Annotated in this window: 55 protein-coding genes and 1 riboswitch (1 of these 56 running past the window's edge); of the genes, 22 read left to right on the top strand and 33 right to left on the bottom strand. The window is 60.6% G+C overall.

Translation table 11 applies throughout. The features are described 5' to 3' along the window. Both AC1D17_RS08890 and AC1D17_RS08885 read left to right on the top strand, forming a co-directional pair. Positions 1–497: the 3' end of a glycoside hydrolase family 25 protein gene (locus AC1D17_RS08890; protein WP_477565042.1), read on the top strand. 514 nt of this gene lie to the left of the window's left edge; only the last 497 of its 1,011 coding nucleotides appear in the window; its start codon lies beyond the left edge, outside the window; the stop codon is at positions 495–497. Between the two features lie 199 nt (positions 498–696). Continuing rightward, positions 697–2,319: a phosphoethanolamine transferase gene (locus AC1D17_RS08885; RefSeq protein ID WP_477565041.1), complete on the top strand. Its 1,623-nt coding sequence runs from the start codon at positions 697–699 to the stop codon at positions 2,317–2,319. A gap of 59 nt (positions 2,320–2,378) precedes the next feature. Here the strand turns inward: AC1D17_RS08885 and AC1D17_RS08880 are convergent, their stop codons facing one another. The 3 genes from AC1D17_RS08880 to AC1D17_RS08870 all read right to left on the bottom strand — a co-directional run bounded on the left by AC1D17_RS08880 (position 2,379) and on the right by AC1D17_RS08870 (position 5,147). Continuing rightward, the gene (locus AC1D17_RS08880; protein ID WP_477565040.1) at positions 2,379–2,594 is read right to left on the bottom strand and encodes a hypothetical protein; all 216 of its coding nucleotides are present in this window, start codon (positions 2,592–2,594) and stop codon (positions 2,379–2,381) included. 203 nt (positions 2,595–2,797) lie between these two features. After that, positions 2,798–3,895 (bottom strand): FAD-binding oxidoreductase, encoded by a 1,098-nt coding sequence (locus tag AC1D17_RS08875; RefSeq protein WP_477565039.1) that lies wholly within the window; start codon positions 3,893–3,895, stop codon positions 2,798–2,800. 1 nt (position 3,896) lies between these two features. Continuing rightward, on the bottom strand, positions 3,897–5,147 hold the full coding sequence (locus tag AC1D17_RS08870; RefSeq protein WP_477565038.1) for an aromatic ring-hydroxylating oxygenase subunit alpha: 1,251 nt from the start codon (positions 5,145–5,147) through the stop codon (positions 3,897–3,899). 122 nt (positions 5,148–5,269) lie between these two features. After that, positions 5,270–5,467: riboswitch (cobalamin riboswitch) on the bottom strand. A gap of 344 nt (positions 5,468–5,811) precedes the next feature. Here AC1D17_RS08870 and AC1D17_RS08865 point away from each other — a divergent pair. Beyond that, entirely contained in the window at positions 5,812–6,417 is a 606-nt protein-coding gene (locus AC1D17_RS08865) for a DUF6656 family protein (protein ID WP_477565037.1), read from the top strand. Here AC1D17_RS08865 and AC1D17_RS08860 read toward each other — a convergent pair whose 3' ends face one another. After that, on the bottom strand, positions 6,418–7,479 hold the full coding sequence (locus AC1D17_RS08860) for a diguanylate cyclase domain-containing protein (protein WP_477565036.1): 1,062 nt from the start codon (positions 7,477–7,479) through the stop codon (positions 6,418–6,420). Positions 7,480–7,715: 236 nt separating this feature from the next. Here AC1D17_RS08860 and AC1D17_RS08855 point away from each other — a divergent pair, with 236 nt between their 5' ends. Together AC1D17_RS08855 and AC1D17_RS08850 are read left to right on the top strand one after the other, a co-directional pair. Further along, positions 7,716–8,690: an L-threonylcarbamoyladenylate synthase gene (locus AC1D17_RS08855; RefSeq protein ID WP_477565035.1), complete on the top strand. Its 975-nt coding sequence runs from the start codon at positions 7,716–7,718 to the stop codon at positions 8,688–8,690. A gap of 4 nt (positions 8,691–8,694) precedes the next feature. Continuing rightward, on the top strand, positions 8,695–10,125 hold the full coding sequence (locus AC1D17_RS08850; RefSeq protein ID WP_477565034.1) for an FAD-binding oxidoreductase: 1,431 nt from the start codon (positions 8,695–8,697) through the stop codon (positions 10,123–10,125). 8 nt (positions 10,126–10,133) lie between these two features. On the opposite strand, the gene AC1D17_RS08845 is transcribed toward AC1D17_RS08850, so the two are convergent. Beyond that, positions 10,134–12,737 carry a DUF1217 domain-containing protein gene (locus AC1D17_RS08845; RefSeq protein WP_477565033.1) on the bottom strand — a complete coding sequence of 868 codons (2,604 nt, stop codon included), beginning with the start codon at positions 12,735–12,737 and terminating at the stop codon, positions 10,134–10,136. A gap of 348 nt (positions 12,738–13,085) precedes the next feature. On the opposite strand from AC1D17_RS08845, the gene AC1D17_RS08840 reads away from it, so the two are divergent. Then, positions 13,086–13,652, top strand: a complete 567-nt coding sequence (locus AC1D17_RS08840) for a DUF6101 family protein (protein WP_477565032.1) — start codon at positions 13,086–13,088, stop codon at positions 13,650–13,652. A gap of 359 nt (positions 13,653–14,011) precedes the next feature. Here the strand turns inward: AC1D17_RS08840 and ubiA are convergent, their stop codons facing one another. From ubiA to AC1D17_RS08825, 3 genes are all read right to left on the bottom strand, one after another. After that, entirely contained in the window at positions 14,012–14,971 is a 960-nt protein-coding gene (ubiA, locus tag AC1D17_RS08835) for a 4-hydroxybenzoate octaprenyltransferase (protein WP_477565031.1), read from the bottom strand. Positions 14,972–15,038: 67 nt separating this feature from the next. Further along, positions 15,039–15,848 carry a MipA/OmpV family protein gene (locus tag AC1D17_RS08830; RefSeq protein ID WP_477565030.1) on the bottom strand — a complete coding sequence of 270 codons (810 nt, stop codon included), beginning with the start codon at positions 15,846–15,848 and terminating at the stop codon, positions 15,039–15,041. Between the two features lie 247 nt (positions 15,849–16,095). Then, a complete protein-coding gene (locus AC1D17_RS08825) occupies positions 16,096–16,911 on the bottom strand; it encodes an AraC family transcriptional regulator (protein WP_477565029.1) in 816 nt (271 codons plus the stop codon). A 110-nt stretch (positions 16,912–17,021) separates the two neighbouring features. Between AC1D17_RS08825 and AC1D17_RS08820 the strand changes: the two genes are divergently transcribed. The 5 genes from AC1D17_RS08820 to AC1D17_RS08800 all read left to right on the top strand — a co-directional run bounded on the left by AC1D17_RS08820 (position 17,022) and on the right by AC1D17_RS08800 (position 23,921). Further along, entirely contained in the window at positions 17,022–18,221 is a 1,200-nt protein-coding gene (locus AC1D17_RS08820; RefSeq protein ID WP_477565028.1) for an MFS transporter, read from the top strand. A 176-nt stretch (positions 18,222–18,397) separates the two neighbouring features. After that, complete coding sequence (locus tag AC1D17_RS08815) at positions 18,398–19,441, top strand: polyamine ABC transporter substrate-binding protein (protein WP_477565027.1); 1,044 nt, start codon at positions 18,398–18,400, stop codon at positions 19,439–19,441. Beyond that, on the top strand, positions 19,438–21,831 hold the full coding sequence (locus AC1D17_RS08810; protein WP_477565026.1) for a putative bifunctional diguanylate cyclase/phosphodiesterase: 2,394 nt from the start codon (positions 19,438–19,440) through the stop codon (positions 21,829–21,831). Before AC1D17_RS08815 ends, AC1D17_RS08810 begins: the two co-directional genes overlap by 4 nt. Before the next feature lie 176 nt (positions 21,832–22,007). Then, positions 22,008–23,279: a phosphoribosylamine--glycine ligase gene (gene purD / locus AC1D17_RS08805; protein ID WP_477565025.1), complete on the top strand. Its 1,272-nt coding sequence runs from the start codon at positions 22,008–22,010 to the stop codon at positions 23,277–23,279. A gap of 114 nt (positions 23,280–23,393) precedes the next feature. Then, positions 23,394–23,921: a plant virulence effector HPE1-like domain-containing protein gene (locus AC1D17_RS08800; RefSeq protein ID WP_477565024.1), complete on the top strand. Its 528-nt coding sequence runs from the start codon at positions 23,394–23,396 to the stop codon at positions 23,919–23,921. A gap of 158 nt (positions 23,922–24,079) precedes the next feature. On the opposite strand, the gene AC1D17_RS08795 is transcribed toward AC1D17_RS08800, so the two are convergent. From AC1D17_RS08795 to AC1D17_RS08760, 8 genes are all read right to left on the bottom strand, one after another. After that, a complete protein-coding gene (locus AC1D17_RS08795) occupies positions 24,080–24,571 on the bottom strand; it encodes a 2-thiouracil desulfurase family protein (RefSeq protein WP_477565023.1) in 492 nt (163 codons plus the stop codon). Positions 24,572–24,669: 98 nt separating this feature from the next. Next, a complete protein-coding gene (locus AC1D17_RS08790; protein ID WP_477565022.1) occupies positions 24,670–24,984 on the bottom strand; it encodes a helix-turn-helix domain-containing transcriptional regulator in 315 nt (104 codons plus the stop codon). Position 24,985: 1 nt separating this feature from the next. Then, a complete protein-coding gene (locus AC1D17_RS08785) occupies positions 24,986–25,219 on the bottom strand; it encodes a type II toxin-antitoxin system RelE/ParE family toxin (protein ID WP_477565021.1) in 234 nt (77 codons plus the stop codon). A gap of 130 nt (positions 25,220–25,349) precedes the next feature. After that, complete coding sequence (gene glyS, locus AC1D17_RS08780; RefSeq protein ID WP_477565020.1) at positions 25,350–27,464, bottom strand: glycine--tRNA ligase subunit beta; 2,115 nt, start codon at positions 27,462–27,464, stop codon at positions 25,350–25,352. 133 nt (positions 27,465–27,597) lie between these two features. After that, the gene (locus tag AC1D17_RS08775) at positions 27,598–28,398 is read right to left on the bottom strand and encodes a DUF1194 domain-containing protein (RefSeq protein WP_477565019.1); all 801 of its coding nucleotides are present in this window, start codon (positions 28,396–28,398) and stop codon (positions 27,598–27,600) included. 61 nt (positions 28,399–28,459) lie between these two features. Next, on the bottom strand, positions 28,460–30,403 hold the full coding sequence (locus tag AC1D17_RS08770; protein WP_477565018.1) for a DUF2207 domain-containing protein: 1,944 nt from the start codon (positions 30,401–30,403) through the stop codon (positions 28,460–28,462). 44 nt (positions 30,404–30,447) lie between these two features. Next, positions 30,448–31,716: a 3-phosphoshikimate 1-carboxyvinyltransferase gene (locus AC1D17_RS08765; RefSeq protein ID WP_477565017.1), complete on the bottom strand. Its 1,269-nt coding sequence runs from the start codon at positions 31,714–31,716 to the stop codon at positions 30,448–30,450. A gap of 153 nt (positions 31,717–31,869) precedes the next feature. Beyond that, positions 31,870–32,418: a LemA family protein gene (locus tag AC1D17_RS08760; RefSeq protein WP_477565016.1), complete on the bottom strand. Its 549-nt coding sequence runs from the start codon at positions 32,416–32,418 to the stop codon at positions 31,870–31,872. 206 nt (positions 32,419–32,624) lie between these two features. Between AC1D17_RS08760 and AC1D17_RS08755 the strand changes: the two genes are divergently transcribed. Beyond that, positions 32,625–32,822 (top strand): hypothetical protein, encoded by a 198-nt coding sequence (locus AC1D17_RS08755; protein ID WP_477565015.1) that lies wholly within the window; start codon positions 32,625–32,627, stop codon positions 32,820–32,822. Between the two features lie 58 nt (positions 32,823–32,880). Here AC1D17_RS08755 and AC1D17_RS08750 read toward each other — a convergent pair whose 3' ends face one another. Together AC1D17_RS08750 and AC1D17_RS08745 are read right to left on the bottom strand one after the other, a co-directional pair. After that, positions 32,881–33,219 carry an antibiotic biosynthesis monooxygenase gene (locus AC1D17_RS08750; protein ID WP_477565014.1) on the bottom strand — a complete coding sequence of 113 codons (339 nt, stop codon included), beginning with the start codon at positions 33,217–33,219 and terminating at the stop codon, positions 32,881–32,883. A gap of 271 nt (positions 33,220–33,490) precedes the next feature. Then, on the bottom strand, positions 33,491–34,453 hold the full coding sequence (locus tag AC1D17_RS08745) for a glycine--tRNA ligase subunit alpha (protein ID WP_477565013.1): 963 nt from the start codon (positions 34,451–34,453) through the stop codon (positions 33,491–33,493). 173 nt (positions 34,454–34,626) lie between these two features. Between AC1D17_RS08745 and AC1D17_RS08740 the strand changes: the two genes are divergently transcribed. Together AC1D17_RS08740 and AC1D17_RS08735 are read left to right on the top strand one after the other, a co-directional pair. Next, on the top strand, positions 34,627–34,902 hold the full coding sequence (locus AC1D17_RS08740) for a hypothetical protein (protein ID WP_477565012.1): 276 nt from the start codon (positions 34,627–34,629) through the stop codon (positions 34,900–34,902). 5 nt (positions 34,903–34,907) lie between these two features. Beyond that, the gene (locus AC1D17_RS08735; protein WP_477565011.1) at positions 34,908–35,225 is read left to right on the top strand and encodes a type II toxin-antitoxin system RelE/ParE family toxin; all 318 of its coding nucleotides are present in this window, start codon (positions 34,908–34,910) and stop codon (positions 35,223–35,225) included. A gap of 2 nt (positions 35,226–35,227) precedes the next feature. On the opposite strand, the gene AC1D17_RS08730 is transcribed toward AC1D17_RS08735, so the two are convergent. The 4 genes from AC1D17_RS08730 to AC1D17_RS08715 all read right to left on the bottom strand — a co-directional run bounded on the left by AC1D17_RS08730 (position 35,228) and on the right by AC1D17_RS08715 (position 37,486). Next, positions 35,228–35,416, bottom strand: a complete 189-nt coding sequence (locus tag AC1D17_RS08730) for a hypothetical protein (protein ID WP_477565010.1) — start codon at positions 35,414–35,416, stop codon at positions 35,228–35,230. Between the two features lie 27 nt (positions 35,417–35,443). Then, entirely contained in the window at positions 35,444–36,310 is an 867-nt protein-coding gene (locus AC1D17_RS08725; RefSeq protein WP_477565009.1) for a S49 family peptidase, read from the bottom strand. Positions 36,311–36,392: 82 nt separating this feature from the next. After that, on the bottom strand, positions 36,393–37,163 hold the full coding sequence (locus AC1D17_RS08720; protein WP_477565008.1) for a tRNA1(Val) (adenine(37)-N6)-methyltransferase: 771 nt from the start codon (positions 37,161–37,163) through the stop codon (positions 36,393–36,395). Positions 37,164–37,264: 101 nt separating this feature from the next. Continuing rightward, complete coding sequence (locus AC1D17_RS08715) at positions 37,265–37,486, bottom strand: putative signal transducing protein (protein WP_477565007.1); 222 nt, start codon at positions 37,484–37,486, stop codon at positions 37,265–37,267. A gap of 109 nt (positions 37,487–37,595) precedes the next feature. Here AC1D17_RS08715 and AC1D17_RS08710 point away from each other — a divergent pair, with 109 nt between their 5' ends. The 4 genes from AC1D17_RS08710 (at position 37,596) to moaB (ending at position 42,184) form a co-directional block, all read left to right on the top strand. Next, complete coding sequence (locus tag AC1D17_RS08710; RefSeq protein ID WP_477565006.1) at positions 37,596–38,612, top strand: polyprenyl synthetase family protein; 1,017 nt, start codon at positions 37,596–37,598, stop codon at positions 38,610–38,612. 268 nt (positions 38,613–38,880) lie between these two features. Then, entirely contained in the window at positions 38,881–40,710 is a 1,830-nt protein-coding gene (locus AC1D17_RS08705; protein WP_477565005.1) for a tetratricopeptide repeat protein, read from the top strand. A 12-nt stretch (positions 40,711–40,722) separates the two neighbouring features. After that, a complete protein-coding gene (locus AC1D17_RS08700; RefSeq protein WP_477565004.1) occupies positions 40,723–41,649 on the top strand; it encodes a 4-(cytidine 5'-diphospho)-2-C-methyl-D-erythritol kinase in 927 nt (308 codons plus the stop codon). After that, positions 41,642–42,184, top strand: coding sequence for a molybdenum cofactor biosynthesis protein B (gene moaB / locus AC1D17_RS08695; protein ID WP_477565003.1), 543 nt, complete (start codon positions 41,642–41,644; stop codon positions 42,182–42,184). The genes AC1D17_RS08700 and moaB overlap by 8 nt, the downstream gene beginning before the upstream one ends. 333 nt (positions 42,185–42,517) lie before the next feature. Here moaB and AC1D17_RS08690 read toward each other — a convergent pair whose 3' ends face one another. Next, on the bottom strand, positions 42,518–43,054 hold the full coding sequence (locus tag AC1D17_RS08690) for a glycosyltransferase family protein (protein WP_477565002.1): 537 nt from the start codon (positions 43,052–43,054) through the stop codon (positions 42,518–42,520). Between AC1D17_RS08690 and AC1D17_RS08685 the strand changes: the two genes are divergently transcribed. The 4 genes from AC1D17_RS08685 to AC1D17_RS08670 all read left to right on the top strand — a co-directional run bounded on the left by AC1D17_RS08685 (position 43,041) and on the right by AC1D17_RS08670 (position 45,781). Then, positions 43,041–43,247, top strand: a complete 207-nt coding sequence (locus AC1D17_RS08685; protein WP_477565001.1) for a hypothetical protein — start codon at positions 43,041–43,043, stop codon at positions 43,245–43,247. The genes AC1D17_RS08690 and AC1D17_RS08685 overlap by 14 nt on opposite strands. Positions 43,248–43,293: 46 nt before the next feature. Beyond that, positions 43,294–44,451 (top strand): PA0069 family radical SAM protein, encoded by a 1,158-nt coding sequence (locus AC1D17_RS08680; protein WP_477565000.1) that lies wholly within the window; start codon positions 43,294–43,296, stop codon positions 44,449–44,451. 153 nt (positions 44,452–44,604) lie between these two features. Further along, positions 44,605–45,279, top strand: coding sequence for a ribonuclease HII (locus tag AC1D17_RS08675; protein ID WP_477564999.1), 675 nt, complete (start codon positions 44,605–44,607; stop codon positions 45,277–45,279). Positions 45,280–45,472: 193 nt separating this feature from the next. Beyond that, positions 45,473–45,781: a hypothetical protein gene (locus AC1D17_RS08670; protein ID WP_477564998.1), complete on the top strand. Its 309-nt coding sequence runs from the start codon at positions 45,473–45,475 to the stop codon at positions 45,779–45,781. 190 nt (positions 45,782–45,971) lie between these two features. On the opposite strand, the gene AC1D17_RS08665 is transcribed toward AC1D17_RS08670, so the two are convergent. The 10 genes from AC1D17_RS08665 to AC1D17_RS08620 all read right to left on the bottom strand — a co-directional run. Further along, positions 45,972–46,463: a F0F1 ATP synthase subunit B gene (locus AC1D17_RS08665; RefSeq protein WP_477564997.1), complete on the bottom strand. Its 492-nt coding sequence runs from the start codon at positions 46,461–46,463 to the stop codon at positions 45,972–45,974. A gap of 10 nt (positions 46,464–46,473) precedes the next feature. After that, positions 46,474–47,082, bottom strand: a complete 609-nt coding sequence (locus tag AC1D17_RS08660; RefSeq protein ID WP_477564996.1) for a F0F1 ATP synthase subunit B — start codon at positions 47,080–47,082, stop codon at positions 46,474–46,476. A 72-nt stretch (positions 47,083–47,154) separates the two neighbouring features. Beyond that, entirely contained in the window at positions 47,155–47,382 is a 228-nt protein-coding gene (locus tag AC1D17_RS08655) for a F0F1 ATP synthase subunit C (protein WP_056332699.1), read from the bottom strand. A 100-nt stretch (positions 47,383–47,482) separates the two neighbouring features. Beyond that, complete coding sequence (locus AC1D17_RS08650; protein ID WP_477564995.1) at positions 47,483–48,244, bottom strand: F0F1 ATP synthase subunit A; 762 nt, start codon at positions 48,242–48,244, stop codon at positions 47,483–47,485. A gap of 64 nt (positions 48,245–48,308) precedes the next feature. Then, positions 48,309–48,674, bottom strand: coding sequence for an AtpZ/AtpI family protein (locus AC1D17_RS08645; RefSeq protein WP_477564994.1), 366 nt, complete (start codon positions 48,672–48,674; stop codon positions 48,309–48,311). Between the two features lie 293 nt (positions 48,675–48,967). Beyond that, the gene (locus AC1D17_RS08640) at positions 48,968–50,146 is read right to left on the bottom strand and encodes a cell wall hydrolase (protein ID WP_477564993.1); all 1,179 of its coding nucleotides are present in this window, start codon (positions 50,144–50,146) and stop codon (positions 48,968–48,970) included. A gap of 252 nt (positions 50,147–50,398) precedes the next feature. After that, positions 50,399–52,300, bottom strand: a complete 1,902-nt coding sequence (locus tag AC1D17_RS08635; protein WP_477564992.1) for a potassium transporter Kup — start codon at positions 52,298–52,300, stop codon at positions 50,399–50,401. Between the two features lie 17 nt (positions 52,301–52,317). Continuing rightward, the gene (locus AC1D17_RS08630) at positions 52,318–53,295 is read right to left on the bottom strand and encodes a magnesium transporter CorA family protein (protein WP_477564991.1); all 978 of its coding nucleotides are present in this window, start codon (positions 53,293–53,295) and stop codon (positions 52,318–52,320) included. 417 nt (positions 53,296–53,712) lie between these two features. After that, entirely contained in the window at positions 53,713–54,909 is a 1,197-nt protein-coding gene (gene apbC / locus AC1D17_RS08625; protein ID WP_477564990.1) for an iron-sulfur cluster carrier protein ApbC, read from the bottom strand. Positions 54,910–55,335: 426 nt separating this feature from the next. Next, positions 55,336–57,671 (bottom strand): methyl-accepting chemotaxis protein (locus AC1D17_RS08620; RefSeq protein WP_477564989.1); only part of this gene is annotated, 2,336 nt, incomplete at its 5' end.

The raw sequence follows: 57,671 nt of genomic DNA, 5'->3' as shown, positions 1-57,671 counted from the left end.
TCGCCGGTCATATCCGGACCCGCACCGGCCGTTATCCGATGCTCTACACCAATCACACCACCGCCAAGTATATCGCTGCCAACCGCGACCGCTTCCCGATCCTGTCGCGCCTGCCGCTCTGGTATGCCCGCTACAAACCGGGCATCGGCAATGTCTTTCCGATGGGGAACTGGGATGCCTACGCGCTCTGGCAGTTCTCCGCCGCCGCCAACTGCGGCAAGCGGCGTTGCCCCTACCGCGTCGCCGGAACGCTCACCGACATCGATGTCAATGTCGCGGCGATGAATGCCAAGGCACTGAAGGCTGTCTGGGCCAAGGGCGAGCTTCTGCCGGCAAAGCCGCTGGACAAGCCGCTTCTGATCGCCTCGGGCAAAGCAGGGGCTTTCTCGGGCGCTTTCTCGAGCGTTAGCATAGGCGTTGATATGACCGTGACGGGATCGATCGGGCCCGTTTCCGCTGAACAGATTGCCTCAGCCAGCAGCATGCACAACCATTGAGGTCTTCGGCTCGGCCTCCCGACCCATGGCGCCAGTGCGCCCGGTCGCAGCTTTGGAATGCGCTTTTGGCCGTCGTGGCCAAAGCCCCAGACGTTCAGCCTCCTGTCAGCCGGCAAGCGCAAGAGGAGGAAAATCGTCACCGTCCCTGCCTTGATTGCCGGAGCCTGTCTTGAATTTTCGCTCGATAAAGCGACCCACCATGGGCAGCATACCGCTCAGCCTGCTGGTCGCCCTCTACATTCTGTGTCTCCTGAACCTGACCTTCTGGAACGAAGTCTTCTATGTGTTCGGCGGCCTCCACCTTGGCTTCTATACGTTTGCCGCGGCAATAACCCTGCTTGTCTTTGCAGGCGTCGTGATGTTCTCGGTCAAATACCTGGTCAAGCCGTTTCTGATCTTCCTCCTCATCGCCGGAGCGATTTCCGCCTACTACACGGATTTCTTCGGTGTGGTGATCGACAAGGAAATGATCCGCAACGCCGTGGTGACGACGCCGCAGGAGGCCGGTCATCTGGTTACGACTGCGTTTGTGCTGCATGTCCTCATCTACGGGATCCTGCCATCGATGCTGGTATGCCTGATCCGGATCAGGCACCGCCCGTTCATCGGCAAATTTTTCGTGAACCTTGCGGTCATTTCGCTCTGCCTGTCGCTCTGCATCGGGCTGATTGTCTCGGATTATTCGGGGATCTCTTCAAATATCCGCGAACATCGCGACATGATGGCAAAGCTGACGCCGTTTGCCGCCATCACCTCGGCAATCGGCCTGGGGGTCAGCACCTATCGCGAGATCGGTATCGTCCGTGCTCCGCTGGGCACAGACGCCAAACTTGGCCCGATCTATGCCCAGACGCAAAAACCCGTCGTCACCATTATCGTCGCAGGCGAAACCGCGCGGGCCATGAACTTCTCCTTGAACGGCTATGACCGGGAAACCAATCCGGAACTGAAAACACTTGGTGTGACGAACTTCATCGGGACGACCAGCTGCGGAACGGCGACGGCCGTTTCACTGCCCTGCATGTTTTCCGTTTATGGCAGAAAGAACTATTCCGACCGCAAGGCGCGCTCCACCGACACGTTGATGGACGTCCTGCGCCGCGCCGGCATTGACGGCTATTGGTGGGACAACAATACCGGCAGCAAGGGGATCGCCGATCTCGTCAGCTTTGCCAGCCTGACCAAGCAGAAGAACAGCAAACTCTGCAAGGATGGCGAATGCCTGGACGACATTTTCCTGACCAAACTCGATGAAAAGCTAGCCGGCATCACCAAGAACACCGTCATCGTTCTGCACCAGCTCGGCAGTCACGGCCCGGCCTATTATCTGCGCTATCCGGAAGAGTTCCGCCGCTTCAAGCCCGATTGCCGTACCCCGCAGCTCTCCGATTGCTCGCGCGAGGAGATCGTCAACGCCTATGACAACAGCATCCTCTACACCGACCACAACCTGTCAGAAGTGATCAAGCTTCTGAAGAAGCATCAAGGCACGGTCGATGGCGCGATGATCTATATGTCGGACCATGGCGAGTCGCTCGGCGAGAACGGATTGTTCCTGCATGGCGCGCCCTACATGTTTGCGCCCGCAGAGCAGACCCACGTCCCCTTCATCGCCTGGTTCTCCGACACCTATGCGCAACTGACCGGCCTGGACCGAAGCTGCCTTCAGAGCCATACAGACGCTCCAACCTCGCATGACAACCTGTTTCACACCGTGCTTGGCATGATGAACGTCGTCACGAAAGTCTATAATCCGGGCCTTGACGTGTTTGCAGCCTGCCGCTCGAAGGCGAAGGCGAACCCGGTTGTGCCCCAATCCTGAGCACGATTAGCGAGGTGATTGTTGCCGCACGCGGAGGTGCCGGCAATCCGGGCGCCTGCTCATGCGCGCCTGAGATCGGCGGGCGCTCTTCCGGATAGGGGGATCTGGGGAATACGCACAGGATGTGCGCTTTTGACATTCAGCGGGGCCGGCATGGATAGCTCTGCTTCCAGGAGCGCCATCTCGATAAGGAACACGAGCATCTTTTTGTCACTGCGCTCGGCGCTCATCTTCGACGCCTGGAGAAGCTCGTAAGTCAAATCTTTGGTTCGCATTTTTCACGCCCCGTATCGATTACCCTTCGAAACTAGAGAGCGCAACTTACGCGAACCTTGCCGCCAATGAACATCTTATGATGGTGAGCCGCTTTGAAAGGCTGGCGTCATCCCCTCTCCCCGCATGCGGGGAGAGGGCTAGGGTGAGGGGCAATCCTGCGCAGAAATACGTCCGCTCGTCTACGCTTGGCAATTCCGGCGCGTCACGCCTCGATCTGCACGTCGCCGATCGGGCGCGAACAGCAGGCGAGGATGTAACCCTCGTCGATTTCGTCATCGAGGATGCCGCCATTGTGGTTCATCTCGACCTCTCCTGAAATCTTCATCACCCGGCAGGTGCCGCACAGTCCGCCTTCGCAGGCGGCCCCGATGCGGACGCCGGCCAAGCGCGCCGTCTGCAGGATGGTCTGGCCGGGCTGACACTTGGCGTCCTTGCCGGCCATCGTAAACGTGATGGTGGAAACCGCGCTTGCATCCGCCTCCCCGGCGCCTGCACGAATGGCAAGCTCTGCAGGATCCGGCGCACTGGCCGGCTGAAAGCTTTCCTCGTGATAGCGGTTCATGTCGAAGCCGACGCTTTCCAGCATGGATTTGACGCCGCGCATGAACGGCTCCGGGCCACAGCAAAAGACAGTGCGTTCGCGGAAATCCGGCGCCAGCAGGGCCAGCTTGGAGGTCTCGATGCGGCCGCGCAGTCCGTGCCAGCTGTGTCGCGGCGCATGGGTTTCGACGATGAAGCCGAGATTGAGGTTCGGCATGTTGCGGGAGATGTTCTCCAGCTCGTCGCGGAACAACAGATCGTCCGGCTGGCGGGCGCAGGACAGGAAGGAGACATCCGTCTGCGGGGCGCAATCGGCCATCCAGCGGGTCATCGACATCATCGGCGTGATGCCGGAACCGGCGGAGATGAACAGGTATTTTTCACCCGGATGGCGCACGAAGGAGAAGTCGCCGAGCGGCCCGAAGGCCTTCAGCTTCATCCCCGGCTTCAGGTGATCGAACATCCAGCGCGTGCCGATGCTCGATGCCTGGGCCTTGACGGTGACGGCGATGGAAAACGGCCGCGACGGCGTCGAGGACAGCGTGTAGGTGCGCATCACCGGATCATCCACGCTCACAGGCAGTTCGAGCGTGACGAACTGGCCCGGCAGGTAGCGGAACCAGCTGTCCTTGTCGGCCTTGAAGCCGAATGTCATCACATCCGGCCCTTCGACGGTGACGGAGATGCATTCCAGCAGTTGCTGCCGGTCATTGAACGGCTGCAGCTCATCGAAGTGCCGGAAGGAGGAAGCAATCGTCATGTCAGGCGACCCGAACCAGAGGGGTTGAGATGGAATTACCCTGCAGGCGATCCTGCATAAAGTTGGTGTACCATTCGACGAACTGCATCACGCCGCCCTCGTGTTCCGGCGAATAGGGGCCGGGCTGATAGGCGGGCGAGCGGATGCCGAAGGCATTTTCCTCGACGATCTGGCGATCCTGGTCATTGGTCTCGGTCCAGACATGCGTCAGTTCTTCCAGATTGTAATCGACGCCTTCGACGGCATCCTTGTGCACCAGCCATTTGGTGGTGACCTGGGTGAGTTCAGGACCAAGCGGCAGGACGCGGAAGGTGATGGCGTGGTCGGCCAGCACGTGGTTCCAGGTGCTCGGATAGTGGAACAGCAAGAGGGTGCCGATATGATCCTGGCTGACATCGTCGGAGAGCTGGCGCTGGACGGCCCGCTTTCCCGACATGGTGTAGCTCTCGGCATTCTCGATCAGCGGCATGCGGGCAACGCGGAACTGGCCGGTCGGCGACATCTTGAACTCGCTCGGCAAGCCCTCGGCTTCGCATTTTGCCCAGTGTTCGGCAATGACGGGATCGTCCTTGGCGCCCTGCACGCCGGTTGCGGTCGGGGCTTCCGGATAGGTGCGGCAAAGCTCGGGGTGGTTTGCCGCGCAATGGTAGCATTCGCGGTTGTTTTCCCAGACGAGCTTCCAGTTGCCCTTCTCGATGATCGTGCTTTCAAACGCGACCTTGGTGTCCTTCAGATTGTGCGGGGTGACATAGGACGAGACCATGTCGCGCACGGGCTGGAAATCCATCGCCTCTTCGGCAAGGCAGATAAAGATATAGCCGCCGATGGTTTCGCAATGGATCGGTTTCAGACCGTGCTGGTTCTTGTCGAAATCCTCGCCCATCTGGCGGGCGAACAAAAGCTTGCCGTCAAGCTCGTAGGTCCACTGGTGATAGGGACAGACAAGCTTGGCGGACGAGCCCTTGGCGCCGGCGCAGACGCGCGAGCCGCGATGGCGGCAGGAATTGTGCAGGGCCCGGACGGTGCCGGTGCGGTCGCGGACGATGACGACCGGATACTCGCCGACCTGCACGGTGAAATAATTGCCGGATTTCGGGATTTCGCAGTCATGGCCGATAAACAGCCAGTCCTTGTACCAGATCTCTTCCATATCGATCCTGTAGAGATCGGGATCGGTGTAGAATGCCTGCTCGAGACTGTGCCCGGCACGCCGGGTCTTCAATTTGCGAAGGACTTCACTGCGGAGATCCATGGTCATTTCCTTGTGCTCGCCAACTCTTTTTGAAAGTTGCAGCAGGCAGGAAAGGAACCACCGCCGCGCCGGGAGAGCGCGTGGATATAGTGGTTCTCTTCCGGCTGCCCGCCGCACCCAGATATCAATTTCGCCACAAGGCTGGTTTCCGGGCTCTGGAGCTGTCCTTGCGGACCATCGCGGCGCCTTCCCGGATTTCTCCAGTGGCCTTTTGCCGAGGTTTCGCTCCACCACCGTTGCGGGGGCAGCGCCGGATTTCGACCGGCTTCCCAATTCTCCGCCCTCCCTATAAAGGCGGCACCTTGAGTGTTTTCATCTAACCTTGTGTCCCGGCCAAATAGCTGCCGATTAGCGACATCCGATTCCAGAATGACGACACGGCAAATATTGCGAAGGACAGCAACCAATCTGGCTATTTTATAAGCATAAACAATATGTTCTGCTGAAACTGGAGCAAAAGGCCTGTTTTCTGCCCAGCGCCCTGGCAATCGGCTGAACCGCGGCCTCTTTGCGACATTTTGTGGCGGCTCCCACAAACCTCGCACCATTGCAAATGGTTGATGCCTGGCAAGATTGCATTAACCATAACACTGTAGCTTCGTCTCATATGCGATTACGCGCCGGCATGCCTTGTCCGCATTCCGCCGCATCCTGGTACGGGCCGATGTCAAACTTGAGATATTACGATGCCGCCGCGGTCAAAGAGCCGGCTCCTTCGCAGAAGACTGCGATCCATACGGAATTCCTGCGCACCGGGCGGATCAACCGGCGCCAGCAGGAATGGAGCGCCGCTGAAAAGCGCTATCTGACCCATCAGGAAGTGGCGGCCCGCACCGGCAAGAAACTCGAAGCGGCCGGTACCGTCACGCATGACCGGATCAACGGGTTCCATCGTTCGATCCGTTTCCCCAAACTGCTGTTTCACCGCACGCTGGCCGGCAGTCCGCATCTCGGCTACTGCCACGTAACGGCTGCCCGGACGAAATTCGCCAAGTTCGAGGACGTCCGGTGGTCGTTCTACATCGCCAACTTCTTCTCCGACATCGGCGACGACCAGCACTTTTTCGAGAAAATCAAGCTCGGCTACTCGCGGATGTATTTCGCGGTGGCGACAGAGCTGGACGCAGAAGCGGGCAAGCTGACCGTCAATCGTGCAGTGCACGACAACGGCCTTTTGTTTCGCACCCGCGACCCCAAGGAAGCGCTGAAGAACGTGCTTTTGCTCGGCGCCCGCAACGAAGAGCTTCGCAAGATCATTAGCGCCCTGTGATCATTGCTTGTAGATCAGCCAGTCACGCCCGGGCGGGTGCTCGCTTTCGGACCCATGAACGACCGTCTGGTCTCCGCCCTTGCCCTGCGCCCTGGCGAGTGCCTTTTCCGCCGTATTGACGAGATCAAACGCGTTGCCGGCATGATCCGACATGCACACGCCCACCGAAAGCGTCACGCAGCCGAGGTCGCGTCCGGTCTTTGGATGTTTGAAATGCGTGCCGCGCAAAGCCGAGCGCAGAAGTGCCACGAGCCGCACCACCTCCCGCTCCTCGCCTGCGCTGACCAGAAAGCCGAAACGGGTGCCGTCGAAACGGGCGACCAGCTCGGTTGACGGGAAAGCCTGTTGGATAATACCGCCGATATGCCGGGCCAGCGGCTCCACCAAGGCGGCGGCCTGTTCTCCCGACAGGCGGCGGCTGGTGTCGGGCTCGGCAATGGCGACACCGCAGACAAGCGGCAGATCGGGATCGGCATAGACCTTGGCCAGTGTCTTGTTGAAGGCGCGGCGATTGGCAAGCCCCGTTACAGCGTCCGAAAATTTCTTTGCTTCAAAGTCGGCAAGCTCTTTCTGGACACCGGCGATAACGGTGGACTGCGCGGTGACGCTCTGCTCCATTTCGGCATTGTGCGAGACCTGCCGCTCGGTGGCGCGCTTCAACGCCTGAATGGAGTTTTGCAGTGCCGTCTGGTTCGCGTCGTCGGAGACCACCAGCGCTTTCGTCGCCTCGCTGATCAGCCGCCCGTAATCATCGAGCTGGTCTTTTTCACGCGACAAAAGGTTCATGAAATTGCTCATCTCGTCGCGCACGATCGTCGTCGATCGTGCCAGAACGCTTGCTTCGTGATGATGCGGCAAATATTTGCGGCCAAGTTCGTCGAGCGCCGATTGCGACTTGTATTTACCGAGCGCGATGAAATCGCGCACCAGGTCCGGATTGGCACCGGCATAGGCTTCGTAGACGAGCTCGTAATTCCGGGGGATGGCATCGATGCCCATCTGGTGCATGGCGGTGGCGATCCGCAGGGCAAGGTCGTTCGGCATGGATTTCTTGTTGGCCATGAGGGCTCCGGCTGTGTGCAGGACCGGACACCTAGCATGGGCAACTTTCATCGCCGCTAACCGGAACTGTCGCATTTTAAGAAACCTTAACCGGCTGTAGCGAATAGGAACAATTGACCCCAGCGTTCGAATGGACCTTTCGAATGCGCTTGGCAATCTCCTGCCTGGCCCTATAAAGGAAACGCCGGAGCGCCTGCCTGCCTTTTCGAGAGGGCGCATTGACGTTTGGAAGCTTGATGGCGCTGATTATAGACACACGGACCGAGCCGGAGCGCGCTTTGGCGATTGCCTGCGAGACGCTTTACGAAGGCCTGCCGGTGGCGATCCCGACGGAGACCGTCTATGGGCTGGCCGCCGATGCCACCAATGCGGACGCGATCAGCCGTATCTATGAAATGAAGGGCCGTCCCCGTTTCAACCCGCTGATCTGCCATGTCGCCGATTTTGCCATGGCCGAGGCGCATGTCACCTTCGATCCCCTGTCGCGGCAACTGGCCGAAGCCTTCTGGCCGGGGCCGCTAACGCTGATCCTCCCGATCAAGCCGGAGAGCGGCGTGCATCCACTGGCATCCGCCGGCCTCGATACGCTGGGCATCCGCATGCCGGAAGGATTTTCGCGGCAGGTCATCGCCCGCTTCGGCAGGCCGCTGGCAGCACCGAGCGCCAATACCTCGGGCAAGATCAGCCCGACCAGTGCCGCCCATGTCGAAGCCGATCTCGGCAACAAGCTGAGATTGATCCTCGATGCGGGCGCTGCCGAAATCGGACTGGAATCGACCATCATCAAGGTGGACGGCGATGAAATCCGGTTGCTGCGTCCAGGCGGCCTGGATGTGGCGGATATCGAGCGGTTGACCGGCAAGACGGTTTTGCGGCCTGAAACGGCCGGAGCTGCAATCGAAGCGCCGGGCATGCTCGCTTCGCATTATGCGCCGGGTGCTGCGGTGCGGCTGAATGCGGCGGATGTCAAACCGGGAGAAGCCGTGATCCGGTTTGGCGGCAAATCGCTGCCGGGCGAGGAGAATGCCAAAGCGGTGCTCGACCTCAGCCCTTCGGCAAACCTGCGCGAGGCCGCCGCCAATCTGTTCGCCTATATGAAACAGGCCGATGCTTCCGGCGCCAAAACCATCGCTTTCGGACCGATCCCGAACGAGGGTCTTGGCGAGGCGATCGTCGACCGGATCGAACGCGCCGCTGCGCCACGGGAATGACCCTATGACCAACGCCCTGCCCTCCGCCGATCTCATCGCCCGCTTCACCGCCATCGTCGGCGCGGCAAATGCGCTGACGGATCAGGCCGGCATTGCGCCTTATCTCATCGAATCCCGCGGCCTCTACAAGGGCAACGCGCCACTGGTGCTCAGACCCGGCAGCGTCGCGGAAGTGTCTGAAATCCTCAAGCTTGCCAGCGAAACCGGTGTCGCGATCGTGCCGCAAGGCGGCAATACAGGCCATGTGGCAGGACAGATTCCGCGCACCGGGGCTGATGATATCGTGCTGTCGCTCCAGCGGCTGAACCGCATCCGCGATATCGATCCCGTCGGCAATGTCATCGTTGCCGATGCCGGCTGCATTCTTGCCGATATCCAGAAGGCGGCGGAGGCGCATGGCCGGCTGTTTCCGCTGTCGCTCGGCTCGGAAGGCTCCTGCCAGATCGGCGGCAACCTGTCCACCAATGCCGGCGGCACCGCGGTGCTTGCCTATGGCAACATGCGGCAGCTCTGCCTCGGCCTCGAAGTTGTATTGCCGACCGGCGAGGTCTGGGACGGGCTGCGGCGGCTGAAGAAGGACAATACCGGCTACGACCTGCGCGACCTGTTTATCGGCGCCGAGGGCACGCTCGGCATTATCACCGGCGCGGTGCTAAAACTGTTTCCGCAGCCGCGCGGCCATCAGGTCGCCTTTGCCGGTCTGAAAAGCGTTTCGGATGCACTGGCCCTGTTCGACAAGGCCTCGAGCCTCTGCGGCCCGGCGCTGACCGGCTTTGAGCTGATGCCGCGCCTGGGCGTCGAGTTTACCGCAAGACATATTCCCGGTGTGCGCGATCCAATGGAGACGGTTCATGCCTGGTATGCGCTGATCGACATCTCGACCTCGGATTCGGCCGAAAGTGCCGAGCGGATGATGCAGGCGCTGCTCGAAACGGAAATCTCCAGCGGCCTCGTCGAAAATGCCGTCGTGGCCGCGAGCGAAGCGCAGCGCAAGAGCCTCTGGCACATGCGCGAAAGCATGTCGCCGGCCCAGAAACCGGAGGGCGGGTCGATCAAGCATGATGTGTCCGTGCCGGTCTCCAGCATTCCGGCCTTCATGGCGGAGGCCGATGCGGCGGTGATGAAAGCCATTCCCGGCGCCCGCATCTGCGCGTTCGGCCATATGGGTGACGGCAACATTCACTATAACATCTCGCAGCCGGTCGGCGCCGACAAGGATCAGTTCATCGGCCGCTGGCGCGAGATGAATGCGATCGTCCACGGCATCGTCCTGAAATACAATGGCTCGATCTCGGCCGAGCACGGCATCGGTCAGTTGAAGCGCGACGAACTGGCCGAAGTCCGCTCGCCGATCGAGATCGGCCTGATGCAGCGGATCAAGCATGCCTTCGACCCCGCCGGCATCATGAACCCCGGCAAGGTGCTCAAGGCCTGAAGCCAGAATCAGAAGCCACCCAGGCGCAGTTGCGACAGGCTGAACAGCGTATCCGCGCTGATGCCGCCGCCACCGCCCGACAGGATCATCTGGGCGCCGGACACGTCGACATTATTCTCGACATCATAGAGCGCGGTGAAGCGGAGAAGCAGCTTTTCCAGCTTGTCCGGATCCTGTAGGTCCTCCACGTCCAGGACGCGGTTGATATAGGCATATTGCACATCGACATCGGCGCTCGACATCTCCTCGGGGATACTGAACGTCGTCTGGATAACCTGCAGCAGGGCGCTGTCGGCCAAAAGATCATAAGCGGTGTTGATCCCTGTCGCCTGGCGCCGGAAGTAGAGCGCCAGACGGACACCGGCATTGTCCTCACCCTTTTGCTGCTCGAGGGTCTGGTTCAGATAGAGATCTTCGGTCTCCAACAGCCCGCGCTTGGTCTGGATACCAAGTCCCGGGCGTGCCAGATTGCCCTCGCTGTCAAAATTGTAGGAGGAGACGAGCTCCTTGTAGATCGTCGTGTCCGGCTCTTTGTTGATGAAGCTGTTCGGATCGTTGAAATCGGAAGCGAACATCTTGCGGACGTAGTCGGTCGTCACCTTTTCCGGATCGAGACCGGCGGCAACGAGCATGAAATCGACCAGGCGGCGGTTGGACAGAAGCTGGTCAAGCGTTTTGATCTTCTCGATCTCACCGCTGTAATATTTCGCTTCCGCGGTTGCCTTGGTCTTTTCATCCTCGCTGGCAAACCGGCTTTTTTCGATGACATAGGATTTGGCGGTGTTGAGAATCTCGGATTCGGCCTGCGCCAGCATCGGCACGCCGGCCGACCCGTCGGCGTTGAAATTGAAGGCTTTTGCCAGCTGAACGTAGCGGTCGTCCTTCAGCGTATAGACATAGCTTGCCGGATCGGTGAGATCGCTTGTCAGCACCTTTCTCAACTTGCGCGCGGTGTCGTCCTCGTTTTCGAGGCCGACAGCGGTGAGCGCCAGCTTCATGATCTTGGTGTCGGACAGCAGGTCGTCGACATTGGAAACGACGCTCATCAGGCTTTTGTAGGACTTGATCAGGCTCTCGTCGGCAGCTTCGTCGGCGTCGTTGTAGCGCACCATGTAGTTGTCGGAGGTCAGCTTGGTCTGCGCTGCGGTTTGCGCCGTATCGCCGGCCGACAGCGTCCCGTCCGTCTGGAAATTGAACGCCGCCCGCAACGCCTTGTAGGCCGCGTTGAATTCGCCCCCCTTGGTGTTGACGAAGCTCGCCGGGTCGTTCGGATCGCTGGTCAGAATGCTTTCGAGCGTCGTCACCGTCGTGCTGGACGGCAGGCCGAAGGCTGTAAGGATGTAGGAATAGAGCCGGCTGTCACCCTTGATCTGCGCAACCGTGGTGACGGTTGCGATCGTGTTCTCATAATAAGCCTTGTGCAGCAGGGCGACCGATGTCGTGGCGCGCGGAGCCTTGTAGGCATAGACTTCCTTGGTTGCCTGCCGGCTGTCTGCGGCCTGTGCCGTTCCGCCGGCGGGCACTGAGCCATCCGCTGCGAAATCATACATCAGGGCCAGATCCTTGAAGACCGCGATCCGCGAAATCGTGGCGGAACTCTGCGCCTGCTTGGTCTGCAAATCTGTGGCGTAGAAGGTCACGCCTTTCATGGTGGCGAGCGAGGCCTGACGCTGGTCGATCTGCGCCTGCAATGCGGCACGTTCTGTGTCGGTGAGATCGGGCTCGGCCATCTGCGTCCGCAGATCGCTGATTTCGGCCACGACGCCGGCATAGGCATCGATATTGCTGGTCATTTCCGGAAACGCGGCGTCGATCGTGGCAATGTTTGCCTGCAGGGTGTCCTTTTCGGCCTGCAACGTCACCTTGTCTTCATTCGATGTCTCGGGCAGCGCCAGAAGTGCGTCAATCTTGATGATGCGCGTCTGCGACTGGACCCGGCTCGACAGGGCGGAGAGCGCATCGGCAGATGACGCGTTGGTCGCCTGCGCTTCCGCCAGGGCCGGTGCAAAGTTTATGTTGTAGTAGCTGTTCGGATCGTCGAGATCGCTGACCAGCGCCCCGCGCACCTGCTCGTAATTGTAATATCTCTCGTCAACGCCGAACACCCGGAACGTATAGGATCGTAACCTGTCGTTCTGCAGGAGTTGATCCACGTTGGTAATCGTGTCCATCATTGTGTCGTAGTAGCGCGTCTCCTCGGCCATCTTTGAATCGGTGTTGGAGACGGTCTGGTTATACAGGCCGATCAGCGCGTCTTCCTGTGCATCACTTTGAACCACCTCGGTCGACTGGGAAAAACTGAACGCCATCGCGAAATTGCGGTAGCGCTCATCCGTCAGCATATTGGCGTAGCTGCTGTCGTCGCTGAGATCGCTTTCCATGACCTTGCGCATGAAGGCCTTGGCGTAAGTCATGTCTTCCAGGCCATGGGCCTTCATCGCATAGGCATAGAGCCGGTAGTCGTCGAGGAACTCATCGATCGAAGTGACATTGCCGATATTGGCCTTATAATATTCGGTTTCGCGGGCGACCAGCGTCTGTTGCGACGTGCGTTGAAGACTGGTCTTCATGTCGCGCGTGAGGAGATTGTAGTCGATGTATGTGGAAACCATTGCCGCTCTGCCGATCGCCTGAAATTGCCGACGCTATGGCGTCCGCACGGACGCAATGCCGCGCAAAGCGGCCATGATCCTAGGCACCATCGCCGGTCATCCTTGTGCGTGGCTTTTCCTTGCCCCGGCGGCGCAGGATCGGGAGGCCGGAAAAATGCCGCCGATTTTCTTCAGATTTGGGAAACCCTGCTGCGTTGGCCTTTGCTAACCATCAGGAAATGCAAAGTTTTTTAACTGCGATTTTTAAGTGGTCTCAAACGCGGCCCACCTATCCTTGGCTCACAGAGGACGAAAAGTCCCGACGAGAAGACCGGAAACCGGCTCTCAAGGAAAACAAGGGCGATTGAAATGCTGAAAACACTTTCCCAACCGGCTTGGGTTGAAACCACGCTGCGAATGGATCCGAAACGCTTCCCCCAGCAGGCAAGCTATACCTTGCACGGACAGTCCAGCAATGTCACCATAAGCCTGGACGAGCGCGGCGCGGTGCTGCGCAAGGTTCTGCCATCAAGCGGCTTGCCGCTGTCGATCGCACTGCCGGCACGCGCTTTCAAAGGTATTGCGGCCCGCGCCATAGACCATGGAGACGGAGAAGTGACCGTGACGCTTGAACTGCATCATGACGACCCGGATCTCTGCATCCCGCTTCTGGTCGCCCACGATCTTTCCGACATTGCCGCCGACTGGCGCACATGGTCGGAAGCCTACCGGATCCCGATGCTGATGGTCGAAGCCGACGGCGTCGCCCGCCCGCTGGAAGACCATATCGGCGAAGTCCGTACCCGCGATATCAAGCCGCGCCGCCGCCATTCGCTGTTCAACGACCGCCGCCCGCGCTTCCTGATGCGCCGCACGGCCGGCAGCCTCGGTGTCAACATGAAGATCAACGGCCGCGAAATCATCGCCCGGAACTGATTTTCGACACAATCTCCAAGCCTTCCTCCAGTGCGAAAGACCGGCTGTCCCTGCAGCCGGTTTTTTGTTTTTGTTTTCAATCTCTTATCAAGCCCTTGGAAAACTCTGGAAGTGCCTTCTTGACGCCACAGGCGGCCTGCACATTGCCGGCACGAGAAGGAGACATTTCATGCGTACATTCATCCTTATGGCGATTGCCGCCTTTTCCGCCCGTTTTGCCAAGACGAAGAAGAACCGCGACGAGGAACTGAGCTGGGCGTGACCTGCCAACAGCCCAGCGCCTTTGCGCTTTGAAGCGCGGCGCGGTGACGGTTTTACTGCGGTGGACCCCTGCCCTCCGGCCATCCGGAGGGCTTTTTTTATGCAAGCCGGACCAGCAGCGCGGCGCAAAGACCGGCAAAGAGGATCAGTCCAACAACATTGTTGAATTTGAACAGGGCCAGGCACTGAGCGGCATCGTGAATATCCAGCACGAGGATCTGGTAAAACAGCATCACGGCCGCAACCAAAAGGCCGATATAGGCCAGCAATCCGGCCCCAGCGAGCGCAAACGCAACGAACAGCAGCAATACCGTCAGTCCGTAGAGGGCAAATAGCCACGGACGCGGACGTTCGCCGAACCGCCGTGCAGTTGAGCGCACGCCGATCAGTTCGTCATCCTCCCTGTCCTGGTAGGCATAGATCGTATCATAGCCGACCGTCCAGGCGATGGCTGCGAGATAAAGCACGGCCGGTGCAAGCCCAAGCGTTCCGAACTCCGCCGACCACCCCATGATAGCCCCCCAGGAAAAGGCAAGGCCGAGGAAGAATTGCGGCCAGTCGGTAAACCGCTTGGCGAACGGATAGACGGCAACGAAGACCAGCGAGAAGACGCCGAGGAAAATCGAAAACCCGTTGAACTGCAACAGCACGATCAGACCGGCGAGCGCCTGCAGCACCATGAAAACCTTGGCCTGCAACCGGCTGACGCGACCGGACGGCAGAGGCCGTGAGCGGGTGCGCGCCACTTCCATGTCGATATCGTGATCGACGATGTCATTGTAGGTGCAGCCGGCCCCGCGCATCGCGACCGCGCCGGTGAAAAACAGGATCAGGTGGAGGACGAAACGGCCGGGCGAAAACGTACCGAGTGCGGCTGCCGCATTGGCCGCCAGCGCGGCCGACCAGAAACAGGGCCACATCAGCAATTGCCAGCCGATCGGCCTGTCCCAGCGGGCAAGCTGCGCATAGGGCCAGAGCGGCCTTGGCAGCACGCGGTAAACCCAGTTGTTGGACGGCGCATCGTGGACGCGCCCGGAATCGGCTGGACGTGTGTTCATGCCATTTGTTTGCCGCGCAAGCCATCCCGGGTCAAGCCGACAGACCGCCGCACTGTGAAGCCGGCGCCTATTCCAGCGTGAAATCGAAACGATAAAGGGCGGAAAGGCCGACCAGGAACTGGTTGCGGCTGCCGCCTTCGTTGACGAGGCTCGAATCCGCCGCCGGGCCCATCAGTCGCTTGTATTCGGCATAGGCGCTGGTTTCGAGTTTTTCGGTGGCCTGCCAGGTGATGGCCGCACCGGCGCCGATGGTGTTCAGGCCGCCGGACGGGGTATATTTCGAATAGCCGGACTTTGCCGCCTCCGATGAACTGACGCCGTAATAGGCATCGAAATAATCGCTCGTGGCGGCCGACAGGCGGGGGCCTGCTGAGACGCGGACATTGCTGCTGACATCGACGAACCCATCCGCCGCGACATCGGCTACCAGGCCGTGATGGCTGCGGATACCCTGGCGCAACTCGGCACGGATGCGCAGCCAGTCGGTCGGATAAACCTCGGCAAAGCCGCCGAGCTCACCACCGAAGCGGACGGGATCGAGCCCCTTGAGGTCGGACGAGGTATCCTCGTCGCGGTCGAAGATCAGCTTGCCGACGACACCGGCGCGAAATGCGCCCTTGTCGACGAAGGCAAAGGCGGGATTGTCGTTGCGTGACGAAAACCGCACCGTGCTGCCGGCCCGGCCAAGCGAAATCAGCGGCGCCGCCTGGAAAAGGCGATCGGACGCGCCATCGTATTTCGGCCCGATAAAGCCGGTCGCGCCGACCTTCAGATACCAGTCACCGGACCAGAAATGCTGGCCCTCCTGCGCGTTGGCGGAAACGGAAGCGGCAAAAAACAGCCCTGCGGAAAGGGCAAATACGGATCGGCTGAACACGTCGGAACTCCAGACATACAAAAACGGTTCGTTCCGGGCCTTATAGGCCTGCCCTCACTACCATCCCGTTAACCAGAAAACTTCAACCATTCTTTTCCATAGGCGGTCGTTACTCGACAGAATAAATGATGTTTTTCAATGGAATAGATAAATCGGCTCACCACCCGGCCGCAGAAGAAGCGCTGTTCCCCTGACCAATCACACCCGAATTGGCGCGCGGCTCGGGCAATACGCAGCGAAATCGGAGTCAGGCCGTTCGCGACTTCAGATAGGTGCTGGGTGAACTCCCCAGCATCCGCCGGAACATCGTGGTGAAGGCGGCGATGTTCTCATAACCGGCATCGAGCGCCACATTGGTGACCGGCTCGCCCCCGGCCAGACGCGGCAGCGACGCGAAGATGCAGGCCTGCTGGCGCCAGGTGACGAAACTGACGCCTGTCTCGGCGCGGAACAGCCGGGTAAAGGAACGGCGGCTCATGCCGAGATCGCGGGCCCAGTCATCAATGCCGGCATTGGCATCGGGCGATTTCAGGAAATGCCTGCAGAGGCGGCCAAGCCGCGCGTCGCCCGGAAACGGCAGGCCAAGCGGACGCTCGGGCAACTGACCGATTTCGTCAAGCAGCAGCTCCATGATCAGCCGCTTGCGGCGCGGGGTCAGCGGCTTTTCATCCGATTGCACCAGCTCCTCGATCAGACTAGCGGCAAGCGCCGTGACCTCGAGCACGCGCGGCATATCGGAGACGACGACGGACGGGCTGACATAGACGGAATGCATATGCACTTCGCTGATCATTTCGCTGTAATGTTCGAGACCGGCTGGAATGAGCAGTCCGTGACCGGGTGGTATCATCCAGCGCCCCCCCGCGGTGCTGACCAGCACCACACCACGGCGGGCGCACCAGAGCTGTGTCTTCGTATGGCTATGGGGCAGCCCCCGGAAGCCAGCGGGATAGACACGGCCGAGCGCCGGGACCGGTTCCTCGGTGCTTTCGATCCAGGAGAGGCTGGCAAAATGCTCGTTGTCGCCCTGGCTGTCCGGTACGGTGAGATCGATTGTCCGCATTTGGCCCACTCTCGAAAGAATGCGACCAGAGCACAAAAGCAGGCCACGCACAAGCGATGTAGACACAGCGCATCCTGATAGATTCAAGAGCCGGACGCGAGGAAGACAGCATGACGACGATATCATCAACCAGCGGCATCAGCCCGGAAAAGACGGCCGTTTCCGTCATCGTCGCCGTCAGCTTCTGCCACATGCTGAACGACATCATGCAATCGCTGCTGACCTCGCTCTATCCGCTGCTGAAGGAGAACTATGCGCTCGACTTCGTGCAGATCGGCCTTCTGACCTTCGCGTTCCAGGTCACCGCATCGCTGCTGCAGCCCGCCGTCGGCGTCGTGACCGACCGCTGGCCGATGCCGTTTTCGCTGCCGGCGGCGATGCTGTCGACCTGCGCCGGGCTGATTACGCTCGCCAACGCCCACAACTTCTATGTGCTTGTCATCGGTGCGTGCCTGATCGGCATCGGTTCGGCCATCTTCCATCCCGAAGCCTCGCGTGTCGCGCGGCTCGCGTCGGGCGGACGTCACGGCCTTGCCCAGTCGCTGTTCCAGGTCGGCGGCAATACCGGCACGGCGATCGGGCCGCTGCTGGCTGCCTTCATCGTCATTCCGCAGGGACAGGGAAGCCTCAGCTGGTTCTCCGTCATCGCGCTCACCGGTTTCATGGTTCTGTCCTGGGTCAGCGTCTGGTACACCCGTCACCGCCGCAGTTCGGCGGGCCGGAAAGTCGTCAGCCGCACCTTGCCGCTGCCGCGCAATCAGGTCATCTGGACGCTGATCGTTCTCGTCATCCTGACGGCAACGAAGAACGCCTATCTCTCCAGCCTTTCCAGCTATTTTACCTTTTTCACCATCGAGAAGTTCGGCGTCGGCGTTCAGGAGGCGCAGATGCTCCTGTTCCTGTTCCTCGGCGCATCGGCTGCCGGCGTGATCTTCGGCGGGCCGATCGGCGACCGTTTTGGCGCGCGCTTCGTCATCTGGTTCTCGATCCTCGGCGTCATCCCCTTCGCGCTGCTGCTGCCCTATGCCAACCTGTTCTGGACGGCTGCGCTCGTCATCCTCATCGGCTTCATTTTCTCCTCGGCGTTCTCGGCCATCGTGGTCTTTGCGCAGGAACTGGTGCCGGGCCGCGTCGGCCTGATCGCCGGCATGTTCTTCGGCTTTGCCTTCGGTTTCGGCGGCATCGGCGCTGCCGTGCTCGGCATCTTCGCCGATCGCAACGGTATCGAGTTCGTCTATACAATCTGCTCCTACATGCCGTTGCTCGGCCTCCTGACGATCTTCCTGCCAAAACTTCCAAGCCACCGGTAACAGACGACGGCAGGATGGGGGCCGCCGCCCTCATCCTGCCACGTGAAAAGTCCAGCTGCCGTCGGGAATCCGGGTCGGTGGCATTTCAACCAAATTGCAACCAGCGCATTCCCTTGTAAGTATTCATCAAGTATTGAGCGCTAAGGTCCGCCCCGGGGACTATCGGGGCTAATTCGATGCGCAACACGTTAATGGCCGCTTCCGCTGCGTTCGGCGTATCGATCGCGTCAGCGCCCGCGCAAGCGGAAACGCTGAACCTGTTGATCTGGGAATCCTATATCGACCAGAAGATCCTCGATCGCTGGACCGAGAAGACCGGCGTTGCCGTGCACCAGATCTATTATGACAGCGGCGATGCGCGCGACGAGGTGCTTTCGGACCCCGGCAGCAATATCGACCTTGCCGTCATCGGCGAAAACGGGGCCGGCCTGTTTGGCAAGCGCGGTGTGCTGGAGCCGTTGTCGGACAAGAACGTCGCATCGATGAAAGACTACAAGGCCGAGTGGACCTCGCGGTGCGCCGGCTATGCCATGCCCTATCTCTGGGGTACGATGGGCATCGTCTACCGGTCCGACATGGTCAAGACCACGCCGACGTCCTGGAACGACCTGATGTCGCCGGACCCGGCGTTGAAAAAACATATCGCCATGTATGACGATCACAACGAGGCTTTCGTTGCGCCGCTGGCCATGCTGGGCAAATCCATCAACGCCAATGACAACGAGACGCTGAAAGCCGCCTTCGAAGTCATGAAAAAGCAGGCGCCCTTCGTTCTCACCTACGACTATGTGATCACCTCGATCCAGAGCTCCGAACACGGCCGGAATATCTATATGGCGCTGGCCTATAGCGGCGATCAGCATGTGCTCAACGAAAAGGCCGGCACGCCCGGCGTCTGGCGCTATGTGGTGCCGAAGGAAGGCACACTCTCCTGGCTCGACTGCATGGCCGTCACCGCCGCCTCACCGCGCAAAGGGCTTGCGCTGCAGCTGCTTGACTTCATCGGCTCGCCGCAAAGTGCTGCCGATAACGCCCAGGCCTTGACGATGCCCACTGCCAGCGAAAAGGCGCTTGAACTGATCCCGGCAGAGATGCGATCCAACCAGGAAATATATCCGCCCGCCGATATTCTCGCCAAGAGCCAGTACCAGAAGGAATTGACGATCCAATCTATCCAGACACGCCGGCGCATCATCAGCTCGATGGCAAACTTCCAGTGACACTTGGCAAACGCGCGTTCTTCCTGATCTTTCCGGTCGTCCTGGCAGGCTACCTCGTGGCCGCGCTCTCGGTCTATTTTGTGCAGGCCCATTCCGTTCTGGCTCTGGAGCGCACGCGGCTTTCACAACAGCTCGACCATATGGCGGCGTTGTTTCGCAACGAGGTCAGCCAGAGCCGAAGCTTTCTCTACTCGATCCTCGAGGGCAACGCGGTCCGCCTGTTCGTTTCGGAACCGGATGAAGCCTACCGCAACAACGCGCTTGGCCTGCGGCTGCAGCAGAGCGTCCGCTCGCTGTCCGACGATCCGAAGAAATTCATCTCCTTCGCCATCCTCAATCCCGACCTGACACCGGGTTACTATTTCGAGAACAGCGACGATCCCTTCGCCGCGATCGGTGCGCCGCAAGTGGCGCTGGCAAGCAGGCTCATCGGAGGCAGCCAGTTGCGGGATTGGAGTTTCCTGCACGATGCCGGAGCACGTCCGCTGATCGTCTACTCGGAATTCATCGACCCGGTAACCTTCAGCCGTCCGCTGCCGAGTGCAAAATCAGACGCGCTTCTTGTCCAGGTGGCAATCGAGCCGGCCCAGTTTCTGAGCATGCAACGCGCCCTGCAGCATGAATATGAAACTGCGATCCGTTTCGAGACCGCGCCGCAGCCGCAACCACCCGACAGCCTTTCCGCAGCCGTCCGGCTTGCGCCTTCGCTGTTTGCGACACTGACGGTTCCGCCATCCCACGGTTCCGGCAATATGGTTCAGATGAAATTGCTCCTGGTTTTGGGCGCGCTGGTCATGAGCCTTCTTTCCGTCGGTTTGATGATCGTCCTCATCCGACGCTTCATCACCAACCCGATCGCAGCTCTCGACCGGCAGGTGACGGCAGTGATGAGCGGCGAAAACGATGGCATCAAGGAGACCGGCGCCGAGGGCGAAATCGGCCGGTTGACCGGTAATATCAAGCAGTTGCACGATCAATCGCAGCGCGCATTGAAACTGGTCCAGCAGACGTCCTGGACCGATACGCTGACCGGCATCAGCAACCGCGCCCATTTCAATATGCTTGCCGCAGACGTCGTCCACCAGGTCGCTGCGCAAGGCGGCCATTGCAGCCTTCTGTTCATCGACATCGACCACTTTAAGTTCGTCAATGACAAATACGGTCACGAGGTCGGCGATGACCTGTTGAAGATGCTGGCGCTGCGGATCGAGAACGCGATCGGCGTGATCGCCACGCGAAGGGCGCTGCCACCGTTTGTCTTTGCCCGTCTGTCCGGTGACGAATTTGCCGTTCTCGTGCAATCGACGCCGCGTGACGGTACGATCCGCGAAATGTGCGCCGCGATCCTCGCGTTGTTTTCCAACGGCTTCGAAGTCCGCGGCAAGCACTACCCCGTCACCGCCAGCATCGGCGTCGCCATCTGCCCGACGGATGCCACCAACCTTGCCGAGCTGATTTCCAATGCCGATGCGGCGATGTACCAGGCAAAGACCAATGGCAAGAACCACTCCTCACGCTTCTCGCGGGCGCTGCAGGACAAGCGCGACCGCGTCCGCCATATTCAGGAGGAGCTTCGGCTGGTCGATCCCGACGAGCAGTTCCACCTCGTTTACATGCCGATCGTGAATACCAGCGGCACAGTAACCGGTTGCGAGGCTCTGTTGCGCTGGGTCTCGCCGACGCTTGGCAACGTTACGCCCGACGAATTCGTGCCGATCGCCGAAAGCACCGGCCTGTTTACCAAGATCGACTGGTGGGTGATCAACCGGGCGATGTCGGAGCATCACCGGCTGAAGCAGCTGTTCGGACCCAAGACCGTGCTTGCGATCAATATCTCGTCGGCGGAACTTCACTCCAAATCGATCAGCGACTATTTTTCCGACTGCGCGGCACGGCACGGGCTCGATCCGCAGACCATCGAGATCGAGCTGACCGAAACCTATGCCGTCAAGCTCGGCGACCAGCTGCACCGGAATATCGAGACCCTGCGTGAACGGGGCTTCCGCATCTCGATCGACGATTTCGGCGCCGGTTACACCTCCGTGCAGCAGGTCATCGAATATACCGCCGACACCATCAAACTCGACCGGGCACTGGTGCAAAACCTTGCCCACGCGGAATCCCTGCCGGCCTTGAAGGCGATGATCGCTCTGTGTCATGCGCAGAACATGACGGTGGTCGGCGAAGGGGTCGATACCGGCGAGAAGCTGGCGATGCTGACGGCAGGTGGCTGCGACCATTTCCAGGGCTATCTTATCAGCAAACCGCTGATGCTCGCCGACCTGTCCATCTGGGCACTGAAACAGACGGCAAGGATCGCCGGCTCCGCAGACGGCCATGTGCCGTTCCACGGCCACAGTCGCCTTCCAGTGTCCGCTGATCTGCTCTGAAGCGCCTGTATCGCAGGCGTTGTGCCGATTTCGCCTTGACCTTGGACCGCCCTCGCCTTAGAGCCCCGTACGATAAATGAGGCACATTCTGCCGGAACGATTTTTTGTCAGGAAGCGGGCTTTTGTCGAAGGGCATACTAACCGCACCTCAACACTGCGGATTGCGGGAGTAGGTGATGAAAGTTCTGTTGATCGGATCTGGCGGGCGTGAACATGCGCTGGCATGGAAACTGGCGCAATCGCCGCGTCTGACGGCGCTCTATGCGGCTCCCGGCAATCCCGGCATCGCCGAAGAGGCGGCAATCGTCGATATCGATACCGCTGACAACGCCGCGGTTCTGGCCTTCTGCCGCAGGGAAGCGATCGACTTCGTCGTTGTCGGCCCGGAAGCACCGCTGGTCGCTGGTCTCGCTGACACGCTGCGCGGCGGCGGCATCGCGGTTTTCGGACCTTCGGCGGCTGCCGCCCAGCTTGAAGGCTCCAAGGGGTTCACCAAGGACATCTGCGCCAAATACAATATCCCCACCGGCGCCTATCAGCGCTTCACCTCCGCCGAACCGGCAAAGGCCTATATCCGTCAGCAAGGCGCGCCCATCGTCATCAAGGCCGATGGACTTGCCGCCGGCAAGGGCGTCACGGTTGCCATGTCGCTGGATGAAGCGCTTGATGCGGTCGATAGCTGCTTTTCCGGCGCCTTCGGTGCCGCCGGCGCCGAAGTGGTCGTCGAAGCCTATCTCGACGGCGAGGAAGCAAGCTTTTTCTGCCTGTGCGACGGCACGTCGGCGCTGGCGCTGGCATCGGCCCAGGATCACAAGCGGGTCGGCGATGGCGACACCGGCCCCAACACCGGCGGCATGGGCGCCTATTCGCCCGCACCGGTGATGACGGCTGAGATGGTCGAGCGCACGATGCGCGACATCATCGAGCCGACGATTGCCGGCATGGCCGATAGCGGCCACCCCTTCACCGGCGTGCTGTTTGCCGGCCTGATGATCACCGCCAAGGGCCCGGAACTGATCGAATACAATGTCCGCTTCGGCGACCCGGAATGCCAGGTGCTGATGATGCGGCTGAAGAGCGATCTCCTGCCGCTGCTCCATGCCGCGGCCACCGGCACGCTGGCCGCCGTCAGCGCCGAATGGCGCGACGAGGCGGCACTGACCGTGGTGATGGCTTCGAAGGGCTATCCGGGTGCTTACGAGAAGAATACGCCCATCGCCAAGCTCCCTGAGGCGGACGCCGGGACCAAGGTGTTCCATGCAGGAACAGCGCTGAAGGACGGGCAATTGGTCGCCACCGGCGGCCGCGTGCTCAACGTGACGGCGATGGGCAGCACCGTCAGCGCAGCCAAGGACAGGGCCTATGCGGCGCTTGACCGGGTGGAATGGGACAACGGCTTTAGCCGCCGCGATATCGGTTGGCAGGCGGTCGAGCGCGAAAAAAACTGACGGCCGCGCGATGCGCGACCTATTGGAAAACTCATTCAATTTTTACCAATTCTCCTGACGGGAACGTAACGGAGAACGGATATTTTCTTCTCACTCATTCAGAGGAGAAAGCCGATGCGCGCCCTTTTGTTCACACTTGCAAGCCTGGCTGCGGCCGGCACAGCCGGCGCGTCTTCGCTCGAAAACGTGATCGCCGGGGAGAAGGTCAACCATAGCATCTCGCAGCTTTCCTGCGGCCAGTGCCCACCGCCTGTGACCAAGAAGAAAACCGGCTACATCGTTCCGGACGTCGCGCCGGGGACGGAGCGGGTGGAGCTGAAGGAAATCAACGGCGAGATGAAACTGGTTCGCACCGAAGCCTGGCTCGGCGGCTCGCCGGTCGTCTTCATCAGCAAGGCATCGGAAAACGACATCAAGCAGGCGCAGGCCAAAATGCCGCCCGCAAGCGATCTGGCGGAGGCGGCAACCGCGAATGCACAACCGGCGGAGGCCCAGGCAGCAGCCACGCTTGTGATCATCGACACCGCTGCGAAAACAAGTTCCCTCAGTCAGGCATCGATGGCTGGAATGGCCGCAGTAACGCCGCAAGACAGCCGGTCACAAGAAGTTGATCTCGAAAATTTCCAACTTCGGCTAAAATGACACTGAGATTTCCTGTCCCTGCCCCAACCAGCCGCGCATAAAAGGCTGATCGGGTCTTCGCCCTCCAGGCGAAAGGTTGCGCCCCTGAGAGAAGCAGGGGCGCAATTTTTTGTGCCGTGCTCCGGCACCCAAGAGCAGGCACCCGCCCGCCGGCGCCATCAGCATGTGTCGATCAACGCCGCCAGCGTTTCTATCTCTTTGCCGGAAAAGACGCGGATGCCGTTTGCCCGCAGCAGAGCGGCCGTGACGCCCTCGCCCGGCTGGCGGCGGCCGGTGAAACTGCCGTCATAGATGAAGCCTGAGCCGCAGGATGGGCTGCCATCGATCAACAGCGCGTAGGCGCAGCCGGTCTCGCGCGCCAGCGCCAGCGCGTTTTCGGYCGCCTGAAGAAACACATCCGTGACATCACCGCCGTTGCTTTCCAGCACGCGCGCAGCGCCGGACAGGACGCCGGCACCGGTTTTTCCCGGTTCGATCTCCGCCGGCAGTCGCGGCACCGGCATACCGGCCGACATTTCCGGACAGATCGTCACCAGCCGCCCCTCAGCACGCCAGCGGTCGAGGGACCGATGCACAAGTGGCTTGGCCTGTCCGTCATAGCGGACGGCATGGCCCATGAGACAGGCGCTGACGAGGATTTTGACAGTCATGGGTTTTGGATAACGCTCCATGTCAGTTTTCCAGGGTACCGTCTGGCGGATGGAAGCATTCGCAGCTCACGCCGCCCCAGCAATCAACGGAAACCGCGTTACGCAGCCGCGACGGCGAGATGGACGCCGGTTTCTTCCTGAAGTTGGCTGATCACATGAAACAGGTTTTCCGCGCGCGGGTTTCCCTTCGGTCCGAACATCCGCATCAGGCTCTTGGCGGGTGTTCCGACCGTCTCGGCAAGCCGCTCGAAACCCACGGTCGCATTGATGAAATCCCGCAGAACCGCCTTGCCGGTTTCCACATCGCCCGACAGCAGAAGTTCGACAGCATCCGACAGCAGAGCAGCCCTGAAGCTCGCATCATTGCGGGCTCTTGCCTGAACCGTTGTCTTGAAGTCACGTGTCAGTGGCATCTCAGCTTCCTTTGCGGCGTTTGTAGTCACGCCAGCATTCCAGTGCGGTCTCGATGTCGTTTTGCTGGCGCTTTTTCGTACCGCCGGCCAGGAGAATGACGATCTGCTCGCCATCCCGGCCGAAATAGATGCGGTAGCCCGGCCCATAGTCGATGCGATACTCCAGCAAGCCGTGTCCAACGCCCTTGACGTTGGACAAATTGCCGGAGGAGACACGTGCCAACGCAATGGTCACTTTCGATGCGGCTCTCGCTTCGATTGACGCGAACCATTCTGCAAAAGGACTTCTGCCCGCCTGATCCAGATATTCAAGGATCTTCATGCCTCAATAGTAACACATACGTCACCATTGACAAGTATTCCACTCACCCAGAAATCTTCGAGAAATCCGCAACCGTTCCCGTGGCCGCGCGGATCAGGCCGAGCAGGGCGAGGCGATTGGCGCGGATGGCCGGGTCTTCGTCATTGACGAGAACGTCGGCGAAGAACTGATCGACCGGGCCGCGCAGCTTCGACAGCGCCTCCATGGCGACGCGGAAGTCTTCACCGGCGATGGCAGCGCTTGCCTCGGTGGAGGCTTGCGTCACGGCGGCATAGAGCGCCTTTTCGGCGTCGAGCTTCAGCAGCACCGGATCGACGTTGGCTGCGACCTTGGTGCCCTTCTTTTCCTCGGCGGCCAGAAGCTGCGTGGCGCGCTTGGTGCCGGCAAGCAGGTTGAGGCCCTCTTCCGAGGTGACGAAAGCCGTCAGCGCCTCGACACGGCGGGCAACCATCAGCAGGTCGTCGGCGTCCGGTGTCAGAACGGCATCGATCAGGTCGTGGCGTGCGCCGAGATCGCGCAGGTAGACTTTCAGGCGGTCGTGGAAGAAGGAGAGGAGGTCTGCGTCCTTCACAATCATTGAAAGCGGCAAACGTACCTTCCGCTCCAAGAGAATCCGCACAACGCCTAGTGCCGCACGGCGCAGCGCATAGGGGTCCTTCGACCCCGTCGGCTTCTCGTCGATGACCCAGAAGCCGATCAGCGTATCCAGCTTGTCGGCCAGCGCGACCGTCAGACCGACAGCGTCGGCCGGCAGGCGGTCGGACGGGCCCTGCGGCTTCCAGTGATCCTCGATCGCGGCGGCGACGGAGGCGTCCTCGCCCTGCAGAGCCGCATATTTGCGGCCCATGATGCCCTGCAGCTCCGGGAATTCGCCGACGGCTTCGGTGCGCAGGTCCGCCTTTGCGAGTACGACAGCGCGGTCAACCAGCTTCGGGTCGGCACCGGTCACCTTGGCCAGTTCGGCGGCCAGCGTGCGGATGCGCTGGACGCGTTCGCCCTGCGTGCCCAATTTGGCGTGGAAGGTGACGTTCAGCGCGTCGAGCTTGGCCATGCGCTGGTCGAGCGGCTTCTTCAGGTCGAGATCGAACTTGCTGGCTGACGCTTCGAGGGTCTCCAGATCCGGCAGGTCGCCCTGGTCGCGGGTCCAGAAGTGCTTTGCGTCGGAAAGACGGGCGCGCACCACTTTGCCGTTGCCGTGGATGATTTCCTTGCCGCCGTCCTTCGCCTCGATATTGGCGACGAGAATGAACTTGTTCGACAGGGTTTCCTCGCCCGGTCGGCGGGTGACGAAACATTTCTGGTTGGTCTTGATGGTCAGCCGGATGATTTCCGACGGGATCGCCAGATAGTCTTCCTCAAACGAGCCCATCAGCACCTGCGGCCATTCGACCAGGCCGCAAACTTCTTCGAGCAGCGCCTCGTCCTCGACCAGTTCAAGGCCGCTGGCAAAGGCGATGTTGGCGGCGTCGGCGGCGATGATCTGCTTGCGGCGCTCGGCATCGAGGATGACCTTGGCCTTTTCCAGCTTCTCGATGTAATCGGCAAAGCGGCGCACGGTGATTGCCTCGGGCGCATGGAAGCGGTGACCGTAGGTGACGTTCGACGCGGTGATGTCACCGACCGTAAACGGAATCACGTGGGTTTCCTCGTGTTCCGGACCAAACAGGCAGATGATCGACTGCAGCGGCCGCACCCAGCGAAGCGCACCCGGCTTGGCCGACGCTGCGCCCGAGCGCATCGGATTGCCCCACGGAAAATTGCGGATGATGCCGGGCATCACCTCGGCGATGATTTCTTCGGCCGGGCGGCCGGGCTTGACGATGTGGGCGACATAGAAATCGCCCTTCTTCGGATCGCTATGGACATGCGCCTGACTGATCGAGGTGAGACCCGCACCACGCAAAAAGCCTTCGATCGCCTTTTCGTTGGCGTCGGTGCGCGGGCCCTTGCGCTCTTCGCGGACATCGGCCGAGCGGGTGTTCAGGCCGCGAATATCGAGCGTCAGCCGGCGCGGCGTCCAGTATTCCCTCGCCCCCTCATAGGTCAGCCCCGCCTCGACCAGTGCATCGGTCAGGAGCTTCTTCAGATCACCGGCAGCCTTGCGCTGCATACGGGCCGGGATTTCCTCGGAGCGGAGTTCAAGCAGAAGATCGGGCATCAGATTTCTTCCTCACCCTCGCCGCGATGGAGAGGGTCGGCACGCGGTGCCGGGGTGGGGTGAAAATGGCTGGCTTCTGCTAGCAAAATTTGCCGTTGCTGCACAATGGCAAAAATGCGATCCCCGGCCCCACCTATCTCCCGATCGAGCGTTCCTGCATCTCCTCGCCAATGAAGCAGTTATACGGGGGCTTATACTGAACGGGGATCGCTTGTGCCGATGGCGCTCGACGCGTGCTCACCTGCACGCCCGATATTTCTGCGAGAAGCTTGGCCAATATCGCCGGGGGAAACTGCGAGACATCCGAAACCTTCACGATGAAAGCCCCGGCGCCGCCGATGACGCATTGCTCATAGTAGGCATCGATGTCCGGGATTGAAGCGGAGTCCGGCGCGGTGCGCAGCTGGATCGGCAGCCCATTGATAACGATGCCCTGAGCGACCGTGGAATTGCGCGCGACCGGCGCGGGGACGCCCGCGTTGTTGGGCCCGTCGCCGGAAATGTCGATCACCCGCCGGGTCGCGTTGAAACCGCTCGTCCAGAGGAGTTTTCGGGAAACGGCAAGTGTGTTGGAAATCGAGGTGAAGGAAATGCGCCGGATCGGCCGCAGGCGCAAAGCCTCCGAAAAGCGCTTCGCACTCGGTTCGTCGTCGATGAGGGTCCATGATAATAACTGAACGGCCGCCCCGCCCCACTCGACGTAGGTCACCGCTATCCTGCCCAGAGGGCCGCTTCGAATGGCCTCGACAATTTCCGGCCGCCGGAAGGCAGCGACATAGCCCTCTCGCTGAACACGAAGCTCGTTCATCTCTACGGAATAGGAAACATCGACGGCTATGACAAGCGCGAGATCAACAGAAACCGGCGAGGTTTCGGCGGACGCGCCGCCGCTCGACAGCAGAAAGGAAGTGACAATCGCCCATCTCGGTAACATCGCCGCCATCCACGGTTATGACTTCCCGAAATATAGCGCACCGGTGGCCTGTTCTCGAGAGCTACCAGCCGCCTCCACCGCCGCCGCCTCCGCCACCGCCGGAAAAGCCGCCGCCGGTGGAGAAGCCGGAGGATGAGGAGCTGGGTGGCGGGGGGAGCGATGAGGTCATGGTGCTGGCCATAGAGCCCGCAAAACCACCCATGCGGTCACCGAAGGAGCCGGCGGCAAAGCTATCGCCGTTGTACCAGGCCGGCTGGTAGGCAGCCGCACCGGCAGCGGCAGCGGCAAGCCAGCGATCGAAGGTTTCCGACCAGGGCTTTTCGACGCCCAGCGCAACCGCATAGGGCAAAAGCTTCTCGAAATGCTGCGGCGACATTTCCGGCGCACCGGCCATGTTCATCCGCTCCTTTTCGGCGAGCGTCAGATATTGCCGCAGGCCATCGATGCCATCCATCATCTTCGAGCCGATCGGGGTCGGCGCACCCATCAGATGGAAGAACAGCATGTTGACCAGCACCAGCCCGCCGACGCCGATCAGCAGCGGCACCTGATGCTCCGTCACCGCCATGGTGACGACCACCGCCAGAACGCTGAGCGCAGCGGCGGCAACGAAAAAGGTCAGGAAGGCGGCCGCGATCAGCAAGCCGATGCGCGCAAACAGGCTGCCTCGTTTATTGAACAGCTTGCCGATGGCAAGCGCAAACAGCGAGATGACCACCGAAGCAACCACCGGCAGAAGCACCAGCGCCACCGTTGCGCCATCGACAAGGCCCGCGATGAAAATGGCAAGCAGGAACAGCACCGAAAGCACGATGCCGCCGACCACATAGGTGGTGTTGGCATGGTAGTATTTGTTGCGGTGTTCCTTTTCCATGGCGTTGCGGAAATCCGCGCCGGCCCTCTGCACCGCCGGGCCATTGTCCCTGTCGATCGTCAGCTCGCCGCCATGGCGCTGTACCGCCGACAGAACCGCCGCTTCGCCGGTCGGGAGCGACGCCGGCTTTGCCTTGTCGGTGCGGGTGATAACCAGCGAATTCTTGAAGTCTTTCAGGACGATATAACCATCGACGGCGAGATTGAGAGCAGCGGCGGAAAGGGCCGTCCAGCCCTGACCGGAAAACCCCTTATTGTCGATGTAGTTGACCAGGGCCGGGGAGATCCCGTCCGGAGCATCCCAGCGCGGCACGACGACGCCGCGGGCGGGATCGCGGCCGACCTTCAGCCACATACGCGAATAATAGAGGGCCGCGATCACGAAGCCGGTTATTGCCAGGATCGGCGGCAGGTGGTCGTAAAACCACCAGGCCCTTTCCTGCGATACCGAGGGTGGATCGATGCTGCCCTTCGGCATCTTGACGGCGATGGTCAGCCCCTCGTTCGCCTCAAGGCGGCGCGTCGTGGTGAAGACCAGGCGGTCGCCATCCTCGAGCGCGCGGGCATTCTTGCCGGTCGCCCCCTGGCGTCCGGTGAAGATATTCAGCGCTTCGGCCTTCACGCCCGCAGGCAAGGTAACCGTGGCAGATGCTTCCTCGATCGGAAACGCCCACGCGTTACCCGTCACATTCCAGTAGAGTTCATCGTGATCGGGAAAATAGCGGATCTGGCGTGCGGTCTCGTAGGTAAACTGGAACGTATGTTCACCATCCGGCAGGAAGACATCCTTGTCGCCGGTATAGATACGGATACCGCTGCTGATCCCTTCGGTGCGATACGGCTCCTCAGCGCCGTCCCGCTCGACGGAGATAAGCTTGAAATCAACCTTGACGGCCCGGCCGTCTGCGTCGGTCACCATCAGCGGAAAATCGCGGTAGATGCCGCGCTTGATGCGGCTTCCCTCGACATTGGCGGTGATCGTTTCGGTCACGGTCAGCACGCCGCTCTTGGCGACGTCGATGGCCGAGTTATAGGCGGTGAAAACCTCGTCGGCCCGAACAGGCCCGGCGAAAGCGAACAGGACGGTCAGGAAGAAGGAGAGCCATCCCAGCGCCGCAATGACACGTTTCATGCGATCGATCCCTCTGCGGCCATTTGACCGTATATTCCGTCCGGTTAAGGCCGGTCGCCCTCAAGCCCAACGCCGAGCGAGGCAAGCTCGTCCCAATAGCGCGGATAGGTCTTGGCGACGCAGCCGGGGTCGAGAATGGTGATGCCGTTGATCTTCAACCCCGCCAACGCGAAGCTCATGGCAATGCGGTGATCGGCGAACGTGTCGATATCTGCCGGCAGCATCTGGCCGGCAAGCGCCGGGTCGGAGGCGACGAGCAGATCATCGCCCTCCTCGATGGCGAGGCCAGGGCGGATATTGGAGAGGCCAGTGGAGAGGGCGCGAATGCGGTCGCATTCCTTGACACGCAGGTTTTCGATCCCGACGAAGCGCACGGGCGTCTCGTTGAAGGCGGCAAGCACGGCAAGCGTCGGAATCGCGTCCTGCATCTGCGAGCCATCGATGATGGCGGGCATATGCGGGAAGCTGGCGATCACGTCATGAGCTTTCGCATCGGGCTGCGAGAAGGATGCTGCCGCAACGCCAAGGTCGATCCGGCCGCCGGTCAAAACTTCCGCCGCCCAGAGATAGGTTGCCGCGGAGGCATCGGGCTCGATCAGATAGTCGGTGGCGTGATAGCCGGTCGGGGCCACCTGCCAGATCGACGGGCTGAGCTGGGTCACCTCGGCACCGAAGGCCTTCATGGCGGCAACCGTGAGATCGATATAGCCGCGCGCGCCGATTTCCTCGCCGGCAAGCTCGATGTTCACCGGGTGTGAGGCCCCGGCCGCGGCCATCAGCAGGGCGGAAACATACTGGCTGGAAAGGCCTGCATCGATAGTGACATGATCCTTTGCAAAGTCGCCTGTGCCGGAAACGGTTACCGGCGGGCATCCGGTTTCGGCTTCCACCGTCACGCCGAGCGAACGCAGCGCAGTCACCAGCGGTGCGATTGGCCGCTTGCGCATATGCTGGTCACCATCGACCACCACCAGGCCGTCGACAAGAGCGGCAGCGGCCGTCAGAAAGCGCGTCGCGGTACCGGCATTGCCAAGGAAGAGCGGTTTTTCAGGCGGCAAAAGCTTGCCGGATCCGGTGACGATGAATGTCGTATCGTCCGGCTCGGAAATCTCGACGTCCATGGCGCGCAAAGCATCGGCCATGTAGCGGGTGTCGTCACTCTTCAATGCACCGGTCAACCGGCTGGTGCCCTTGGCAAGACCAGCCAGAAGCAGCGCCCGGTTGGTGATCGATTTCGAGCCGGGCGGGCTGACACGTCCCTCAAGCGGATGGCCGGGCGGAAGGATCGTCAGTTTCTGGTCTGCGGCGTTCATGCTCTTGTCTCTTCATGCCTTCAGCACTGCCCGTCCCTGGCCGCGCGTGCTCTATCGATTGTGGACAGCCGTCTACGACGGAATGCCGTTTCGGGCAAATTTAAAGTGCTACAGCGACCTTTGCGCGTCGTGAACGACGCGGGGTGCTGTCGGTCAAAACTTCACCACCGGCACGGCGCGGTCGGCTTCGTTGGTGATCTCGAAAAAGGCGGCCTTGGCAAAACCGAAGGGGCCGGCAATGAGGTTTGACGGGAAGCTTTCAACCTTGACGTTGAGGTCTCGGGCGGCACCGTTGTAATAGCGGCGGGCCATTTGCACTTCGCTTTCGATCTCCTCCAGCGATTGCTGCAACTCGGAGAAATTCTGGTTGGCTTTGAGGTCCGGATAGGCCTCCGCCAGTGCAAAAAGCTTGCCGAGCGCCTGGCTCAGCATGCCTTCCGCCGCAGCGCGCCCGGCGATATCGCCCAAGGGAACGGCCTGCGCCTTGTTTCTGAGTTCGACGACCTGCTCAAGCGTCCCCTTTTCATGGGCGGCATAGCCTTTGACGGTCTCGATCAGGTTGGGGATCAGGTCGGCGCGGCGCTTCAACTGCACGTCGATGCCGGACCATGCCTCTTCCTTCACCTGCCGCGCCTTGACCAGGCCGTTATAGATGACAATCAGGTAGAGGATCACGACCGCCGCAATGGCCAGACCAATCATCAAAGTTTCCTTCCGCAAGCTCGATTTTTCCGCAGCTTAAGGATCGAACGCCGCCGTTGAAAGACAAATTTCAACCGCCCGCTTCACCCCCGTCACTTTTCCCGTTTCAGCCGCAATAGCATGTTCCGCCGGGAACCGCGCGACGGCGGCGCTTGATCGATAGTGGAGGCATCAGATCAACGCCGAACCCGCAAAGTACCGGACCCATGAAAACGCTCGCAGCCCTCGTCAACGTCATAGCCTTTTCGGCCTTGTTTTTTGCCTATGCGAGCATCAGCACAACCGAAAAGCCGGCAGGCGTTCGCCGCGCATTGCAGACCTATGCCGGCCAGCTGCCGACCGGTACTTTCCCGACCGAAAAGCCGGTCTGGCAGATCGGCGTCGAGGCGAGCGACCTGATTTGACGGTTGTTTTCTGCACCGGGCACCCTTGCAGCAAAAGCGGCAAGCCCGTTGCCGGCATTCAGATATCGATATTGCGATAGAGCCCCATATCCGCCTTGACGCCCAGGCCGGCCATCATCTGCTGCCGGTCAATTCCCGCGTCGCGGTCGAACGCAGCCATGGMGGCGACGATGCCATCGATCACCTGCGGCCCTGAAAATTCTATGAAGGCGACAAAATTGAACACGCCCGGTCCGGATTGCTGCTCCAGAATGCGATCGGTCACAACCCCCTCATGCTGGCGCAAGACTGCATGGGTCTTTGCCATCAGATCGAGAAATGTACCGCGGCTTTCTGCCGGCACCGAAAACTTGTTGATACGATAAAGCGGCTTGCTGCCCGATTGCGGAATGTTCATCTGCATCTCTTTTCATGAGCGGGCGCCCAGTGCGGCCCGGCAGATGCAGTTCTAGGACCTCAAGTAAAGTTTAGGTCAATGGCACTTTTACCGATTTCTTCAAAAATGAACCTGTCTGTTCCTGGACACCCCCAGGGCTCAAGGGCTTATCTTTCAGGGGCAGCCTAACCTGCTCCATTCCATCGCGCTTTCCGGTGAAGCGGCCGTTTCCGGGATCTGCCCGAAACAGACGACCGCCACGCGCCGTTCTCTCGCGCGTTAGGTCCGACTGTTAGGCAGCGTCTTTTGCCAGATTGATGCCGCCCGCATCCGTCAAAAGGAATGCCTCGCCGCAGGCCGTCGCCAGCGTGCGCACGCGCAATATGTAGCTCTGGCGCTCCGTCACGGAAATCACGCCGCGCGCATCGAGCAGGTTGAACACATGGCTGGCCTTGATGCACTGGTCATAGGCCGGGAAGACGCATTTGTGCAGGGCTGCATTGGCGCCAGTATCGGGCGCTCCGGCAGCCAGAAGCGCCAGGCATTCCTTTTCGGCGTCGACGAAATGCTGCAGCAGCATCGCCGTGTTGGCATATTCGAAATTGTGCCGCGAATATTCCTGCTCTGCCTGCAGGAAAACATCGCCATAGCTGATCTTCTCGTCGCCTTCGCGGCCGTTGAAATTCAGGTCGTAAACATTGTCGACGCCCTGGACATACATGGCCAGGCGCTCGAGCCCGTAGGTCAGTTCACCCGAAACCGGCGAGCACTCGATGCCGCAGACCTGCTGGAAGTAGGTGAACTGCGAGACTTCCATGCCATCGCACCAGCATTCCCAGCCGAGACCCCAGGCACCCAGCGTCGGGCTTGCCCAATCGTCCTCGACAAAGCGGATATCGTGCAGCAGCGGATCGAGGCCGATGGCCGCCAGCGAACCGAGATAAAGCTCCTGCAGGTTCGGCGGATTGGGCTTCAGGATGACCTGGTACTGGTAATAATGCTGCAGCCGGTTCGGATTTTCGCCATAACGGCCATCCGACGGACGGCGCGATGGCTGCACATAGGCAGCGCGCCAGGGTTTTGGGCCAAGCGCCCGCAATGTCGTTGCCGGATGAAAGGTGCCAGCGCCAACTTCCATGTCATAGGGCTGCAGAACCGCGCATCCCTTGTCCGCCCAGTAAGCGTGCAGCGTCAGGATCAGCGCCTGAAAGGAGCGCTTGGGGTTCATATGGTCCGGGAGAGCGGCGGCGGTCATGGCATCAGTCCAGGTTGGATGTATCTGGCTGTCTGGTGCCATGATGGGCGCAGAGGGTCAAGGGGCGTGCCAATTCGGTGAAACATAAGTATCTGCCGTGCGCGCATATCCCCGTCTCGTTGCAGACAATTCACCCCTTGTGATAGGCTCGTGTTGAAACAAGGGATCGGCTTATGACTGTCAAGATCGCTATTGAACTGGACGACACCCACCGTGAATTCGCGGAAAAAATGGTGAAGGATGGGCTGTACCCGTCGATCTCAAGTGTTGTTCAAGCCGGCATTGAGCAGATGATGGAGAACGATGCCATTCCTGCCGATGCATTAGCGGGAATGGCGGACGAAATCCGCAGCCGGATGGAACTGCCGAGGGATCAGTGGATACCTTGGGATGGAGACCGTCTTTTCGATGACGTCAGGAGCAAGCTTGCTGAGAAATATAAAAGCTAGTTGCTATGGTTTACCTCATTGTCAAGCACCCGTTCATTGATCGGGATATCTATGACATAGCCGATCTCGTCGCGAGCTATGCGGGACCGGATGTCGGCTTGGCTAAGGCAAACGAGATCGTTCGGGTCATCGACAATCTTGCCGACTTTCCGCACATTGGCTCACTGAGGAACGAATTTCTACCTGGATTACGGGCGATTCCTGCCGGCGAAAAGGGCGTGGTTTGCTTCACTGTGAATGATCGCGATCAAAGCGTCCTGATCATCTGCGTGACCTACGCAGGTGCCGATTGGATGGCGCGCGTCAAGGAACGCAAAGAATAACATCACTCCGGCTTCTTCAGCCGGTATTCCCCCGTCACCGGGTCCTTGACCAGCGTGCCCTGCGTGCCGGTTTCCTCACGGCGGCGGGCCTCCTCCTGGCGGCGGCTGAGTTTTTCCGCGTCGGCGACGAACTTGCGGTAGCCCGCCCAGGCGACGGCTGCAAACAGCAGCAGTAGAATCAATTGCGGCATGAGCCCTCCCCCGTTTCCGTTAGATCACTAAAGGCCGAAGCGGCCCCATAATGCTCTTTCCTCCGCCACCTCGGCAAGGCCGGAAACGGCTGAAGCCGCGAAGCGTTCGGCCATTGCGCCTGCCAGCGCTGCACCGGGCTGGCGGCGGCCGAACAGGCCGCGCGACGCGGAGACAAGCTGCAACTGCGTCTTTGGGCCAAAGCGTTTCTTCAGCTCGCCGCGCATGTCGCCGAGGCTATCGACCAGCCCCAGTTCCTGACCGCGCTTACCGGTCCAGAACAGGCCGGAGAAAATGTCGGGCGTATCGGCCAGCAGATGGCCGCGCCGCGCCTTGACCATGCCGATGAAGACGTCGTGGATCTCGAGCTGCAGGCCCTTGAGGAATTCGATATCCCTTTCCTTTTCCGGCTGGAAAGGATCGAGCATGACCTTGTTGGACCCGGCGGTATAAACACGCCGCTCGACGCCGATCTTCTTCAGCATCTCGGGAAAGCCGAAACCGCCGGAAACGACGCCGATCGAGCCGACGATCGAGGTCGGATCGGCAATGATCTCGTCGCCAGCCAACGCGATCATGTAGCCGCCGGAGGCCGCCACATCCTCGACGAAGATGATCACGCGCTTCTTCTTTTCCTCCGCCAGATCACGGATGCGCTGATAGATCAGCCGCGACTGGACGGGCGAGCCGCCGGGAGAATTGATCGAAATGGCAACGGCCGGCGCGCCCTTCATCGAAAAGGCTTTTTCAAGCACCGGCGCGATCGCCGCCAGATTGAGCGGCGGCCGAAACTGGCTGCCGCCAGCCATGATCGCACCATGCAGCCTGACGACCGGGATCGTCACGCYATCCCGGCGAAAACGCCTCGGCAACAGCTTCCTCAACAGTCCGGCCATCTGAACTCCCTGCATTCATGCAATCCTGTGTGTGTTGGCATGTATGCATTGGCGCGGCAAACGCAATGGCTGACGGCCAAAATCATCGCCGGCGGCAATAGGCTGTGCGGCCGTTGTTCAGATCGTCGACGAAACCGGCGAACTTGTGTGTCTCTTCCTCATGCACGATCAGCGGCGCCCGCAGCGTCAGCCGAGCGCGGCTTTGCTTGATAGCCGTGACCAGGATGCGAACGGCATTTTCACCGGCGCGCGGATGCAAGGGCGTGATTTCGATCCCGCCGAAACGGCGACCGCAGGCCGAAATGATCTCAGCGATCGATTCCGGGCGGGCGATTAGGGACAGCTGTCCGCCCGGTCTGGCGATGGCGCCCGCCGTTCTGATCCAGATGTCGAACAGGCCCTCGGTCATCGCATGCGCCTCGGCCTTCAGGGTATCGGGCGTCTTGCGGTCCGAGGCATCGTTGAAGGGCGGGTTCATGATGACGTGATCGAAGCTGTCATCGGCAAGGCCCGCTGCAACCCTTGCCCGGCCCGTCAGCGACACGTCGGCCTCGAGAACGGACACCCGGTTGCCCAAGCGGGCGTTTTCCGCAAGCGCAAGGCTTCGTCTGGCAAACTGCGCCATCAACGGCGACCGCTCGACCAGCAGCACCTCGGCATTCTCCAGCCGCGAGGCAACCGCCATCCCGGCCGCGCCGGCACCTGCACCGAGATCGGCGACACGGCACGGCTTGTCCGGGGCAACCAGCGAGGCGAGCAGCATCGCGTCGACGCCGGACCGGTGTCCCTGCCCCAGTGGCTGGATCACCTGGAACCGTCCACGGTGAAAGCTGTCGATGGTTTCGGTGGTCATAGGGCAGAAATCCGGAAACGTTTGCATTCTTGGTAGCGATACCCCCTTCCGTCCCTCCGGGACAAAGGGACGTGACGAGGCGCGAGCGACATGGACTGCACTTAATCCCGCAATTCCGCCTCAAGCCCGGCATCGATCAGAATCTGCCTTGCCTCCTTTGCGTCGTCCTCATCGACGAGAAACCGGCGGGGCAACAGGCCGAGCGAACCTTCAAGAATGCTCATGCCTTGATCGGCAATGAAGCAGCCGATACCGGCATCCTTCATCAGACTTTCGGCAAACGAGAGCACGACGGCATCGTTGGTACGGATCAATTCCTTCATTCTAAGTCGTTTTCCTGCCTTATTTGAGCAAGCGGGACAATTCGCCTCTTGCCGCCACAAGCCCCCCTTTCTATTGTCCGAACTGGAATTTGAACAGGAGTCCCTTGTGTTGGGCGTAGTGATACCGCTGGAAGACAGCAAAAACAAACAGGCATCGGTCAAGCCGCTCGTCGACCTGACGAAGGCGGACATGGAGCGCGTCAACCAGCTGATCCTGTCCAAGGCGGGATCCGACGTACAAATGATCCCGGAAGTGGCCAACCACCTGATCTCCTCCGGTGGCAAGCGCCTGCGCCCGATGCTGACACTCGCCTCCGCGGCCATGTTCGGCTTTACCGGTGATGCGCATATCAAGCTCGCAACGTCCGTCGAGTTCATGCACACGGCCACCCTCCTGCACGACGACGTGGTCGACGAGAGTGATCTGCGGCGCGGCAAATCGACGGCACGGATGATCTGGGGCAATCAGGCCAGCGTGCTGGTCGGCGATTTCCTGCTTGGTCAGGCTTTCCGCATGATGGTCGATGTCGGCTCGCTGGATGCGCTCGACGTGCTTTCCACAGCCGCTTCCGTCATCGCCGAAGGCGAAGTCCTGCAGCTGTCCGTCGCCAAGAACATGGAAACGACGGAGGATGACTATCTGTCCGTCATTCGCGCCAAGACGGCGGCCCTGTTTGCAGCGGCGGCCGAAGTCGGCCCGATCGTCGCCAAGACCGACAAGGCCAGCCGCAACGCGCTGAAATCCTACGGGATGAATCTCGGCCTCGCCTTCCAGCTGGTCGACGATGTGCTCGATTACGGCGGCAAGRCCGCCGATCTCGGCAAGAACACCGGCGACGATTTCCGCGAAGGCAAGATCACCCTGCCGGTCATCCTTTCCTATCGCCGCGGCACGGCCGAGGAGCGCAGCTTCTGGCGCGAGGCGATCGAAGGCGGCAAGAGTGACGACCAGAACCTCGAAAAGGCGCTGGGCCTGATCACCCGTTATGGCGGCCTGACCGACACCATCGCCCGGGCGCAGCATTACGGCACGATTGCTCGCGATGCGCTGGCGCCGCTGCCGGAATCCCCCTGGAAAGACGCGCTTCTCGAGGTCATCGATTTCTGTATCGACCGGGTCAGCTGATCAAGCCAGCCAAGGTTATCCGACAGGCTTCTAGGAATTTCTTGCCGCACTGCGCCAAAAAAGCCATTCTATCCCTTCATGCTCCGGTTGCCGTCGAGCGGCAGTCACGATGATGTGTGCGGAACTTGACGGCGGGATGTCGAATTGCGTTTTGCCTTGCGTTCAAACCGATTCCGGTTTGCCGGGTTATGCGTTATTGATTTGGGACTGATTCCGCGCGAATCCGGCGTCGGCGCCAAGGGGCGTCACCCGTAACGAAAGGCTTGTCATGCGGCAAATACACCTTCTTCGCCTGCTCAGCGGTGCAGCTTTCCTGGCCTTGGCGTCCTTTTCCGGCGCCACCCAGAGCTATGCCGAGGAAAAGGCTGCCGTGGAGGAAAGCAAACCTTTCGACCTGAATTCGGTCAACAGCTTCTCCGGCGCATTTCTTGCCGCCAGGACCGCCGATGTCGATCACGATCTCGATACGGCGACCAAGCTCTACCGCACGGCGCTTGAGTTCGAACCCGATAATGTCGATGTCAAACAGCGCTTGATGATCACCTCGTTGATGAACGGGGATTTCGACAGCGGCGCCAAGATCGCCGAAGAACTGAAGACGGATAGCTCCGTCGAGCGCATCACCACGATCACCCGCGCCGTCGAGGCAATCCGCAAGCGGGAATATCGCCACGCGCAAAAGATCCTGAACTACGAAGGCCCGAACGATCTCGACCGGCTGATGAACGGCCTGTTGCTCGGCTGGGCGAAGGCCGGCGAAGGCAAGCCGAAGGACGCGATCGCCGAGATCGAGGCGATGGAAGGGCCGGACTGGTTCCGGATCTTCAAGTCCTACAACGAGGGCGCCATTGCACTTGCCGCAGGCGACAAGGCCACAGCCCGCTCCAAGCTGAACGACGCCGTTCTCGACCGCGAAGGCGGCAGTGCGGCACCCGACACGTTCATGCGCGCCGTCGTTGCCCTTGCAAAGCTTGAGGCACGCGACGGCAACAGGCAGAAGGCGCTCGATGCGGTTTCCGTTGGCGAAGGTTTCATCAGCAATTATGCACCGCTGAAGGCGCTGCGCACCAGCATCGAACAGGGCAAGCCGCAGGAACAGCAGGTCCGCAGCGCCACGCAGGGTGCCGCCGCCGTACTCTTTTCGATCGGCGCGGCGCTGAACCGCGACGGCGCGGAAGATATCGTCTCGCTCTACCTGCAGACCGCCCGGGCGCTGGATCCGGAAAGCGCCGACATCCTGGTGATGCTTGGCGGCATCGCGGAAAACCTGAAGAAGCCCGAGCAGGCCATTGCGCTCTACAAGAGCGTGCCGGAAAACTCACCGATGCGGCGGCTGTCGGAAATGCAGCTCGGCCTGAGCCTCGCCTCGATCGGCAAGGTCGATGAAGCCAAGCAGCATCTGAAGGAACTGATCGAGCTCGATCCGAAGGATGTACGCAGCTACCTTGCTTATGGCAGCGTGCTGTCCGACGCCAAGGACTACAAGGAAATGGGACTGATCTACGACCGCGCCGTCGAGGCGATCGGCCCGGTTCCGCAGCGCAGCGACTGGACGATCTTCTTCCAGCGCGGCATCGCCTACGAGCGCCAGAAGATGTGGGACAAGGCCGAGCCGAGCTTCAAGAAGGCGCTGGACCTCAACCCCGACCAGCCGCAGGTCTTGAACTATCTCGGCTATTCCTGGGTCGATATGAACATCAATCTGGAAGAAGGCCTTGGCATGATCCGCAAGGCCGTCGATCTGAAGCCGGATGACGGTTACATCGTCGATTCGCTTGGCTGGGCCTATTTCCGGATGGGCCGCTTCGATGACGCCGCTGTCGAGCTGGAGCGTGCCGTCGAGCTGATGGCCGGCGATGCGACCATCAACGACCATCTGGGCGATGCCTACTGGCGTGTCGGCCGCAAGCTGGAAGCCGTGTTCCAGTGGAACCAGGCATTGGCGCTGAAGCCCGAAGAAACGGAAATCCCGAAGATCAAGGCGAAGATCGAAAGCGGCCTGCCGCCAGTCGAAGCCAAGGTTCCGGCGGCCGCGGCAGCCGGCGAAACCGAGCCGAAGAAAGTGGCCCCGGACGTCGCTGCCGGCAAGAAATCCTGATTTTGCCTTTCGATGGCAAATAAGGATGGCATTTCCGGATTGWCGCTGAYGCGGATCGCGCCGGCGAAGATCAATCTGGCCCTGCATGTCGTCGGCCAGCGGGCGGACGGCTATCATCTCTTGGAAAGCCTCGTAACCTTTGCCGATGCGGGAGACCGCGTCGGCTTTTCCTTTTCCGGCGAAGACCGTTTCACCGTCTCCGGGCGCTTTTCCGCCGATCTGCCCGTGACGGGCGCAGGTGCCACCGGCAATCTGGTGCTGAAGGCGCGCGACCTGTTGCGGGGCCATCTCGGCGAAAACGGCATCAAGGCGGGACCTGTCCATCTCCACCTGGAAAAGAACCTGCCGGTTGCCTCCGGCATCGGCGGCGGCTCGGCGGATGCCGCCGCGACGCTTCTCGGGTTGCTTGAGCTGTGGCAGATGTCCATTGATCACGACAGCCTGCTAGAGATCGCTCTGAAGCTGGGTGCCGATGTACCGATGTGCCTTCATGGCCGGCCGCTGGTTGCACGTGGCATTGGGGAAAACATCCAGGCGGTGGCCGGTTTTCCGTCCTTTCCCATGCTGATCGTCAACCCGCTGAAGGCGGTCTCGACGCCAGTGATCTTCAAGCTGTTGAAGGACAAGACCAAGCCGTCACTTTCGATGCCGCAGGATAAGCAGTCACCCGACGGCTGGATTGACGTGCTGAAAGGCCTGCGCAACGATCTGGAGGAGCCTGCCCGCGATCTCGAGCCGGATATCGGAGCGGTCTCCGGCGCGCTTGGCCCGACAGGCGCTTGCCTCGTCCGGATGTCCGGATCGGGCGCCTCCTGCTTTGGGCTGTATGCGAGTGCCAAGGCACGCGACGAGGCAGCCATCGTTCTTTCAAGGGAACACCCGAACTGGTACGTTCTGGCCTGCAACAGCGTCCACGGAGAGGAAGACCACGATGAGTGAGACCAGGGAGCCAAGACCCTTCGTTCCGGTCGGCATCGCGGTTTTGACCGTTTCCGATACCCGCACGCTGGCTGACGACCGTTCCGGTGATACGCTCGTTGCCCGCATCACAGATGCCGGTCACAGGCTCGAAGCCCGCGCCATCGTGCCCGACGACAAGCAGCAGATCGCAGCACAGGTGAAGGCCTGGACGCTCGATAAAACCATCGACGTGGTGATCACCACCGGCGGCACGGGCTTTACCGGGCGCGATGTGACGCCCGAAGCGCTGGAACCGCTGTTTGAAAAGCGCATGGATGGCTTTTCCGAGGTCTTCCACCGGATTTCCTATGACAAGATCGGCACCTCGACGATCCAGTCGCGCGCCACCGGCGGCGTCGCAAATGCCACCTTCATCTTCGTGCTGCCGGGATCGCCCGGTGCCTGCCGCGACGCCTGGGACGGCATACTGAAACAGCAGCTCGACTACCGGCACATGCCCTGCAATTTCGTCGAGATCATGCCAAGGCTGGACGAGCACCTGAAGCGCGGATGACCTCTCAGGTTTAGCGAAACCCAATCTTCCCTGTTCCTTTCGTAACAGCGCCCCACGATGCGGCATTGTAAACCTGTCCTCATCGAAAGACGGAATGAGGAGGACGGGATGGCAGGCTTATGGATCGGCGCGTCCGGTTCCCACATCCAGCTCAATACAGACAGCATGAACGCGGCGGATTTCACCTCCTGAAAACCGCCATGCAAAGCGATACGACGACGCGGCTGCGGCCACGCGGAAAGCCATTTTCACCGGCGATTTTTCAAGGTTGATTTTTCAATGAAGACAGGAGCAGGTCCGAAAGGGCCTGCTCTTTTAACGGCTGCCCGCCGCTCAAAAGCTTTCTGCGCCCGGACGGTTGGCAATTGCCACCCATGCCGGCACGAGTTCGCTCCCAAGCTTGCGCACCGCCCTGCCATTGGCAAAATCGCAGAGCTGCATCGATGACCTGGCGATCGCCGCCGCCTGCGGCTTCGACAAAAGCAATCCCAGTTCGAGCGGTGTTGTCCGTTTGGCGATGCGCTGCAGGAACGGCCGGCGATACTGCCGGGAGGGTGAAAAGCGCGCCGGCATCCTGTTCAGCGACATATATTCCGCCACGTCGTCGATCCATCGTCCCGCTGGCCTTGCGCCGGCTTCGAGCAAAAGCAGCCAATCGCCGCGCGCGGAGCGGACGATGTCCGCCATATCCCAGCTCGTGCAGAAACGCGCTCCGGCGGCGTCTGCGACGCGGCTGGAACCGTCCTTCGAGCCGTGATCCAAAATGATCACGTCGCTGACCAGACCTTCCACGGCACCCGCCACCAGCGCCGACAGCGTCTGCGCCAGTTCTGCCTCGTTGTTGCGGGTTTCTGTGATGATCGTCAGCATTGCCGTCCTTACCGCATTGCACACGGATTTTCCACAAGCCCTTCGTCTCGCAGCGATTAACTTTCCATTCATGATGAATGCGGGGGCGAAGCAGCAAGGGATGGACCGTCACCGCGACGCCGCCGACGCGATAACCAAGGCCATACTTTCATTTTGTTCTTGCATTGTTCTCTTTTTCACGATAGGAAAATAATCAGCAAATATCGGAAGGCCCGTAACGGCAATCCCCGGAGAAACCCATGAACGAGCTGTCTCAGATCAGGCAGGGCGCTTTGGCGCCTGCCAACACGGCAGATATGGCCGAAGCGATGATTGCCGGATCCGGGCTGCGCATCGAGATCGACCGCAGGCGCGGCCGGGGGGCTGCGATCAATTCATCCGGCCGTTTCGAACCCGTATCCCGGCAACTCGAAGACGATGGCTGGAACTCTCTGGAGGATCTGCCGGTCTTCAAGACCGAGGTTCAGATCGAAAAACCCCGCTCGATCATCAGCCGCAACGATTCGCCCGACATCCCGTTCGACCGCTCCGTCAATCCTTACCGGGGATGCGAGCATGGTTGCATCTATTGCTTCGCCCGGCCGACCCACGCCTATATGGGCCTGTCGCCGGGGCTCGATTTCGAGGCGAAGCTGTTTGCCAAGCCGGACGCGGCAAAGCTTCTGGAGCGCGAACTGGCCAAGCCCGGCTACAAGGCACGCCCGATCGCGATCGGCACCAATACCGACCCCTACCAGCCGATCGAAAAGGAATGGCGGATCATGCGCCAGATCCTCGAAGTGCTCAAAGCCGCCGATCATCCCGTCATGATCGTCACCAAGTCGGCGATGGTCATGCGCGACATCGATATCCTGGCGCCGATGGCCGAAAAAGGCCTGGCGAAGGTCGGCCTGTCGGTGACGACGCTCGATCGCAAGCTCGCGCGGTTGATGGAGCCGCGCGCCTCGACACCGTCCAAGCGGCTGGAAGCGATTAAGGCATTGTCCGAAGCCGGCATTCCGGCAACGGTGATGATGGCGCCGGTCGTTCCGGCGCTCAACGACCACGAGATCGAGCGGGTGCTGGATGCCGGCAAGACGGCCGGAGCGACGAGCGCGAGTTACGTGCTTTTGCGCCTGCCGATCGAAGTCAGCCCGCTGTTTCGCGACTGGCTTCTCAGAAACTATCCGGACCGTTACCGCCATGTCATGTCTCTGGTCCGTTCGATGCGCGGCGGCAAGGATTACGACGCCGAGTTCGGCAAGCGCATGAAGGGCGCTGGCCCCTATGCCTGGCAGATCGGCCGCCGCTTCGAGCTGGCGGCCAAGCGGCTGGAACTGAATGCCGCCAGACGGTCGCTGAATTGCGATCTTTTCGTCCCGCCGCTTGGAACCGGCGTTCAGCTGTCGCTGCTGTAGCGCTTTGATCAGCTGCATAATTTCCCCGGGACAATCCCGGAGATTGGAATACCGATGCTGCTTCTGCCCCGGGGCAGGATCGGTCATCCTGCGGCAACCGCCTCATTGCCACGGGACTTGCAGGGAATCGGGCTTGTGTGCGAGTTTCGCCGCATGTCACGACGCGCACCGCCCGATTCCCCCTTTCTATTCGAGACTGTCGAGGGCCCAGATTTCAGCTTCGAGCTGGCTGGGCGGCGCGACGGGCTCTGGCCGGTCGCAGGCACCGATGAAGCCGGGCGCGGGCCGCTGGCCGGACCGGTCGTTGCCGCCGCCGTCATCCTTGATCCGGACAATATTCCTGAAGGGCTGAACGACAGCAAACAGCTGTCGATCGCCCGCCGCGAGGAACTGTTCGATATCATCCTGTCGTCATCGATCGTCTCCATTGCCTCGTCTGCGGCCGGAAGGATCGATGATACGGATATCCGAAAGGCAAGCCTCGATGCGATGCGCAGGGCCGTCCACGGCCTTTGCGTGCGGCCGGCGCTGGTGCTCGCCGACGGCCGCGACGTGCCGCCGGGCCTTGCCTGTCTGGGCAAGGCCGTCGTCAAGGGTGACGCACGCTCGCTGTCGATCGCTGCCGCCTCGATCATCGCCAAGGTGGCGCGCGACCGGATGATGACCCGCGCCGGCCTGGTTTTCCCCGCCTACGGATTTGCCACGCATGCGGGCTATGCCACCAAGCGCCATCGCAACGCCATCGATGCTCACGGCCCCTGCCCGCTGCATCGCATGAGTTTCCGGCCGCTGCGCCAGGACGGCGCTGAAATAGTCGATGAAGAGTAGCCGACGGAACGACCGGACCGCATTCTTCGGAACAACTGTGCTTGGCCCTGCGTTAGATATACCGGCCATTGACGGCAAAGACACAGCTGCGGTTTTTCTTGTGTGCGGCGTGCCACAGGTAACAAACGGAAGAGCAGGCGGGTTATAAAGTGAAAATCAATATCTACCCGCGATTCCGTGAAAGGTTCGAACCGTGCTTTTTGGGCTGATCCTCATCGCCGCCACAGCGGCCGGCATTCCCGCTACGCCAGAGCCGACCGCGGATGCCCTGCAGTCAGATCTGCAGACGGCCTATAGCTGCAAGGATATCGACGGCCGGAAGGTTTGGAAGGGCGGACTTGCCTATTACATCCAGTCGTTCGTCTATGACGACGAGACGCCGGTTGATGCGGCGAACATGGCGACCGACGCCGTCCTTCCTGGCGACAACAGCCCGGAGACAATGCAGGAGTTCGAGCAGGCCTGCCTGACGATGGCCCCGACGGCGAGCACGGACAACTAAGAGCGCTTCATCTTTAAACGGAAGCATTCTGCCGGAAGGAATTTCGGCAGGGAATAGAGAGGGCGGCGGGCTCGCTTCGCCCGACTGCCACACGCGAACAGTTACATTCCCAGCGACAGACACAAAAATGCCAGACACAAAAAAGGCCGGCGCAAGCCAGCCTTTTTTATAATTCCGTGTGAACAATCGGTCAGTTCAGGCGGGTCTTCACGTCGCTGATCGCCTTGGTGAACAAAGCCGCTTGAGTGGCTGCGTCCGACTTTGCCGTGATGACGCTTTCAGCGGCAGCAATGGCGATATCGACGGCGGTGGCGCGAACCGAATTGATGGCGTCGGTTTCGGCCTGCTTGATCTTCTGTTCCGACAGCGCCGTGCGGCGGGCGACGAATTCGTCGGTCTTCTGCTTGGCCTCGGCGGTCAGCATTTCGGCTTCGCGTTCGGCAGCGGCAACGATGTTGGCGGCTTCAGCTTCGGCTTCCTTGCGCTTGCGCTGGTATTCGACAAGCAGGGCTTGCGCTTCTGCGCGCAGGCGCTTGGCTTCAGCCAGTTCGTTGGTGATGCGGCCGGCGCGCGCGTCGAGCGACTTTGCCAGCATGCCCGGAACCTTGAGGTAGACGATAAGAGCGAGGAAAAGCACCAAGCCGACTGTGGCCCAGAATGTGGCCAGTGAGGTCATATCCATGATGCTCTCCTTACTTCGCCGATGCCTTGACCGCGGATGCGATCTCGGCCTTCGATACTTTGCCACCGATCAACTGCTCGACAACGGCGGTCGCAGTTTCCTCGGCGATCGCGCCAACGTCAGCCAGCGCCTTCGTCTTGATATCGGCGATGCGGGCTTCGGCAGCGGAAATCTTGTTGTTCAGGCTGGCTTCGACCGCGGTGCGATCGGCAGTTGCCTTTGCCTTTGCAGCTTCGCGCGCCTCGGAGGCGATCGCGTTGCCCTTGGCCTTGGCAGCGGCCAGTTCCTGCTCATAGGCGGCAATGGCGGCGTCCGCCTCGGCCTTCGAGCGTGCGGCATCGTCGAGGTCGCGTGCGATCGTGTCATTGCGCGTTTCGAGAACGCTACCGATGCGCGGCATGACGACCTTCGACATCAGAAGGTAGAAAAGACCGAAGGTAATCGCCAGCCAGAGCAGCTGCGATGCAAATGTCGAAGAATCGAAGGGCGGGAACACTCCCGAGCCATGTCCGCCTTCATGGGCTACACCGGTTTCGGTGTGGACCTCGCCGGCAGCKGCGTCGTGGGTCTCTGCGCCTTCGGTGGTAGTTGACTGGGCGTATGCCGCGGTCACAAACATGCTCACCTCCAGGTGCATTCAGAAAAGATGCGGGCCGCGGCCTAAAACCGCGACCCTGCCTTCAAGCCGATCTTAGACGGCGAAAAGGAGCAGCAGCGCTACGAGCAGCGAGAAGATGCCCAGAGCTTCCGTAACGGCGAAGCCGAATACGAGACGGCCGAACTGGCTGTCTGCTGCCGACGGGTTGCGCAGGGCGCCCGACAGGTAGCTACCGAAAATGTTGCCGAGGCCGAGAGCCGTGCCGGCCATACCGAGGCAAGCGAGACCTGCGCCGATGTACTTTGCTGCTTCCGCTTCCATGATTTTCTCCTTCGAAATGGTTGTTGCGGCTAACTTTGGCACTTTCGCCGATCAGGACCGGGTAACGATCCGGAGCGGGAAAGCCCCACGACTTTATTCCTTAGTGGCCACCCGGATGCACTGCGTCGTTGAGGTACATGCAAGTCAGCACCGCAAAGACATAGGCCTGGAGGAAGGATACGAGGAATTCGAGACCCGTAAGGGCCACGGTCATGATGAGCGGAAGGATCGCACCACCGATACCCAGCGCGCCGAGGGTTCCGAGCGAGGCGACGAAGCCTGCGAACACTTTCAGCGTGATATGGCCGGCCAGCATGTTCGCGAAGAGACGAACGGAAAGGCTGATCGGGCGGGACAGGAAGGAGATCACTTCGATTGCAATAACCAAAGGCAGAAGGATACCGGGTACGCCAGAGGGCACGAACACATTGAGGAAGCCAAGGCCGTGCTTATAGAAACCGTAGAACAGAACAGTACCGATGACGAAGAGCGCAAGCGCAAAGGTCACGATGATCTGGCTGGTTACGGTGAAAAAGTAGGGAACCATGCCGAGCATGTTTGCTGTCAGGATGAACATGAACAGCGAGAACACCATCGGGAAGAATTTCATGCCGTGGGAGCCTGCGCCTTCGCGCAGCATCGAGGCGATGAATTCGTAGGAAATCTCCGAGACGGACTGCATGCGGCCGGGAACCAGGCTGCGCGTCGACGTCGTGAAGTAGAGGAATGCCGTGGCGACGGCGAGCGTCGCGAACATGAACAGCGATGCATTGGTGAAAGAGAAATCAATACCGCCAATTTCGATCGGAACGATCTTGTTGACCACAAACTGGTGTACCGGATCTACCTTATCGCCTGCCACAGCCGCTCTCTCTCGTTACTTATTCGCCGAATGGCGGATATTTCAACCTGCGACAACAGCGCTTTTACGCGTCGTCACTCTTGTCCTTGATGCCCTTGYCCAGCTGATCCGCGGGGTGAGGCGCTGCCACCATGCCCGCCGAACGCAGGACGTTCAGCACACCGGCACAAAAACCAAGCAGGAGAAGCACTATCATCCCCCACGGCCCTGTACCCGCAAAATGGTCCAAAAGATAGCCCAGAAGTGCACCGACAATGATCGCCGCCACAAATTCGCTCGAAAGCTTCACGGCGACCTGATAGCCCTTGCGGTTCTGCGCAGCGCGCGCTTCGTCCGCAGCGTATTTCGGATCGTCCTTGCGCTTTTCAGACAACTCGGAACCGAGGCGTTTCAGCCGGTCTTCCAGACCCTCTTTCCGGTTGTCCGTCATGTGGCATCCTCCCTTTTGCTGCCTGTCACGGTGATAAACCATGAGCTTGGTCATACAAAGGCCGGATTTGAAGCCACCGCTCGGCCCGTTCTGAAGTCGGCCGCAACATAGTTTTAGGGGCCAGCATAGTCAAGGCACCAAAAGGCCTTGTTAGGCCACAATATTATTGAATAAAAACATTGCCTTATGAGATTCAAGCGAAGCCTTTGGCGGATTCGTCGGGAATCACCCGCGGGCTTTGCCGGAACCTTAAAGGACCATGACGGCCCGGCAACTGGCAATCGGCAGCGTTGTCAGCTCCATCCGCCGCCATAGGTGCGGTAGAAGATGTGCTTGCCGATCTTGGAGACCCGCTTCATCGTCGGACCCCAGTCAGGTTTGACATAGGTCGCATGATAATGCGTCGCCGAGCCGACTTCAGGGAACCAGATCTTGCCGGCCGTGACCGCAAGGGCGATTTCCTTGGCCGTCAGCCAGGCGGAGCGCGACCAGACGATGTCGGGGATCCGGTCGCAGGCAAACGAGAACTGGCAGCGATTGTACCAGCCCTTGTTCTGATAAACGACCTCGCAGATCGTCGATGGGTAAGCGGGATTGCGAACGCGATTGAGAATGACCTGTGCGACTGCCGCCTGGCCCTTCAACGTTTCGCCGCGCGATTCGAAATAGATGCCCGAGGTCAGGCATTTCTGTTCCGCCTCGGAAAAGACGGAGGCAGGCAGCGGATTGGCCGCCCAGGCATGGTCTTGCGGCGAGATGTCGGGAATGAAGCGGCCGCCGGCCTTGTCTTCGCGCAGGATCGAATCGAAAGGCGACTGGCGGGCATAATCCGGCTCGGCGGGCGCATAGGCCGTGGCAAGGATATCGGCGGACGGGTTGGTGACCAGGCTTGCCAGCATTGGCGACATGCCGGGATCAGTCTTCGGGGCCTTTTTCTTATAGAAGGCCATGGCGATCTTGATTTCCTTGCCCTTGATCTCAGGCTTGGAAAACACCATCCGCTCCTTGGCATCAAACAGCGGATCGGTGAGCGAACTGGTGCGTTCAAGGATCGAGCCTGCGGTAAAATCCTTCGGCGGCGTCACCGGCGCAACGGCGATGATACGGCCTTTCTTTTCCTTGCGGTTCACCCGGTCTTCGTCCGTGCGTGGATCAGCCTGCTTCTGTTCGGCCGTCAGCGAGACCTTGCCGCCGCCCGGCATGTCGATCCCTGCCCCGTCGCCGATCGCACCGGTGATGAGCGGATCGTTGAAGACCATCTCGACCTCATGCAGCGATCCGGCGGGAGAGCGCGTCATGTGCATGCGCCAGCGCTCGCCACCGCGATTGATGCCGGACAGGAAGGTTGCAAGATCGGAATGGGCGGGAGCCGAGGGAAAACCGGCAAAAAGGCCGATGCCAAGCATCAGGGGAGCGGTCCAGCGCGCGGGCGACAAACGGGACCTGAGACGCAACACAGTACTCTTACGCACCAACCGGACTCCACGCACTGGCAGACGCGGGCATGCATCCGGCAAAAAACACCCGGAACGCCTTTTCCCGCGGAAGTGAATCGGACAAGCGGTCACGTCGCGCTCAAGTGCGCGGTTAACGCTTCAACTGTCCTGACAATGAAGCATTAACCTTGATGGTTGGTTAATGCCCCCTGCCGCGAATGCGGGAGGGCACGACGAAAAACGCCTCCCGCGCGGCGGCGCAGGAGGCGTTATCGCAAGATCGGCGGGTCAGATGATGACGTGCGAACCCAGTTCCACCACGCGGTTGGTCGGCAGGCGGAAATAGTCCGAAGGGTCGATGGCGGCATTGGCAAGGCCGATGAACAGCCTGTCCTGCCAGTGCGGCATGCCAGATTGCGCATCCGGCACCAGCTTGCGGCGCCCCAGATAGAACGAGGTCGACATGATGTCGAATTTCAACCCGGTCTTCCTGAACAGGCCAAGCGCCTGCGAGACGTTCTGGGTCTCCATGTAGCCGAAGCGCATTTCCAGCAGGCTGAAGCGTTCAGACAGGCTGCTGGCGCTAACGCGCTGGTCCTTGGCCACCACCGGTGTATTGAGCGTGCGGATCGTCAGAATGAAGTTCTGCGCATGCAGGACGTGATTGTGCTTGATGTTGTGCAGCAATGCCGCGGGCGTCGATTCCGGATCGCTGGTGAGGAAGATGGCGGTACCCGGCACCGAGACTGGCGCATGCTCGCTCTTGCGCTCGATCGACTTGACGAAGGAGGCGAGCGGAATATCCGTATGCCGGGTCTTGTCATGCAGGATCTTCGTGCCGCGCTTCCAGGTCCACATGACGACGACGAAGGTGGCTGCGATCATCACCGGGACATAGCCGCCGTCGTGAATCTTCAAAAGATTGGCGCCCAGGAAGACCAGTTCGAGCGCGAGCAGCGGCAACAGCACCAGGCAAGCGGCATAGAGCGGCCATTTCCACCGCAGGCGAACAAATTCGAAGGCGAGCAGGGTCGTGACGACCATCGCGCCGGTAACGGAAATACCGTAGGCGGTCGCCAGCGATTCCGACGAGCCGAACACGAAGACCAGCGTAATGACCCCGAACAGCAGCAGCGTGTTGACGTTGGGAAGATAGATTTGGCCCGTCTGGGTCTCGGACGTATGGAAGATTGCCATGCGCGGCAGGAAACCGAGATGGATCGCCTGACGCGTCAGGGAGAATGCGCCGGTGATGACTGCCTGGCTGGCAATGATCGTCGCCGCGGTGGCGAGGATGACGACCGGCAGCAACGACCATTCCGGAAACATCAGAAAGAACGGATCGGACATGGCTTCGGGATGCTTGAGGACAAGCGCGCCCTGGCCGAGATAGTTGAGAGCCAGTGCCGGAAAGACCAGACAAATCCAGGCCCATTGGATGGGCCTGCGGCCGAAATGTCCAAGATCGGCGTAGAGCGCCTCTGCACCTGTCACCGTCAGGAACACAGCCCCGAGAACAACAATGCCGACGTAACCGGCATTGAACAGGAAGTGGACCGCATACCAAGGATTGAAGGCCGAGAGGATACCGAAATCGTCGCGAATGTGGTTGATGCCAGCAGCTCCCATGACGAGGAACCAGACGACGGTAATCGGCCCGAAGAAATTCGATACCGCAGCGGTGCCCTTCGACTGGACGGCGAAAAGCAACAGCATAATGATCACCGAAATCGGCACGACATAATCGGAAAGCGCCGGCGTCACCAGTTTCAGGCCTTCCACGGCGGAAAGGACGGAAAGGGCCGGCGTGATCATCGCGTCACCGATAAACAGGGCGGCACCTGCGATCCCCATGAAGAAAAGCCGGGACGCATGCCCACTGCCCGCCTTCATCAGAAGGGCCAGAAGCGACAGCGTTCCACCTTCGCCATGGTTATCGGCGCGCAGCAGGAACAGCACGTATTTCAGCGTCACGATGATCGTCAACGTCCAGATCATCAGCGAGATCAGGCCGATGACTTCGAATCGCGAGACACCGTCGGCGGCGACCGGGCGCAGCGCCTCACGGAACGCATAGAGCGGGCTCGTTCCAATATCGCCGTAAACGACGCCGACCGAGCCGAGCACAAGAAGCAGAAACTTGCGCAATTCCTTGTCGGGTGTTCCAGGGGTAGCTACCGTATGGGACATCTGAATATTTCCGGCCTTTAAAGCCAGCCTTTCCAGCGAAAGAAATAGTAGGGAACGATGGCCGAAATCACCATGCCGACGACAGCCATGGGATAACCAAACGTCCATTTCAGTTCCGGCATGAAATCGAAATTCATACCGTAAAGCGAGGCGACCAGGGTCGGCGGCAGAAAGACGACGGCCGCGATCGAGAAAATCTTGATGATGGCGTTCTGTTCGACGTTGATCAGCCCAAGCGAAGCATCCAGAAGGAAGGTGATGTTTCCCGAGATGAACGAGGCATGCTCCGACAGCGACTGAATATCGCGCGACACTGTCCGGCAGAGTTCCTTGGTGTCCCTGTTTTCCTGCACCGAGGGGACGGTATAGAGAAACGTCAGGACGCGGGAGAGCGAGGCAAGGCTGTCTCGGGTCTTGGCCACCAGCCTGTGATGCGACGCCACGTCCATCAGCTTGGCTTCGAGATAATGCGGCGGGCGGCGCTTGCCGACGGGACGATCGCCGAAAACCTGCAACGACAGGCCGTCGATCCGGGCAACGGCAATCTCCAGGATTTCCGCCGTGCGATCGACGATGGTCTCAAACAGCCGCGTCGCCAGGACAGTCCCATTGGCGCAACCGCCCGGGATGCGGTGCATCGCCGCCGTGAAAAGGTCAAAGGCCTTTGGCTCATCATAGCGGACGGTGATCAAAAGGCCCCTTGCCAGCACGAAGGCGACATCGGCCAGTTCCGGCTGTCCGCTTTCGGCCTTGCAGACCAGCGACGCGGTCATGAACACCGCGTCCCTGGCCGTGTAAAGGCGGCTGGAGGGTTCGATATCCTTCAGGTCGTCCCGTGTCGGCACCTCGATGCCGAGGAAGCTTTCGACCAGCAGATCCTCCGCCTTGTCCGGGCGCAACATATCGATCCACACGACATCGGATGGCAGGGACGCAGGCGGCGCCGCCGCGCTGATGACGACGGCTTCTCCATTGTCACGATAGGCAGTAATCATTCCGCGGCCTTTGCATGGGCATCGCCGATACGCGCATGGGCGACCATCGCAACGTCATGACGAGATGCGACAGCGGAAACCAGGCTTGGGCGAACCGGAAAAAACCGGCTGGATGAAATCAAAGCTGCGCGCGGCAGGTCCATATGGAAACTCTCGTCGTTTACGACAAACCCTCAAACGGTCATCACGGTCATGCGGAGCCCGACGGAGGGCAGCACCGCTGGTGCAGCCTTGCGGATGCGGGGAGGCATATGGAACAAGGCACACTCAAAATCAATGCAGAAAGTGGCAAAGCGCCACAATGTCGCCTAAAGACTTAACGACGCTCGCCGGTTGAATGTCAACAGCGCGCATGCCTGCCCCGAATTTTCAGGTGGCCAACCCCGGCCACAGAAGGGCAATCCGTTTCCGGGCAGCTTACTCGAACACGATGTTCGGCATGGCCCGGGCCTTGTCTCCCTGATGAGCGCCGATCTGCTCCCAGACCTTCGTTGCGATATCGCGATAGACCCGGGCGATCTCGCTGTCAGGCTCCGACGCAACGACCGGCGTCCCCGCGTCGGACGTTTCACGGATGCCCATGGTCAGCGGCACTTCCCCGAGGAACGGCACGCCGATACGCTCGGCCTCCTTGCGGGCACCGCCATGGCCGAAAATATCGTAGCGGGCACCGGTATCCGGAGCGATGAAATAGCTCATGTTCTCGATGATGCCGAGCACCGGCACCTCGACCTTGCGGAACATGGCAAGCCCCTTGCGGGCGTCGATCAGCGCCAGGTCCTGGGGTGTCGAGACGATGACGGCGCCGGCCAGCGGCACCTGCTGGGCCATGGTCAGCTGCGCATCGCCGGTGCCTGGCGGCATATCGACGACCAGCACGTCGAGATCGCCCCAGGCAACCTCGCGCAGCATCTGCAACAGCGCCGACTGGATCATCGGCCCGCGCCAGATCATCGCGACTTCCTCATCGACGAGAAACCCCATCGACATGACCTTCAGGCCATAATTCTCCATCGGCCGGATCATCCGGCCTTCGATCTGCTGCGGCCGGCCGGAAATTTTCAAAAGGCGCGGCATCGACGGGCCGTAGATATCGGCATCGAGAATGCCGACGCGCAGGCCGTTGGCCTTCAGCGCCAGGGCAAGGTTGACCGAGGTCGTTGATTTGCCGACGCCGCCCTTGCCGGAGGCAACGGCGATGATCGCGCCGACGCCCGGAATACCGGCTTTCGCCGCAGCCGTCGGCGTCCGCTGCGCCGTCGGCGCAGGTGCGTGGCTGTGGCCCGCATGGGAATGGCCGGCATGACCGGGCTGGGACGGTGCGGCGGCAGGACGTTGAACCGGCGCCGAAGACGAGACACCCTTCCTGTCGGCCGTCAGCGCTACCATCGCGCCCTTGACGCCCGGAATATCCTTGACCACCCGTTCGGCTGCAGCACGAAGGGGATCGAGCTCACGGGCCCGCTCGGCCGGCACGGTGATCGAGAAATAGACCTTGGAATCGGAGATGAAGACATCCGAGACCAGCCCCATATCGACGATATTGCCGTCCATATCCGGTCCGCGAATGCCTCTGAGTTTGTCGAGAACCTGTTCCTTGGTCACGTCGGTCATGTTATTCACTCCTGCCGCCAGCGCGGCTGGTTTGCCCTGCTGTCTCGTCTGTGTGCGATGCGCTGGTATTTAGATAATCGAGCCGGAGTGTTTCGCCAATGCGGCGGAAGAGAAAAACCGGCGCAAAAGGAAAGGCCGCTCTCTGCCGGGTGGTGTCCGTACATCCGGGATCACCTCTGGCTGAAAGCGGCCTTTTCTGTCGCGACCTTCTTGGGCGCCGTTTTATTATAGTCCCCTCTGGACATGCCATTTACAAAGCAGGAAGCGTGCCAGTTTCAGAAAACGCCTGAAAACACCGGTTTTCCGCCTGACCGCTTCGCACTGCAGCATCGTCCCCGATTACTTATTGTGCAGTTGCGTTGTTCAACTTTCGGCATTGCCGGATTTTGCGACAAGGGCGCCTGCAGACGGCGCCCTTGCTTTGGCTCAAAATTCGTCCCAGCCGTCATTCGACGGGGCAGCAGCGGCTGCGCCATTCGCCTGGAACGCACCGGCAAGTTTTTGCCCCAGCGACCGCGCCGGCGATTGGACAGCCGGTGTGATGCCGGATGCAGGCCGGATACCCGGTTTCGACAGGGAGGAACTGCGCACGGGGGCGGATGGCGCCCGATGCATCCCGGCGTCCATGGCGACGCGGCTGACGTTTGCCTGCGACGCTTCTCCGAGCCTGAAGTTCGACAGGAGCGCCGTCAGAGCCGAGGCCTCGGCGGCAAGCGTGTGGCTGGCGGCGGTCGATTCCTCGACCATGGCTGCATTCTGCTGCGTGCCCTGATCCATGACGTTGACGGCACGGTTGATGTCGTTGAGCCCGATCGACTGTTCACGCGCCGCCTCGACGATGGAGGACACACGCAGGTTGATCTCATCGACCTCGTGAACGATCACTTCCAGCGCCTTGCCGGCCTGGCCGACCAGTTCGACACCGGTCTTGACCTGCTGGCCCGATTTCGAAATCAGCGCCTTGATCTCTTTGGCTGCATTGGCAGAGCGCTGCGCCAGTTCGCGCACTTCCTGAGCGACGACGGCAAACCCCTTGCCGGCATCGCCTGCACGCGCGGCTTCGACACCGGCGTTCAGGGCAAGAAGGTTGGTCTGGAACGCAATTTCATCGATGACACCGATGATGCTTGAGATTTCCTGCGAGGACGTTTCGATCTGGCCGACGGCATCGATGGCGCTCTTGACGACGGTGCTCGATGTCTGCGCGCCGGACTTCGCCTTGGCAACCAGCTGGCCTGCCTCTTCGGCCCGCACCGTCGAATCGCGCACCGAGGCGGTGATCTCGTCCAGCGCTGCCGCCGTCTCTTCGACGGAGGCCGCCTGTTGTTCCGTCCGCTTGGCAAGATCGTCGGCCGAGGACCGGATTTCAGCGGAGCCAGCCTGAATGCCCAGCGCATTGTTGCCGACCGATTGCAAGGTCTGCTGCAGGGTACTCATCGAACTGTTGAAGTCTTCACGCAGGGCATCGAGCGAGCCGATGAACGGCGTCATCAGCCGGAAGGTCACGTCGCCATCGGCGAGCCGCTGCAGGCCCGTGCCGAGCTCGGTGACGGCAAAGCGCATTTGGCGCTCGTTTTCCTGGGTCTCGGCGGCGCGGCGCTGGCGTTCTTCTTCGCTGAGCGTGCGGGTCTCTTCCGCTTCGGTCTCCAGACGCTGCTTGGCGATCGTCGCGTCGCGCAAAATGGCGAGCGACCGGGCCATGCCGCCGATCTCGTCGTTGCGCTCCGCATCGGCAATGACAATGCCGGTGTTGCCCCTCGCGATTTCGCCGGTTGCATTGACGATGGCTTGAAGACGGCGGCGGAAGCGATTGGAGATCAGCACGCCGAGCAAAACGAGGAGCACCGAGGCAACGGCGATAATGATGACGGATATCCAGGCCATATGCGTCAGATAGGCAAACACGGTCGCCTTCGGAACGGAGACGATCGCGTACCAGGACGTGTCGGGAAGGAGCTGAACGGGAACGGCGATGGAGAGAAAATCCACCCCGTCCGCGCCGGCCGTTTCGACCGGCTTGCCGGGATTGTCGATCATCTGCTGCCAGGCGGCGGCATCGACGCTGCTATCCTTGAAGCTCTTGCCAAGATTGGCGGCATCGACGTGGCTGAGGAAGTTTCCGCCCTGGGAAACGAGTGCCACATTGCCGTCGCCGAGCGGTTTCATTTCGGCAAGCTTCGATGTCAGGCTGTCGAGCGCAATGTCGATGCCGGTGACGCCGAGCGGCTTGCCATCGACGGTGACGGGACCGACCAGCGTAGTCATCATCACGTCCTTGCCATCGACCGCATATTTATAGGGCTCGATCACGACCATCTTCTGCGCCTTGAAAGGCAGCTGGTAGTAGTCGCCGGGGCCGGGCTTGTCATAGTCCGTGAGCGGCGTCACATCGATCTTGCCGCCCGAACGGACCCAGTAAGGAACATAACGGCCGGTCGCGTCATGGCCCGGCTTGGTGACATAATCTGCATCCTTGCCGTCAAAGGCGTTCGGCTCCCAGCCGCTCCAGACACCGAGCGCAAAGGGGCTGTCCTCGAGCGCCTTCTTCATCATCGCATCGGCCGAGGTGCGGTTTGCCGCTCCGGATATTTCGAGCGCTGAAAAAACGCTCTGAAAGGTGGAAACGAGCTGGAGGCCTTGCGTCAGCTGCGATTTCAGGTCGGCGGCCGTCAGTGCTGCGGTGGCATTCATCTCGTCGACGCTGCGGCGTTTGACTTCGGAATAGGAGATCCAGAACAGTGTGCCGGCGGTCACCACAGTGG

This window comes from Pararhizobium sp. P1_E7, assembly GCF_056405855.1.
This window is presented reverse-complemented; position numbering and strand designations above follow the sequence as displayed.

Coding starts and splice junctions, on each gene's coding strand:
- AC1D17_RS08885 (WP_477565041.1), top strand. CDS start 697: ATGGGCAGCATACCGCTCAGCCTGCTGGTCGCCCTCTACATTCTGTGT.
- AC1D17_RS08880 (WP_477565040.1), bottom strand. CDS start 2,594: ATGCGAACCAAAGATTTGACTTACGAGCTTCTCCAGGCGTCGAAGATG.
- AC1D17_RS08875 (WP_477565039.1), bottom strand. CDS start 3,895: ATGACGATTGCTTCCTCCTTCCGGCACTTCGATGAGCTGCAGCCGTTC.
- AC1D17_RS08870 (WP_477565038.1), bottom strand. CDS start 5,147: ATGGATCTCCGCAGTGAAGTCCTTCGCAAATTGAAGACCCGGCGTGCC.
- AC1D17_RS08865 (WP_477565037.1), top strand. CDS start 5,812: ATGTCAAACTTGAGATATTACGATGCCGCCGCGGTCAAAGAGCCGGCT.
- AC1D17_RS08860 (WP_477565036.1), bottom strand. CDS start 7,479: ATGGCCAACAAGAAATCCATGCCGAACGACCTTGCCCTGCGGATCGCC.
- AC1D17_RS08855 (WP_477565035.1), top strand. CDS start 7,716: ATGGCGCTGATTATAGACACACGGACCGAGCCGGAGCGCGCTTTGGCG.
- AC1D17_RS08850 (WP_477565034.1), top strand. CDS start 8,695: ATGACCAACGCCCTGCCCTCCGCCGATCTCATCGCCCGCTTCACCGCC.
- AC1D17_RS08845 (WP_477565033.1), bottom strand. CDS start 12,737: ATGGTTTCCACATACATCGACTACAATCTCCTCACGCGCGACATGAAG.
- AC1D17_RS08840 (WP_477565032.1), top strand. CDS start 13,086: ATGCTGAAAACACTTTCCCAACCGGCTTGGGTTGAAACCACGCTGCGA.
- ubiA (WP_477565031.1), bottom strand. CDS start 14,971: ATGAACACACGTCCAGCCGATTCCGGGCGCGTCCACGATGCGCCGTCC.
- AC1D17_RS08825 (WP_477565029.1), bottom strand. CDS start 16,911: ATGCGGACAATCGATCTCACCGTACCGGACAGCCAGGGCGACAACGAG.
- AC1D17_RS08820 (WP_477565028.1), top strand. CDS start 17,022: ATGACGACGATATCATCAACCAGCGGCATCAGCCCGGAAAAGACGGCC.
- AC1D17_RS08815 (WP_477565027.1), top strand. CDS start 18,398: ATGCGCAACACGTTAATGGCCGCTTCCGCTGCGTTCGGCGTATCGATC.
- purD (WP_477565025.1), top strand. CDS start 22,008: ATGAAAGTTCTGTTGATCGGATCTGGCGGGCGTGAACATGCGCTGGCA.
- AC1D17_RS08800 (WP_477565024.1), top strand. CDS start 23,394: ATGCGCGCCCTTTTGTTCACACTTGCAAGCCTGGCTGCGGCCGGCACA.
- AC1D17_RS08790 (WP_477565022.1), bottom strand. CDS start 24,984: ATGCCACTGACACGTGACTTCAAGACAACGGTTCAGGCAAGAGCCCGC.
- glyS (WP_477565020.1), bottom strand. CDS start 27,464: ATGCCCGATCTTCTGCTTGAACTCCGCTCCGAGGAAATCCCGGCCCGT.
- AC1D17_RS08775 (WP_477565019.1), bottom strand. CDS start 28,398: ATGTTACCGAGATGGGCGATTGTCACTTCCTTTCTGCTGTCGAGCGGC.
- AC1D17_RS08770 (WP_477565018.1), bottom strand. CDS start 30,403: ATGAAACGTGTCATTGCGGCGCTGGGATGGCTCTCCTTCTTCCTGACC.
- AC1D17_RS08765 (WP_477565017.1), bottom strand. CDS start 31,716: ATGAACGCCGCAGACCAGAAACTGACGATCCTTCCGCCCGGCCATCCG.
- AC1D17_RS08760 (WP_477565016.1), bottom strand. CDS start 32,418: ATGATTGGTCTGGCCATTGCGGCGGTCGTGATCCTCTACCTGATTGTC.
- AC1D17_RS08755 (WP_477565015.1), top strand. CDS start 32,625: ATGAAAACGCTCGCAGCCCTCGTCAACGTCATAGCCTTTTCGGCCTTG.
- AC1D17_RS08745 (WP_477565013.1), bottom strand. CDS start 34,453: ATGACCGCCGCCGCTCTCCCGGACCATATGAACCCCAAGCGCTCCTTT.
- AC1D17_RS08740 (WP_477565012.1), top strand. CDS start 34,627: ATGACTGTCAAGATCGCTATTGAACTGGACGACACCCACCGTGAATTC.
- AC1D17_RS08735 (WP_477565011.1), top strand. CDS start 34,908: ATGGTTTACCTCATTGTCAAGCACCCGTTCATTGATCGGGATATCTAT.
- AC1D17_RS08730 (WP_477565010.1), bottom strand. CDS start 35,416: ATGCCGCAATTGATTCTACTGCTGCTGTTTGCAGCCGTCGCCTGGGCG.
- AC1D17_RS08720 (WP_477565008.1), bottom strand. CDS start 37,163: ATGACCACCGAAACCATCGACAGCTTTCACCGTGGACGGTTCCAGGTG.
- AC1D17_RS08715 (WP_477565007.1), bottom strand. CDS start 37,486: ATGAAGGAATTGATCCGTACCAACGATGCCGTCGTGCTCTCGTTTGCC.
- AC1D17_RS08705 (WP_477565005.1), top strand. CDS start 38,881: ATGCGGCAAATACACCTTCTTCGCCTGCTCAGCGGTGCAGCTTTCCTG.
- moaB (WP_477565003.1), top strand. CDS start 41,642: ATGAGTGAGACCAGGGAGCCAAGACCCTTCGTTCCGGTCGGCATCGCG.
- AC1D17_RS08685 (WP_477565001.1), top strand. CDS start 43,041: ATGATCGTCAGCATTGCCGTCCTTACCGCATTGCACACGGATTTTCCA.
- AC1D17_RS08690 (WP_477565002.1), bottom strand. CDS start 43,054: ATGCTGACGATCATCACAGAAACCCGCAACAACGAGGCAGAACTGGCG.
- AC1D17_RS08680 (WP_477565000.1), top strand. CDS start 43,294: ATGAACGAGCTGTCTCAGATCAGGCAGGGCGCTTTGGCGCCTGCCAAC.
- AC1D17_RS08675 (WP_477564999.1), top strand. CDS start 44,605: ATGTCACGACGCGCACCGCCCGATTCCCCCTTTCTATTCGAGACTGTC.
- AC1D17_RS08665 (WP_477564997.1), bottom strand. CDS start 46,463: ATGGATATGACCTCACTGGCCACATTCTGGGCCACAGTCGGCTTGGTG.
- AC1D17_RS08655 (WP_056332699.1), bottom strand. CDS start 47,382: ATGGAAGCGGAAGCAGCAAAGTACATCGGCGCAGGTCTCGCTTGCCTC.
- AC1D17_RS08635 (WP_477564992.1), bottom strand. CDS start 52,300: ATGTCCCATACGGTAGCTACCCCTGGAACACCCGACAAGGAATTGCGC.
- AC1D17_RS08630 (WP_477564991.1), bottom strand. CDS start 53,295: ATGATTACTGCCTATCGTGACAATGGAGAAGCCGTCGTCATCAGCGCG.
- apbC (WP_477564990.1), bottom strand. CDS start 54,909: ATGACCGACGTGACCAAGGAACAGGTTCTCGACAAACTCAGAGGCATT.